45 protein-coding genes, 1 pseudogene, 4 CRISPR repeat arrays and 1 riboswitch (1 of these 51 running past the window's edge) are annotated in these 57,671 nt (G+C 70.6%); of the genes and pseudogenes, 22 read left to right on the top strand and 24 right to left on the bottom strand.

Going from position 1 to position 57,671, the window contains the following annotated elements:
• Positions 1-86, top strand: the end of a protein-coding gene (locus tag KIP79_RS35375; RefSeq protein ID WP_214109333.1) for a serine/threonine-protein kinase. It extends 1,630 nt beyond the left edge of the window; the window shows 86 of its 1,716 coding nt (coding positions 1,631-1,716); the start codon falls outside the window, past its left edge; the stop codon is at positions 84-86.
• Here KIP79_RS35375 and KIP79_RS35370 read toward each other — a convergent pair.
• The 3 genes from KIP79_RS35370 to KIP79_RS35360 form a co-directional block, all read right to left on the bottom strand.
• On the bottom strand, positions 76-855 hold the full coding sequence (locus KIP79_RS35370; RefSeq protein WP_214109332.1) for an ABC transporter ATP-binding protein: 780 nt from the start codon (positions 853-855) through the stop codon (positions 76-78). The genes KIP79_RS35375 and KIP79_RS35370 overlap by 11 nt on opposite strands.
• A complete protein-coding gene (locus tag KIP79_RS35365) occupies positions 852-1,808 on the bottom strand; it encodes a FecCD family ABC transporter permease (protein WP_214109345.1) in 957 nt (318 codons plus the stop codon). Before KIP79_RS35365 ends, KIP79_RS35370 begins: the two co-directional genes overlap by 4 nt.
• 61 nt (positions 1,809-1,869) lie before the next feature.
• Positions 1,870-2,802, bottom strand: a complete 933-nt coding sequence (locus tag KIP79_RS35360) for an ABC transporter substrate-binding protein (protein ID WP_214109331.1) — start codon at positions 2,800-2,802, stop codon at positions 1,870-1,872.
• 67 nt (positions 2,803-2,869) lie between these two features.
• Positions 2,870-2,981, bottom strand: a riboswitch (cobalamin riboswitch).
• A 59-nt stretch (positions 2,982-3,040) separates the two neighbouring features.
• Between KIP79_RS35360 and KIP79_RS35355 the strand changes: the two genes are divergently transcribed.
• The 4 genes from KIP79_RS35355 (at position 3,041) to KIP79_RS35340 (ending at position 5,525) form a co-directional block, all read left to right on the top strand.
• On the top strand, positions 3,041-3,211 hold the full coding sequence (locus KIP79_RS35355) for a hypothetical protein (protein WP_214109330.1): 171 nt from the start codon (positions 3,041-3,043) through the stop codon (positions 3,209-3,211).
• Positions 3,208-3,519 (top strand): sensor histidine kinase, encoded by a 312-nt coding sequence (locus tag KIP79_RS35350; protein WP_214109329.1) that lies wholly within the window; start codon positions 3,208-3,210, stop codon positions 3,517-3,519. The genes KIP79_RS35355 and KIP79_RS35350 overlap by 4 nt, the downstream gene beginning before the upstream one ends.
• A complete protein-coding gene (locus KIP79_RS35345; RefSeq protein WP_214109328.1) occupies positions 3,510-4,157 on the top strand; it encodes a response regulator in 648 nt (215 codons plus the stop codon). Before KIP79_RS35350 ends, KIP79_RS35345 begins: the two co-directional genes overlap by 10 nt.
• A 117-nt stretch (positions 4,158-4,274) precedes the next feature.
• The gene (locus KIP79_RS35340; protein ID WP_214109327.1) at positions 4,275-5,525 is read left to right on the top strand and encodes an acyltransferase family protein; all 1,251 of its coding nucleotides are present in this window, start codon (positions 4,275-4,277) and stop codon (positions 5,523-5,525) included.
• On the opposite strand, the gene KIP79_RS35335 is transcribed toward KIP79_RS35340, so the two are convergent.
• On the bottom strand, positions 5,491-6,363 hold the full coding sequence (locus KIP79_RS35335) for a Gfo/Idh/MocA family protein (RefSeq protein WP_214109326.1): 873 nt from the start codon (positions 6,361-6,363) through the stop codon (positions 5,491-5,493). The genes KIP79_RS35340 and KIP79_RS35335 overlap by 35 nt on opposite strands.
• A gap of 103 nt (positions 6,364-6,466) precedes the next feature.
• Between KIP79_RS35335 and KIP79_RS35330 the strand changes: the two genes are divergently transcribed.
• Positions 6,467-7,084, top strand: a complete 618-nt coding sequence (locus KIP79_RS35330; RefSeq protein ID WP_214109325.1) for a histidine phosphatase family protein — start codon at positions 6,467-6,469, stop codon at positions 7,082-7,084.
• A 10-nt stretch (positions 7,085-7,094) separates the two neighbouring features.
• Here the strand turns inward: KIP79_RS35330 and KIP79_RS35325 are convergent, their stop codons facing one another.
• The 3 genes from KIP79_RS35325 to KIP79_RS35315 all read right to left on the bottom strand — a co-directional run bounded on the left by KIP79_RS35325 (position 7,095) and on the right by KIP79_RS35315 (position 8,592).
• Entirely contained in the window at positions 7,095-7,364 is a 270-nt protein-coding gene (locus KIP79_RS35325; RefSeq protein ID WP_214109324.1) for a hypothetical protein, read from the bottom strand.
• Positions 7,365-7,490: 126 nt separating this feature from the next.
• A complete protein-coding gene (locus tag KIP79_RS35320) occupies positions 7,491-7,724 on the bottom strand; it encodes a DUF397 domain-containing protein (RefSeq protein ID WP_214109323.1) in 234 nt (77 codons plus the stop codon).
• Entirely contained in the window at positions 7,711-8,592 is an 882-nt protein-coding gene (locus KIP79_RS35315; protein WP_504742648.1) for a Sco1979 family transcriptional regulator, read from the bottom strand. The genes KIP79_RS35320 and KIP79_RS35315 overlap by 14 nt, the downstream gene beginning before the upstream one ends.
• A 155-nt stretch (positions 8,593-8,747) precedes the next feature.
• On the opposite strand from KIP79_RS35315, the gene KIP79_RS35310 reads away from it, so the two are divergent.
• The 7 genes from KIP79_RS35310 to KIP79_RS35280 all read left to right on the top strand — a co-directional run bounded on the left by KIP79_RS35310 (position 8,748) and on the right by KIP79_RS35280 (position 27,182).
• Positions 8,748-9,254, top strand: coding sequence for an ATP-binding protein (locus tag KIP79_RS35310; protein ID WP_250214353.1), 507 nt, complete (start codon positions 8,748-8,750; stop codon positions 9,252-9,254).
• Positions 9,255-9,582: 328 nt separating this feature from the next.
• A complete protein-coding gene (locus KIP79_RS35305; RefSeq protein ID WP_214109322.1) occupies positions 9,583-11,961 on the top strand; it encodes a helicase-associated domain-containing protein in 2,379 nt (792 codons plus the stop codon).
• A 246-nt stretch (positions 11,962-12,207) separates the two neighbouring features.
• Complete coding sequence (locus KIP79_RS35300) at positions 12,208-13,698, top strand: class I adenylate-forming enzyme family protein (RefSeq protein WP_308170053.1); 1,491 nt, start codon at positions 12,208-12,210, stop codon at positions 13,696-13,698.
• A gap of 38 nt (positions 13,699-13,736) precedes the next feature.
• Positions 13,737-19,940 (top strand): non-ribosomal peptide synthetase, encoded by a 6,204-nt coding sequence (locus KIP79_RS35295; RefSeq protein WP_214109320.1) that lies wholly within the window; start codon positions 13,737-13,739, stop codon positions 19,938-19,940.
• A complete protein-coding gene (locus KIP79_RS35290) occupies positions 19,937-25,534 on the top strand; it encodes a non-ribosomal peptide synthetase/MFS transporter (protein ID WP_214109319.1) in 5,598 nt (1,865 codons plus the stop codon). Before KIP79_RS35295 ends, KIP79_RS35290 begins: the two co-directional genes overlap by 4 nt.
• Positions 25,531-25,812, top strand: coding sequence for an acyl carrier protein (locus KIP79_RS35285; protein ID WP_214109318.1), 282 nt, complete (start codon positions 25,531-25,533; stop codon positions 25,810-25,812). The genes KIP79_RS35290 and KIP79_RS35285 overlap by 4 nt, the downstream gene beginning before the upstream one ends.
• Positions 25,809-27,182 (top strand): condensation domain-containing protein, encoded by a 1,374-nt coding sequence (locus tag KIP79_RS35280; protein WP_214109317.1) that lies wholly within the window; start codon positions 25,809-25,811, stop codon positions 27,180-27,182. Before KIP79_RS35285 ends, KIP79_RS35280 begins: the two co-directional genes overlap by 4 nt.
• 3 nt (positions 27,183-27,185) lie before the next feature.
• Here the strand turns inward: KIP79_RS35280 and KIP79_RS35275 are convergent, their stop codons facing one another.
• The 7 genes from KIP79_RS35275 to KIP79_RS35245 form a co-directional block, all read right to left on the bottom strand.
• Positions 27,186-29,720: a penicillin acylase family protein gene (locus KIP79_RS35275; RefSeq protein ID WP_214109316.1), complete on the bottom strand. Its 2,535-nt coding sequence runs from the start codon at positions 29,718-29,720 to the stop codon at positions 27,186-27,188.
• A gap of 77 nt (positions 29,721-29,797) precedes the next feature.
• Entirely contained in the window at positions 29,798-30,391 is a 594-nt protein-coding gene (locus tag KIP79_RS35270; RefSeq protein WP_214109315.1) for a TetR/AcrR family transcriptional regulator, read from the bottom strand.
• Positions 30,392-30,443: 52 nt separating this feature from the next.
• Entirely contained in the window at positions 30,444-31,694 is a 1,251-nt protein-coding gene (locus tag KIP79_RS35265) for an ArgE/DapE family deacylase (protein WP_214109314.1), read from the bottom strand.
• 10 nt (positions 31,695-31,704) lie between these two features.
• The gene (locus KIP79_RS35260) at positions 31,705-32,946 is read right to left on the bottom strand and encodes an Rv1352/Rv1906c domain-containing protein (RefSeq protein ID WP_214109313.1); all 1,242 of its coding nucleotides are present in this window, start codon (positions 32,944-32,946) and stop codon (positions 31,705-31,707) included.
• A gap of 62 nt (positions 32,947-33,008) precedes the next feature.
• Positions 33,009-33,542: a DUF1349 domain-containing protein gene (locus tag KIP79_RS35255; protein WP_214109312.1), complete on the bottom strand. Its 534-nt coding sequence runs from the start codon at positions 33,540-33,542 to the stop codon at positions 33,009-33,011.
• A 94-nt stretch (positions 33,543-33,636) separates the two neighbouring features.
• Positions 33,637-33,861, bottom strand: coding sequence for a DUF397 domain-containing protein (locus tag KIP79_RS35250; RefSeq protein WP_214109311.1), 225 nt, complete (start codon positions 33,859-33,861; stop codon positions 33,637-33,639).
• A complete protein-coding gene (locus tag KIP79_RS35245) occupies positions 33,843-34,679 on the bottom strand; it encodes a helix-turn-helix domain-containing protein (RefSeq protein ID WP_214109310.1) in 837 nt (278 codons plus the stop codon). Before KIP79_RS35245 ends, KIP79_RS35250 begins: the two co-directional genes overlap by 19 nt.
• 246 nt (positions 34,680-34,925) lie before the next feature.
• On the opposite strand from KIP79_RS35245, the gene KIP79_RS35240 reads away from it, so the two are divergent.
• Both KIP79_RS35240 and KIP79_RS35235 read left to right on the top strand, forming a co-directional pair.
• Positions 34,926-35,330 (top strand): ATP-binding protein, encoded by a 405-nt coding sequence (locus tag KIP79_RS35240; protein ID WP_214109309.1) that lies wholly within the window; start codon positions 34,926-34,928, stop codon positions 35,328-35,330.
• On the top strand, positions 35,327-35,989 hold the full coding sequence (locus KIP79_RS35235) for a helix-turn-helix domain-containing protein (RefSeq protein ID WP_214109308.1): 663 nt from the start codon (positions 35,327-35,329) through the stop codon (positions 35,987-35,989). The genes KIP79_RS35240 and KIP79_RS35235 overlap by 4 nt, the downstream gene beginning before the upstream one ends.
• 305 nt (positions 35,990-36,294) lie before the next feature.
• A CRISPR array of direct repeats spans positions 36,295-37,058; the repeat unit is 29 nt; unit sequence CGGTTCACCCCCACGGGCGTGGGGAGCAG.
• A 70-nt stretch (positions 37,059-37,128) separates the two neighbouring features.
• Here the strand turns inward: KIP79_RS35235 and KIP79_RS35230 are convergent.
• Positions 37,129-37,401 (bottom strand): annotated as a pseudogene (locus tag KIP79_RS35230) (type II toxin-antitoxin system Phd/YefM family antitoxin); the annotation flags it as partial.
• Positions 37,402-37,417: 16 nt separating this feature from the next.
• A CRISPR array of direct repeats spans positions 37,418-37,752; the repeat unit is 29 nt; unit sequence CGGTTCACCCCCACGGGCGTGGGGAGCAG.
• Positions 37,753-37,834: 82 nt separating this feature from the next.
• Positions 37,835-39,085: a CRISPR direct-repeat array (repeat unit 29 nt; unit sequence CGGTTCACCCCCACGGGCGTGGGGAGCAG).
• A 70-nt stretch (positions 39,086-39,155) separates the two neighbouring features.
• Complete coding sequence (locus KIP79_RS35225; RefSeq protein WP_214109307.1) at positions 39,156-39,377, bottom strand: type II toxin-antitoxin system Phd/YefM family antitoxin; 222 nt, start codon at positions 39,375-39,377, stop codon at positions 39,156-39,158.
• A 1,299-nt stretch (positions 39,378-40,676) separates the two neighbouring features.
• On the opposite strand from KIP79_RS35225, the gene KIP79_RS35220 reads away from it, so the two are divergent.
• From KIP79_RS35220 to KIP79_RS35190, 7 genes are read left to right on the top strand one after another with little or no spacing between them, the layout of a single operon-like run.
• Positions 40,677-42,368 carry a hypothetical protein gene (locus KIP79_RS35220; RefSeq protein WP_214109306.1) on the top strand — a complete coding sequence of 564 codons (1,692 nt, stop codon included), beginning with the start codon at positions 40,677-40,679 and terminating at the stop codon, positions 42,366-42,368.
• Between the two features lie 6 nt (positions 42,369-42,374).
• Complete coding sequence (gene pelF / locus KIP79_RS35215) at positions 42,375-43,757, top strand: GT4 family glycosyltransferase PelF (protein WP_214109305.1); 1,383 nt, start codon at positions 42,375-42,377, stop codon at positions 43,755-43,757.
• Entirely contained in the window at positions 43,754-44,992 is a 1,239-nt protein-coding gene (locus KIP79_RS35210) for a hypothetical protein (protein ID WP_214109304.1), read from the top strand. The genes pelF and KIP79_RS35210 overlap by 4 nt, the downstream gene beginning before the upstream one ends.
• Before the next feature lie 34 nt (positions 44,993-45,026).
• Complete coding sequence (locus KIP79_RS35205; RefSeq protein ID WP_308170052.1) at positions 45,027-45,989, top strand: SDR family NAD(P)-dependent oxidoreductase; 963 nt, start codon at positions 45,027-45,029, stop codon at positions 45,987-45,989.
• An 11-nt stretch (positions 45,990-46,000) separates the two neighbouring features.
• Complete coding sequence (locus KIP79_RS35200) at positions 46,001-46,714, top strand: sugar phosphate nucleotidyltransferase (RefSeq protein WP_214109303.1); 714 nt, start codon at positions 46,001-46,003, stop codon at positions 46,712-46,714.
• Positions 46,715-47,584: an NAD-dependent epimerase/dehydratase family protein gene (locus KIP79_RS35195; protein WP_214109302.1), complete on the top strand. Its 870-nt coding sequence runs from the start codon at positions 46,715-46,717 to the stop codon at positions 47,582-47,584.
• Positions 47,584-48,219: a spherulation-specific family 4 protein gene (locus KIP79_RS35190; RefSeq protein ID WP_214109301.1), complete on the top strand. Its 636-nt coding sequence runs from the start codon at positions 47,584-47,586 to the stop codon at positions 48,217-48,219. Before KIP79_RS35195 ends, KIP79_RS35190 begins: the two co-directional genes overlap by 1 nt.
• 405 nt (positions 48,220-48,624) lie before the next feature.
• Positions 48,625-49,630: direct repeats of the CRISPR family, unit length 29 nt; unit sequence CGGCTCACCCCCACGGGCGTGGGGACCAC.
• A gap of 102 nt (positions 49,631-49,732) precedes the next feature.
• Here the strand turns inward: KIP79_RS35190 and cas2e are convergent.
• The 8 genes from cas2e to cas3 form a co-directional block, all read right to left on the bottom strand.
• Complete coding sequence (cas2e, locus tag KIP79_RS35185) at positions 49,733-50,035, bottom strand: type I-E CRISPR-associated endoribonuclease Cas2e (RefSeq protein ID WP_214109300.1); 303 nt, start codon at positions 50,033-50,035, stop codon at positions 49,733-49,735.
• 79 nt (positions 50,036-50,114) lie between these two features.
• A complete protein-coding gene (gene cas1e, locus KIP79_RS35180; RefSeq protein WP_214109299.1) occupies positions 50,115-51,056 on the bottom strand; it encodes a type I-E CRISPR-associated endonuclease Cas1e in 942 nt (313 codons plus the stop codon).
• A 50-nt stretch (positions 51,057-51,106) separates the two neighbouring features.
• Positions 51,107-51,736 (bottom strand): type I-E CRISPR-associated protein Cas6/Cse3/CasE, encoded by a 630-nt coding sequence (cas6e, locus tag KIP79_RS35175; protein ID WP_214109298.1) that lies wholly within the window; start codon positions 51,734-51,736, stop codon positions 51,107-51,109.
• Positions 51,733-52,473, bottom strand: coding sequence for a type I-E CRISPR-associated protein Cas5/CasD (gene cas5e, locus KIP79_RS35170; RefSeq protein WP_214109297.1), 741 nt, complete (start codon positions 52,471-52,473; stop codon positions 51,733-51,735). Before cas5e ends, cas6e begins: the two co-directional genes overlap by 4 nt.
• Positions 52,470-53,591: a type I-E CRISPR-associated protein Cas7/Cse4/CasC gene (gene cas7e / locus KIP79_RS35165; protein ID WP_214109296.1), complete on the bottom strand. Its 1,122-nt coding sequence runs from the start codon at positions 53,589-53,591 to the stop codon at positions 52,470-52,472. Before cas7e ends, cas5e begins: the two co-directional genes overlap by 4 nt.
• Entirely contained in the window at positions 53,588-54,277 is a 690-nt protein-coding gene (gene casB, locus KIP79_RS35160) for a type I-E CRISPR-associated protein Cse2/CasB (protein WP_214109295.1), read from the bottom strand. Before casB ends, cas7e begins: the two co-directional genes overlap by 4 nt.
• Positions 54,277-55,833 carry a type I-E CRISPR-associated protein Cse1/CasA gene (casA, locus tag KIP79_RS35155; protein ID WP_214109294.1) on the bottom strand — a complete coding sequence of 519 codons (1,557 nt, stop codon included), beginning with the start codon at positions 55,831-55,833 and terminating at the stop codon, positions 54,277-54,279. The genes casB and casA overlap by 1 nt, the downstream gene beginning before the upstream one ends.
• 136 nt (positions 55,834-55,969) lie before the next feature.
• On the bottom strand, positions 55,970-57,671 hold a 1,702-nt coding region (gene cas3 / locus KIP79_RS35150; RefSeq protein ID WP_214109293.1), incomplete at its 5' end, for a CRISPR-associated helicase Cas3'.

Below are 57,671 nucleotides of genomic sequence, written 5' to 3'. Positions count from 1 at the left end.
GGCTGATCACGTTCTTCTGCCCGCCGGCCAAGTGCGACGACACGCTGATCACCACGATCGTGAACAGCGTGAAGTTCACGGGCTAGCCCGGGTCAGGTGCACGACCGGGCGTCCGGGGCCGCCCGACACGCGGACCCGGGCGCCGAAGTGCCGGGTGATCAGCTCCTCGGTGAGCACCTGGCCGGGGGTGCCGGCGGCCACCGCCCGCCCGTCCGCCAGCAGCAGCAGGCTGTCGGCGTACTGCCCGGCCAGGCTGAGGTCGTGCAGGGTGGTGAGCACGGTGAGGCCGTCGGTCAGCCGGAGCCGGTCCAGCAGGTCGAGCGCCTGCTGCTGGTGGCCGAGGTCGAGCGCGGTGGTGGGCTCGTCCAGGATCAGGATGGGCGCCTGCTGGGCCAGCGCCCGCGCCAGCACCACCCGCTGGCGCTCCCCGCCGGACAGGTGGCCGAGCGGCCGGTCGGCGAAGCCGTCCAGGTCCAGCCTGGCCAGCACCGATCCGGTCACCTCCCGGTCCGTGCGGCTCTCCCGCCCCAGATAGGCGATGTACGGCGTGCGCCCGAGCAGCGCGTACTCCCCCACCGTCATGTCCGTCGGCAGGGACGGCGCCTGCGGCGCGTACGCGATCAGCCGGGCCCGTTCCCTGGGCCGCAGCCGCCGGACCGACCGGCCGCCCACCAGCACCTCGCCCGTGTGCGGCAGCAGCCCCAGCATGGCCTTGAGCAGGGTGGACTTCCCGGCCCCGTTGGGCCCGACGATCCCCAGCCAGGACCCGCCGGGCACGGTCAGGCCCACCTCGGCGAGCACCGTTCGCCCGTCCAGGCGCACCCCGAGCCCGCGCGCCGTCAGCTCCGGCGTCATGTGTCCACCCGCCGGGTCATCCGGAGCACGGTCACGAAGAACGGCGCGCCCACGAACGCGGTGACGACCCCGATGGGCAGCTCGGCCGGGGCCAGCACGGTCCGCGCCACCAGGTCGGCCAGAACCAGGAAGGCCGCCCCGCCGAGCAGCGAGAGCGGCAGCACGATCCGGTAGGACCACCCGGCCAGCCGCCGCACCACGTGCGGCACCACGATGCCCACGAACGCGATCAGCCCGCTCACCGCGACCGCCGAGGCGGTGGCCAGGGAGGCCGCAAGCAGCACGGCGAACCGCACCCGGGCCGCCGGCAGCCCGAGCCCGCTGGCCTCCTCCTCGCCCACCGAGAGCACGTCCAGCAGCCGCCCGTGGGCCAGCAGGGCCACGGCGGAGACGGCCGCGTACGGGGCGACCATGGCCAGTTGCGGCCAGCCGCCCCCCACGTCGCCGAGGATCCACGAATACACCCGGGCCAGCTGGTCGACCTTCAGCTGCTGCACGAAGGTCTGGATGGCCGCCAGGAAGGAGCTGACGGCCACCCCGGCGAGCACCAGGTTGGCGGTGCCGCTCCCCCGCCCGGCGGCGCTGCCCAGCGCGTACGCCAGGAAGACCCCGCCCACGGCCCCGGCGAACGCGGCGACCGGCACCGCCACCGTGTCGCCGACCGCCACGATCACCAGGGTCACCGTGAGCCCGGCACCGGCGCCCGCGCCCAGCAGGTACGGATCGGCCAGCGGGTTGCGGAACACGCCCTGGTACCCGGCCCCGGCCACCGCCAGCAGCCCGCCCACCAGGGCCGCCAGCAGCACCCGCGGCACCCGCAGCTGGAAGAGCACGCCCTCCTCGACCACCGCGAGCCCGGAGTCCACCGAGACGAACGGCAGCCGGTCGAGCAGCGCGAGCAGCACCCCCTTCGGGTCGAGGCCGGCCGCGCCGACCAGGATCCCGGCCGCCATGCAGGCGATCAGGAGTGCGAACCCGGCGGCGAGGGCGCCGAGCCTGGGCCAGTTCACGCGCTCAGGCCGCCGTGTCCTGAACGGCGTCGCTGATCGCCTTGGCCAGGTCCACGATCCTCGGCCCCCAGCGGGAGGCCATCGCGTCGTCCAGTTCGACGACCCGGCCCTTCTTGACCGCGCTCAGCCCGCCCCAGCCGGGGCGCTTGGCCACGGTCTTCGCGTTCTCCCCGCAGCACTTGGTGTCGGCCAGGAAGATCAGGTCGGGGTCGGCCTTGGCCACGAACTCGGCGGACAGCTTGGGGTAGCCGCCGGCCGCGTCAGGCGCGGCGTCGGCGATGTTCTCCAGGCCGAACAGCGCGTAGATCTGGCCGATGAAGGTGGTGGAGGTCGCCGCGTACGGGGTGGCGTCCAGCTCGTGGTAGTAGGTGAGGCCCTTGCCCTGCGGGGCCGCCGCCACGAGCTGCTCCAGCTCGTTCTTCATCTTGGTGACCAGCTCGGTGGCCTGCTGGGCGTTGCCGGTGGCCACCCCCAGGTCGTTGATCTCGTCGTAGGCGGCGTCGAAGGTGGTGGGGGCGGGTTCCAGCAGCACGGGCACGCCCACCTTGGACAGGCCGTCCAGCACGCCTTCCAGGTCGTTGGCGAGCACCACCAGGTCGGGCTTCTGGGCGACGATCGCCTCGACGTTGGGCTTGAAGCCCGACAGCTCCGACTTGGGCGCCTCCGCCGGGTAGTCGGACTGGTCGTCCACGGCCACCACCTGGGGCCCGGCGCCGATGGCGAAGAGCGTCTCGGTGGCGGTCGGGGAGAGCGAGATGATGCGGGTCGGCCGCTCGGCGATGGTGACCGAGCCGTTCCCTGCGTTGACGGTCACCGGGAACGCGCCGGCGGCTGCCGGCGCCGACCCCGCCGGGGTGGGCTCGGGGGCGGCGCTCTGGCCGCATCCGGGCAGGACGAGAAGGGCCAGCACCAAGCCGGCCGAGGCGAGTCGCCTCACAAGAGCCTCCAGGGTCGCCTGGGACAAGGGACCCGGCACATGACGGATCACCCTTTCCACGAGGGTTGACGGCGTCGCGCGTCGAGCAGGCGACCTGGCTCACCCGAGAACGGGAATGACAGTTGCGGGACAGCGCCGGACTCACACCGGACTTCGCTACTCGAAGCGCATCGACCGGTCACATTACCAACCTTTTGCCAACGGCTTTCGGGCGGCCCTGCTGAGTAGGGTGGTCGGCGTGCGGGGGCTCAAAGGTCGGATCAGGCAGGCCGCCAGGGCCACCTGGCGGCTGGTGCTCAGCCTGCCGCCGGCCCTGCTCTGCCTGTTCGGCCTGGTGGTCCGATCCTGGCCGACCGCGGCCTGCCGGGGGCGGTGGCGGCGCTGGCCGCCCGCTGCCCGGTCCCGGTGACGGCCTCCGTGGACGGGGTGGGCCGGCTGCCCGCGGCGGTCGAGGCGGCGGCCTACTTCGTGGTGGCGGAGACGCTCACCAACGTGGCCAGGCACAGCGGGGCCACCAGCGCCTCGGTGCACGTGCACGGGGACGAGACGGCGCTCACCCTCACCGTGACCGACGACGGCCGGGGCGGCGCCGACGAGTCCGCCGGCAGCGGCCTGGCCGGCATCCGCCGCCGGGTGGCCGCCTTCGACGGCGTACTCAGCCTGACCAGCCCGCCCGGCGGCCCGACCGTCCTGACCGTGGAGCTCCCGTGCGCGTAGTCATCGTCGAGGACAACGTGTTGCTGGCCGAGGGCCTGGCACTGCTGCTGCGCACCGAGGGCCACCAGGTGGTGGCCACCGTGGACACCGCCGAGGGCTTCCTGACCGCGGTGGCCGAGCACCGGCCCGACATCGCCGTGGTCGACATCCGGCTGCCGCCCACCTACCGGGACGAGGGCGTGCGGGCCGCCGTCGAGGTCCGCCGCCGCCACCCGCGCCAGCCGATCCTGGTCCTGTCCCAGTACGTCGAGCAGACCTACGCCGCCGAACTGCTGGCCGAGGGCGGCGGCGGCATCGGCTACCTGCTCAAGGACCGGGTGAGCCGGGTCTCGGAGTTCGTGGACGCGCTGCGCCGGGTGGCCGGCGGCGGCACCGCGATGGACCCCGAGGTGATCTCCCAGCTGCTCACCCGGCGGCGAGCCGGGCACCCGGTGGACGCGCTCTCCCCACGCGAGCGCGAGGTGCTCGGGCTGATGGCGGAGGGCCGGTCCAACGGGGACATCGCCGGGCTGCTCACGGTGACCGAGCGGGCGGTGCACAAGCACGTCGGGAACATCTTCGTGAAGCTGGGCCTGCCGCCGAGTGACAGCGGGCATCGACGGGTGCTCGCGGTGCTGAGCTACCTGCAGAAGGTGTAGCGGGCTACACCATCGGGGTTCCCTCCGCCCCACGATCAAGATGGGGTGCGCCCCGCCGCGCCGAGGGCCTGCTGCGCGGGACGCTGAGGGGGTCGGCCCCCAGCGAAGGAATCCCTGATGTCCCTCACCCTGCTTCCCCCGGCCACGCGGCCGGTCGCCCCCGTGCCCCGCGACCGTTTCATCGACGTGCTCCGCGTTTTCGGCATGGTGCTGGTGGTCGTGCAGCACTGGACCATGCCGGTGCTCGCCTACGCCGACGGCCGGATCACCACCGGCAACGCGCTGGCCGCGATTCCGCTGGTCACCTGGGTGAGCCAGGTCATGCCGCTGGTCTTCTTCGCCGGGGGCGCGGCCAACGCGATCAGTTTCCGGAAGTCCCCCGACGGGTGGGTGGGCCGCCGGTTGGCGCGGCTGGCCTGGCCGGTGGTGCCGCTGGCGCTGGTCTGGGTGCCGGTGCCGTACCTGCTGGTGGCGCTGGGGGTGCCGGAGCAGCCGGTGCAGGTCGGGGCGCGGCTGGCCGGGCAGTTGCTCTGGTTCCTGGCCGTGTATCTGCTGGCGGTGGTGGCCACGCCGTACCTGATCCGGGCCAGGGCCGGGGTGGTGCTGCCCGTGCTGGGCGGGGGCGCGGTGGCGGCGGACGCCGTACGGTTCGCCGGGTTCGAGGGGGCCGGGTACCTCAACGTGGTGTTCGTCTGGCTGGCCGTGCACCAGATCGGGTTCCGGTACGCAGAAGGCCGCCTGGCGTGGCTGTCCGGGCGGCGCGCGTGGGCGCTGGCGGGGGCGGGGTTCGGCCTGGTGGCGGCGGTGGTCGCGGCGGGGCCGTACCCGGTGAGCATGATCGGGATGCCGGGGGCGGTGTCCAACATGGCCCCGCCGAGCGCCGTCCTGCTGGCCCTGTTCGCCGGGCAGCTCGGCCTGGCCATGGCGCTGCGCCCGGCGCTGGACCGGCTGGTCGCCCGGCCGCGCCCTGCTGCGCTGCTGGCCGCGCTGGCGCCCCGGATGATGACGATCTACCTCTGGCACATGCCTGCGCTGCTCGCCGTGGCCGGGGTGAGCGTGGTCGGCCTCGGCCGGCGGACCCCGGAGTTCGGGTCGGCCGCCTGGCTGGCGCTCACCCCGCTCTGGCTGGCCTGCCTGGCCGCGGTGCTGGCCGCGCTGGTCCGCCTGTTCGGCCGGTACGAGGAGCCGCGCGGCACCTGCGACGGGCTGGTGCCCGTCCGGGTGGCGCTGGTCGGCGCGGCGCTCACGGTGCTGACCGTCACGGGCTTCCAGCCCGGCCCGCTGCCGGTGCTGGCCGCCGCCGCCCTGGCGCTGGCCCTGGTGCCCGGCCCGGTCAGGAGACCAGCTGCCGCTCGGCCTCGTCGATGACGCGCTGGAGCCGCAGGCCGTGCGCCGCGTCCAGCTCGTGGCCGCCCCCGGCCCGCACGGTCTCCGCGAAGGAGGCCACCAGGCGGGCGAACACGCCGTCGCCCAGCTCGCTGCCGACCAGGGAGGCGCTGCCCTCCCGGCCGTACACGTCGATCCGGGAGGGCGGCAGCTCGCCGGTGGCGGCCATGCTCAGCGACGCCTCGCTGACCGCGCCGGTCTCGTGCTCCAGCAGCAGGCCTGCCCAGCCCAGCGGGTGCCCGTGCGCGCGCACCGAGGCCACCGGGCCGAGCGCGGCGTCCAGCAGGTCGATCATGTGCGGGCCGAGGTCCAGGATGGCGCCGCGCTCCAGCCGCCAGGGGGTGGCGAACGGCCCGCCGCACAGGGCGCCGGAGATGTTGGAGGCGTAGCCGCCGAACGGGCGCAGGGCGCGGGCCTGCGCCAGGAAGGCGGTGGTCGCCGGGGAGTAGCGGAAGGTGAGGGCCAGCTGGCTGGGCACCCCGGCCTCGCCCACCGCGTCGGCCAGCCGCCGCGCCCCCGCCAGGTCGGCCGCCAGCGGCTTCTCCAGCAGCAGCGCCTTGCCCGCCTTGGCGGCGGACACGCCCAGCTCGGCCTGCACCCCCGGGGGAACACAGAAGGCGACCGCTTCGCAGACCTCGTAGAGCTCCTCCAGCCGGTCGAAGGCGGGCACCCCGTGCTTGCCGCCCAGCTCGGCCGCGGCGGCCGGGCGGCGGGCCCAGACGCCCGCCAGCCGGGTGTGCGGACCGGCCGCCAGCGCCGGCGCGTGCACCATGTCGGCCCAGGGCCCCGCACCCACCAGTCCCACCGTTACCGGTTCCACCTGACGGCTCCCTTCCGCTGATATCCCCGAGCGAGACTAACCGCCGAAGGATCATCGTGGGCGCCGGGGTAGTTTGACAACGGCCGGGGATGATGGGAGTGCGATGGAACTCATACTGCTGCGGCACGGCGAGACCGAGTGGAGCAGGGCGGGGCGGCACACGGGGCGCACCGACCTGCCGCTGACCGAGCACGGCGAGGAGGAGGCCCGGCGCGTCGCGTCCGTGGTCAAGGAGCACCACTTCGCGATGGCGCTGGTGAGCCCGGCCCGCCGGGCCCGCCGTACGGCCGAGTTGGCCGGGGTGGAGTCCTACGAGGTCGATCCCGACCTGTGGGAGTGGGACTACGGCGGCTATGAGGGCCTCACCACCGCCCAGATCCGGGAGACCCTGCCGGGCTGGTACATCTGGCGGGACGGGGTGGTGCCCGGCGATGCGGGCCATCCCGGGGAGAGCGTGGAGCACGTGGGGCTGCGCGCGGACCGGGCGATCGCCCGTGCCCTGGCGATGATGCGGACCGACGGGGAGCCCGGGCCGACCGGGCGGTGCGCCGTGCTGCTCATCGCGCACGGCCACTATCTGCGGGTGCTCTCCGCCCGCTGGCTGGGCCTGCAGGCCGACCATGGGCGGTTCCTGCGGTTGGACACCGGCACCTATTCGGTGCTCGGCTTCGAGCACGGCGAGCGGGTCATCCTGCGCTGGAACGTGCCCGCCGAGCGTTGAGCTGACTGAGTTAGCCGACGGGTGCGGGCTGCGGCCCCCGGCCGGTCAGCCACTCCAGGACCTTGCGGTGCCCCCTGCGGGCGTCCTCGAAGTGGCCCCACCGCCAGTAGCGCGGCTGGTCCCGCACCCCGGTGACCCAGGTCCGATAGGCCACCGGGCGCGGCTGCCCGTCGACCGGCTCCGCGGCCGACGCCACACCGTAGGTTCGGATCACGACGCGTCCTCCGGGGGCGAACAGGACGTCGTCCGCCACCGGGTACAGGGTCATCTGGTCCAGCATCACAAGCCCCCTCTTGCCCACGACCGGGATTGACCGTCTGGGATTGACTGGGACTTACTCTGCCGGATCAGTGTTACACCACCCGTCCCGGACCGTTACGCGCGTGCGCTCCGTGTTAAGACGGCGTTACACGAGGAGCGTGTCAAACTCGCCGTCCTTGACGCCCAGCACCAGCGCACGGATCTCGTCGCGGGTGTAGATCAGGGCGGGACCCTCGGGAAACCGTGAGTTCCTGACGGCAACGCCGCCGTCGGGAAGCTCGGCCAGTTCGACGCAGTTACCGGTCGAGTTGCTGTAGAGGCTCTTCCGCCAAAGGACACCCTCAAGGTCATTTGCGGGCATGCCGTTATATGTCTGCATACATGTTCTCTCTGAGAAGATCCTCGAGCAGATCCCGGGTGCCGCCCGGCGTGGTGCTCTCCACGCACAGCTGCTCCATGGCCGTGAGGTAGGGATCAACATCCTCACGTTTGTCCAGGTATAGAGCACCCCAGAGTTGCTCGACGTAGACCACGTCCGACAAGTCGGACTCCGGAAAGCGCAGGATCGTGAACGCCCCGCCTTCGGCAGCGTGCATCCCGAAGCGGAACGGCATCACCTGCAGCGTGATGTTGGGCAGCCTGGCCACCTCGAGCAGATGCTCGATCTGCTCGTGCATGATCTTCGGCCCCCCGATGGGCCGGCGGAGCGCCGCCTCGTCGATAACCGCCCACAGTCGCGGCCCGTCCTTCTGCTTGAGCCGTTCCTGTCGCTGCATGCGCAGATGCACGCGCTGATCGATCGCGTCATCCGAGGCGTCCGGATATCCGAGTTGCACGACGGCCCGCGTGTACGCGGCGGTCTGCAGCAGGCCTGGCACGAACTGCACCTCGTAGGTGCGGATCACGCTGGCCGCCTCCTCCAGTCCCACGTACGTCACGAACCAGTTCGGCAGGACCTCACCGAACTTGTGCCACCACCCCGGCGTGTTGGCCTCCCGGACCATCTCCAGGAGGGCACGTCGATCGGCGTCGTCCAGAACGCCGTACAGCGTGAGCAGATCCTCGACATCACGTGTCTTGAAGCCGACCCGACCGAGTTCCATGCGGCTGATCTTGGACTCGGAGGCGCGGATGTGGAATCCGGCCTCTTCCCGGGTGAGATCCCGCTCCTCACGCAGCCTCCGCAGGCTGGCGCCGAGCATGATGCGCCGAACAGTGGAGCCGGATCCCGGCGGATCGATGGACACGTGTCATTCCTCCGGTAAGTGGACTGACTCACAGTCTGTCAAAGATCGCCCCCTTCATCCCAGGGTCGTTTAGAAGTAACCGTAGCGCGTGCCGGGGCCATATGCACGTGCATTCGCTATTGCATGTGCACGGGAGCTTGCACCATCATGATCCCGTGCACTCCACCCTCCAGTGGTCCACCCATGACTGGTGGCCTCCCGTGGGTTGGTGGCCCGAGCCCGCGAGGGATCTGCTCACCGCCCGGCCCGCCCAGAACGCCGCGTGCACGGCCAGTGCCACCTTCCTGCTACCCCCACGCGCGGATTCCGTGCATTCTGCCCGCAGTTTCGCCATCGGCACACTGGCCGGCTGGGGCCTCGCCGAACTCGGCGAGAGCATGGAGCTGGTGGTCTCCGAACTCGCCACCAACGCGCTCCGGCACGGCCTGGCCCTGGGCGCGCCCCGCCGCCGGGAGCTGATCGGGCTCTCCATGATCCGCCGGGGGCCGCTGGTGACGTGCGGGCTCACCGACCCCGGCTCGGCCGCACCGGTGCTCCGCGACCCCTCCCCCTTCGAACCGGGTGGCCTCGGGCTGCACATCGTGGAGTCGCTCAGCGTGCGCTGGGGCTGGTGCCCGCTCACTCCGGGCGGCAAGACCGTCTGGGCGGTGCTCGCCGCCTGATCCACAGCTTCGTCGGCCGGGGGGTGCCTCCGTGCGGCCCGGACCGCACGGGGGCATCCTCCGGCCGATGACGTTTCCGGGGCGCTTCGGAGCCGCGAGGCGATCAATTGCGACGGGTGTGACGTATGGGAATCCGCTGACCGGAAATCCCGGCCGTATATCCGGGATTTCCTTCCGATCGCGTTCCGGTGTGCTGAGGTGGAGTCGAGCACGCTGCGGCTGCGGAGCGGGAGAACAGGAGAATGACCTTTTCGGAGCGAACTGCGCAGAATATCTTGATCTCGCGTGCGTCACCACCGCGGCTTCCCGATGGCCTGAGAGATCTGTGATGGACGATCACCTAATCGCCTGGCTGACAACTCTCGACGAAGATCGACTCGCCCGCGTCCTGGCCAACCGCCCGGACGCCATCGCCGCGCCCTGGCCCCGCCGGCTGGACGCGCTCGCCCACCGCCTGGGCAACACCTTCGCCGTCATGGAGGTCATGCGCGGCCTGCCGCTGCCGCCGCTGGAGCTCCTGCAGGCCTGCCTGGTCATCGGCGGCCGCCCGACCGAGGACGAGCTGGCCCGCTTCCTCGGGGTGAGCACCTCCGAGGTGCTGCCCTGGCTGGAGCGCCTGTACGACTGCGCGCTGGCCTGGCCCGGCCTGGACGGCCGCATCCACCTGGCCGAGGCGGTGGCCCGCTGGTGGACGGCGCCCTGCGGCCTCGGCGAGCCGCTCGCCACCTACCTCGACTCCTGGATGCTGAACACCGAGGGCCTGCGCCGCATCTGCCGCACCCTGGGGCTGGCCCCGCAGGGCGGCAAGCGCCAGATGGTGGCCCGGGCGACCGCCCTGCTCAGCGACCCCGAGCGGCTGACCGAGCTGATCGAGGACGCGCCGGACGGCACGGTCGGCGTCCTCGACGACTTCGCCTGGGACGGCCCGGTCCGCAGTGTGGACGGCAACCGCTTCCTGAACCCGGGCACCCCCGAGAAGTGGGCCGCCGACCGGGGACTGCTCTTCCGCACCCAGTGGGATGTGGCCGAGATGCCCCGCGAGGTGGCGCTGGCGCTGCGCGGTCCCGAGTACCACGGGCCGTTCACCCCGTACCCGCCGGATCTGGCCACCATCGAGGTGGACGCCGGCGCGGTCGACTACGCCATGTGCCTGGCCGCTCCGCACGTGCTCGACCGGGCCACCGCGCTGCTGGAGAACACCGACAAGACGCCGCTGCCGCTGCTGAAGAACGGCGGGGTCGGGGTGCGCGAGGTGCGCCGGGTGGCCAAGGAGACCGGCTGCTCGGAGGAGGAGACCCGGCTGCTGCTGGAGGTGGCCGCGGTCGCCCGGCTGGTGGCGCTGGACGAGGGCGCCGGGGGCCTGGTGCCCACCGACCGGTTCGACGCCTGGCGGCTTGAGGACGCCCCGGCCCGGCTGCGTACGCTGCTGGCGGCCTGGTGGCGGATGGAGCGCTCGTCGCTGCGCCGGGCCGAGGGCCGCTACCCGGCGGTGCTCGGCGACGATCCGGCCGGGGAGACCATCGCCCGGATCCGGTGGGCGGTGCTCGGCGCGCTCACCGAGGTGCCGGAGGGGCAGGCCTTCGCCACCCTCCAGGAGCTGGTGCAGTCGGTGCACTGGCGGGCGCCGCTGCTGGACCGGGAGCTGCTGGCCGAGTGCGCGGCCGGCATCCTGGAGGAGGCCCGGCTGCTCGGTCTGGCCGCCTACGACTCCCTCACCGACCTGGGCCGCGCGCTGGCCGCTCTCGGCTCGGGGGCAGGGGCGGAGAGCGACGAGACCGTACCCGAGGTGGAGTACGACCCGGTGCTGGCCGAGCGCTCCACCCGGGCCCTGGCCAGCGCGCAGCGCACCGCGCTGTTCGGCGCCGACCTGACCGCCGTGGTGACCGGCCCTCCGGCCGCCGAGCTGGCCTCGCTGCTCGACCGGGTGGCCGACCGGGAGTCCAAGGGCGCTGCCTCGGTCTGGCGGTTCAGCCCGGCCAGCGTGCGGCGGGCGCTGGACGCCGGGGCCGGCGCGGAGGCGCTGCTGGACCAGCTGGCCCAGGTGGGCACCCTGCCGCAGCCGCTGACCTACCTGATCAGGGACGTCGCGCGCCGGCACGGCGAGGTCACGGTGACCACGGTCGGCTGCATCATCCAGGGCAACGATCCCGCCCTGCTGGCCGAGATCGCCGCGCACCGGCGGCTGGCCAAGCTGGGGCTGCGGCTGCTGGCCTCCTCGGTGCTGGCCAGCGCGGCCACCGCCGAGCGCACCCTGGCGGCGCTGCGCGAGGCCGGGTACGCCCCGGTCCCGGTCAACGACACCGGCGAGATCGAGATCCGGCGGGAGCCGCAGAGCGGGCGGCTGATCCTGCTGCCCGGCGGCCGGGTGGCCCAACTGGACCCGATGCCGCCGCTGACCGAGCCGCCGCCGGATCCGCACGAGCACGCCAAGCGGCTGATCACCAGCCGGGAGGAGGCCCGGCAGAACGGGCAGACCTGGGCGCTGATCGGGCGGCTGGCGACCCGGCTGCCGACCGCGGAGCAGTCGCTGCTCGGGTTCGTGGTGGATCGCGGGGTACGGGCGCTGATCACGCTCTCCGACGGGGTGACCGCGACGGTCAGCCATGGGGAGCTGCACAGCGGCGTGCTGGACGCCTGGTGTGAGGAGGCCGGGGATTACCTGGAGTTCCCGTTAAACGAGATCGCCTCGGTGACGGCCTCTTCCTGATCCCTGGAGTCCCCCGCGGGCGCTACAGGTCGATCACGGGTCCAGCCATGCCTCGACGGCCCGAAAGTTTTCTGATCACACTTCCAAAGTTTCTCTGTTCCTTCGTGGCCCGGTTGCCTATCCTGCCCTATACGAGACGTTCCGGGGTGCTCCAAATCAGAGCAACCTGGCCTTTCCGTGCCCACGGCACAGAGCGCGGAGGCCGAAACGTTGGTCTCGCGTCCCGAAATATTTCGGAGTGATGTGGTGGGTGTTGATCTGTGGCTCCCCCTTCCTGACCTGCTCGCGGGCCGTGCGAGGGAGCAGTCCGACAGTCCGGCCATCGTGGTGGCCGACGTGGGGGAGATCTCGTTCGGCGACTGGGACAGGCGCGCCAACGCGACCGCGCACGCGCTGATCGAGCGCGGGCTGTCACCCGGCGACCGGGTCGGACTCCTGTTCGGCGAGCGTGACTGGATCGACTACGCCGTCGCCTGGTGCGCCGTCCTGCGCGCGGGCTGCGTGGCCGTGCCGCTGTCGGATCGGCTGGCGCCCGCCGAGGTGCGGCACGCGCTGCTGGACTGCTCCGTGGCCGCGGTCCTGCACGGTGCCGACGCGGCCCCGCCCGAGGTGGGTGGCTGGCGGTCCACCCTGGCCGAGTTGGGCCCGGGTGACGACAACCCCGTCCGGCGCAGGATCACCCCCGAGCGGCTCGCGCAGATCATCTACACCTCCGGCACGACCGGCCGGGCCAAGGGCGTGGGCGCCACCCACGCCAACCTCGCCTACGGGACCGCCGCCAATCCGCGGCGCAAACTCTCGCATTCGCGGCATTTCCTGCACGCCTTCCCCATCGGGACCAACGCCGGCCAGACGATGCTGGTGAACGCGCTGGACTCCCGCCCGGCCGCGTTGACCCTGCCGCTCTTCACGCCGGGCCGCTTCGCCCGGCTCATCGTGACCTACCGGGTAGGGACGGTCTTCCTGGTGCCCGCGATGGCCATCCAGCTGCTCAACGCGGAGGTCCACGAGCGGTACGACCTGTCGAGCGTACGGCTGCTCGGCTCCACCGCGGCCAGCCTGCCACCGGCCGTCGCCGCGGGCATGGCGAAGGCGTTCCCGAAGGCGACGATCGTCAACTACTACACCTCGACCGAGGCCGCCCCCGCGCAGACCGTGATGGTCGTTGATCCGGCCAGGCCCACCTCCGTCGGACGCCCGACGGCCGGAGGCGACCTCAGGATCGTCACGGCCGGCGGCGGGTCCGCCGCGACCGGCGAGACGGGCGAGGTGTGGCTCCGCTCCCCCGCGGGCACCCGCGCGTACTACGGCGACCGGCGGTTGACCGACCACATCTTCAGGGACGGCTGGGTGCGCATGGGCGACCTCGGCTACCTCGACCGGGACGGCTACCTGTACCTGGTCGACCGGGAGAGCGACGTCATCAAGTCGGGCGCGCACAAGGTGTCCACGCTCCAGGTGGAGGCCGCGCTGTACGAGCATCCCGCGGTGGCCGAGGCGGCGGTGGTCGGCCTGCCCCATCCGGTGCTCGGCCGGGTCACCGGCGCCGCCGTCGTCGCGCGCCACCCGGTCACCGCCACCGACCTGCGGACCTTCCTGCTGGACCGGCTCGCGGGACACGAGATGCCGAGCCGGCTGCTGTTGGTCCCAGAACTGCCCAAGAACCACCTCGGGAAAGTGGTGAAGCAGCGCCTGCTCGACCTGCTCGATCAGGCCGACTCATCCCCGGCGCCCTGATCCCGGCGGCCTCCGCGTACGGAACAGAGAGAACGCACATGACCCACCTGCAGGAAAGCATCGCGGCTTCCTTCGCCCAGCAGGGCATCTGGATCAGCGAGCGGCTGGGCGCCGGCGCGGCGTACCACATGCCGCTCGCCCTGTGGTTCGACGGCGACCTCGACGTGCCCGCGCTGCTGGCGGCGTGCGACGGCGTGGTGGCCAGGCACCCGGTGCTCGCCGCCACCGTCGCGGAGGACGGCGACGGGCTCCACTTAGCCGAGGCGGCCGCGCCGCCGGTCACCGTCGCCGACCTGCCCGACCCCACGCCGCGGGCCCTCGACCGGCTCGTCGCCGAGGAGACCGCCCGCCCCTTCGATCTGGAGAAGGGGCCGCTGGCCAGGTTCGTCCTGGTGCCGGCGGGCTGGCGACGGCACCTGTTGCTGTTCGTCGCCCACCATCTCGTCTTCGACGGCATGTCCAAGGACATCCTGGTCCGCGACCTGGCCCGGTACTACGCCGAGCGGACCGACCCCCGGGAGCCGTTGTCCTTCGCCGACGCCGCCCGCGCCGAGCGGGAGCGGGTGCGGGCCGCGCTGCCCGCCGCGCGCGAGTTCTGGGCGGGACGCCGGACCGAGCCCGCCGAGCTCGTGCTACCGGGACAGCGGCGCACGGCCGGGCGGTACGGCCCCGGTGCGCAGGTCGGCGGCGGCGTGGACGCCGAGCTGGGCCGCGCCGCCGCCGAGGTGGCGGAGGCGGCCGGCGCGACGACCTTCGAGACGCTGCTCGCCGCCGTGCAGGCGCTGCTTTTCCGGTACGGCGGGGAGCACCCGACCGTCATGATCGACGTGACCACGCGCGCACCCGCGACCCGCGATCACATCGGCCCGTTCGTCAACGAGCTGCCCGCCGTGGCGCGGCCGGAGCCCGGGCAGCGCTTCCACGAGTTCGTCCGGGCCGTCCGGAGCGACCTGCGCGACCTGTACGCCTACCGGGAAGTGCCGTTCGCCCGCGCGCTCGGCAGCGGACCGCGCGCCGCCGTGGCCCCCGTGTCGATCAGCTACCGCAGGCGGGGCGCCGAGCCGGAGTTCCCCGGTCTCGGCCTGTCCGTGGACTGGACGATGTTCGGCGGGGGCGTGCGGAACGCCCTGCACCTGCAGTTCGTGGACGGCCCCGACGGTCTCGCCACCTGCCTGCGGTTCAACCCCGCCGCCCTCGACCTGGCCACCGTCGAGAGCTTCCGCGACGGCCTGCGCGCGCTGCTCCGCCACGCCGCCGCCGACCCCGGCGTACGCCTGGCCGAGCTGGACGTCGTCTCCCCGGCCGAGCGGACGCGCTCGCTGGTCGAGTGGAACGCCACCACGGTGGCCTACCCCGAGGACGCGACGCTGCCCGGCCTGTTCGCGGAACAGGTGCGGGCCCGTCCGGGCGCGGTCGCCGTGACCTGCGAGTGCCGTTCACTCACTTACGCCGAACTGGACGCGGCGGCCGACCGGCTGGCCCGGCGGCTGCGGCGGGCCGGAGTGCGCCGCGGCGACGTGGTCGCGGTGCTCCTGCCGCGATCGGAGAACCTGCCGGTCGCCCTGCTCGCGGTGCATAAGGCCGGCGCCGCGTACCTGCCGCTGGATCCGGACCATCCGGTGGAACGCCTCAACATGATCATGTCGGACGCCCGGCCACGGCTGCTGCTCTCGGACACGCCCTGTGACCTGCCGGGACCGGTTCTCCTCCTGGGAGAGGTGGAGCCCGACCTGCCGCTGGAAGAGGTGGATCCGGCGGCCCCGGAGGAACTCGCCTACGTGATCTACACCTCGGGCTCCACCGGCCGCCCGAAGGGCGTCGAAGTCGAGCACCGCAACCTGGCCAACCTGCTGCTCTCGATGCGCGACCGGCTCGGCTCGGAGCCTGGGGACAGCTGGCTCGCCCTCACCTCGCCCGCGTTCGACATCAGCGCCCTGGAGCTCTTCCTGCCGCTGGTCACCGGCGGCAGGGTGGTCGTCGCCCCGCACGGCGCGGTGCGCCGCCCCGAGGCGCTGGCCCGGCTGGTCGCCGAGCAGGGCGTCGGCTACGTGCAGGCCACCCCGTCGGTGTGGCGGCTGCTGCTGCCGGGCGGCATCGCCGGGGCGACCGCGCTGACCGGCGGGGAGGCGTTGCCGGCCCGGCTCGCGGGCGAACTGCGGTCCCGGTTCGACCGGGTCGTCAACGTGTACGGCCCGACCGAGACGACCATCTGGAGCACCCTCGGCGAGCCGGCGGAGACCGTCACCATCGGCCGCCCGATCGCCAACACCCAGGTGTATCTGCTCGACGCGGCGCTGCGCCCGGTGCCCGTCGGCGTGGCCGGTGAACTGTGCGTCGGCGGGGCAGGGGTGGCCCGCGGCTACCGGGACAGACCGGCCCGCACGGCCGAGCGGTTCGTGCCCGACCCGTTCGGGCCGCCGGGGGCGCGGCTGTACCGGACCGGCGACCTGGCCCGCCACCGCCCGGACGGCGAGCTGGAGTTCCTCGGCCGCCAGGACGGCCAGGTCAAGCTGCTCGGCCACCGGATCGAACTCGGCGAGATCGAGTCCCGGCTGCTCGACCACCCCGAGGTCGCCGAGGCGGCCGTGGTGGTCACCGGAGCCGAGGAGGCCCGCCTGGTCGCCTACCTCGTGCCGGTCCCCGGCGCGGATCCCGAGCCCGGCGCGCTCACCGCCCACCTGTCCAGGACCCTGCCCCGGCCGATGCTGCCCGGCGCGTACGTCACGCTCGACGCCCTCCCGCTGAACCCCGTCGGCAAACTCGACCGCGCGGCCCTGCCGGAACCGGCTGCCGCCCCCGCCCCTCCCTCGGCGACCGGCGACGCCGGACTCACCGGGGAGCTCCGGCTGATCTGGCGGGAGGTCCTGGAACTCGAGGAGTTCGGCGACGACGACGATCTGTTCGACCTCGGCGGGGACTCGCTCACCATCACCCAGATCACCGCGCGGATCAGGGAACGCCTGGGCTTCGAGGTGTCTCTGGACGCCGTCTTCGACAACCCCACCCTCGCCGGGGTCGCCCGGGAGATCACCGGCCTGAGCCCTTCGGCGGCCGGGCCGGAAGGCGTACGGCCCCGACCGGCCGGAGTGAACCCGCCGCTGTCGCCCGCGCAGCAGCGGCTGTGGTTCCTCCAGCGCTTCGATCCCGAGGACGCCTCCTACAACATGTACCTGGTGCTGCGGTTACGCGGCCCGCTGAACAAGGGCGCGCTCGACGCCGCCCTGACCGCCGTGGTGGCCCGGCACGAGAGCCTGCGGACCTCCTTCGCCGACGGCGCCGAGGGCGAACCGGTGATGGTCATCCACCCGGCGGGACCGGTTCCCGTCGAACGGCTCGACCTCACCGCGTACGCCGACGCCGAGGAGCGGGCGCGGCGCCTGGTCGCCGCGCGGACCAACGCGCCGTTCGACCTGGCCGGGTCGCCGCCGCTGCGGGTCAGCCTGCTCGCGCTCGGCCCGGACGAGCACGTGCTCTGCTTCGTGCTGCACCACATCATCGCCGACGGCTGGTCCCTCGGCGTCCTGCTGGACGACCTGTTCGCCCTCTACGAGGCGGGGGTCGCGGGCCGCCCGGCCATCCTGCCCGCGCTGCCGGTCCAGTACGGCGACGTCGCGCTGTGGCAGCGGGAACGCGAGTCGGGCCAGGACGCCGACCAGGCGCTGGACTACTGGCGGCGCCGCCTCGCCGAACCGCCCGTGCCGGAGCTGCCCGCCGACCTGCCCAGGGGGCCACGGCCCGAGGGGGCCTTCCACCCGTTCCCCATCCCCGAGCGGGTCGTCGCCCGGCTGGAACGGCTGGCGCAGGAGCACGGCGCGTCCCTGTTCATGGTGCTGGTCGCCGCGTACCAGGTGCTGCTGGCCAGGCACAGCGGGCAGGAGGACATCCTGGTCGGCACGCCGTGGGCGGTCCGCGACCGGGTCGAGCTGGAACCGGTCGTCGGCTACCTCACCGACACCCTGGTGCTGCGCGGCGACCTCACCGGGGATCCGGCCTTCGCCGACCTGCTGGACGCCACCCGCCGCAGCGTGCTGGAGGCGCACGCGCACCGCACCGTCCCGTTCGAGCGGCTGGTCGGGCAGTTGGGCGTGCCCAGGGACGTCCAGCACAACCCGCTGCTGTCGACCATGGTGATCCTGCACAGCCAGGCCGGGGACGGCGAGCCGCCCGAGCGGGTCGGCGATCTGGCGGTGGAGCTGTTCGACGGCGGTTACCGGCAGGCCAAGTTCGATCTGGCCCTGGAGACCTGGCGCAAGGACGACGGCCTGCTGGCCGTGCTCGGCTACGACGCCACGCTGTTCCACGCCGCGACCGTCGAGGCCCTCGCCGACCGGTTCGCCGCGCTGCTGAGCGGCATCGCCGAGGCTCCCGCCACCCGTGTCTCCCGCCTGCCGATGCTGACCCCCGCCGACGAGGCGGCCCTGGCGGCGTGGCGTACGCCCGAGGCTTCCCTTGAGGTCATAGAGACGGTCCCCGCGCTGCTGGCCGGGGCGGCGGCCATGGCTCCCGACGCCACGGCGCTGGTCTGCGGCGACGAGCGGGTGACCTACGGGGAACTGGACACCAGGGCGGCGCGGCTGGCCACTGTGCTGCGGGGGCACGGGGTCGGGTCCGGCGCGGTCGTCGGCGTCTGTCTCGGTCGCTCGGTCGAGGCGGTGGTCGCGCTGCTGGCCGTGTGGCGGGCCGGGGCCGCGTATCTGCCGCTCGATCCGGATTATCCGGACGAACGCCTCGCCTTCCTGATCGCCGACAGCGGTGCCCGCCTGGTCGTGGCCGACCAGTCCCACGCCCAGCGGCTGCCGTCGGGGACTCCTCTTCTCACCACCCCGGTCGAGCCGGGCGAGAGTGATGACGGCGTCGCGTGGCCCGCGCCCGGCGACCCGGCGTACGTGATCTACACCTCCGGCTCGACGGGCCGTCCCAAGGGGGTGCTGGTCGAGCATGGCACCCTGGCCGGGCGGGTGCGCTGGATGCGGGAGGCGTACGGCATCGGCCCTGCGGACAGGGTCGTCCAGTTCGCCTCGCTCAGCTTCGACACCCACGCCGAGGAGCTGTACCCGGCGCTGACGGCCGGGGCGGCGGTGCTGCTGCTGCCCGAGGGGGCCGCGACCCTGCCGGACGTGCTCCGCGCACCCGCCGGTCGGCAGGTCACCGTGCTCGACCTGCCGACCGCCTACTGGCACCGGCTCACCGAGTCGCTCGATGACCTGACCTGGCCGGAGCGGCTGCGACTGGTGATCATCGGCGGCGAGCAGGCGCACGCCGCCGCCGTGGCCCGCTGGCGGGACCGCTTCGGCGACCGGATACCGCTGGTCAACACCTATGGCCCGACGGAGGCGACCATCATCGCCACGGCCGCCACACTCGGCGCGGCGGACACTGGCCGCCGACCGGCCATCGGACGGCCCATCGGCGGCGCGACCGCGCACATCCTCGGCCCGTACGGCGAGCCGGTGCCCCCCGGCATCCCCGGCGAGCTGTGCCTGGGCGGGGCCGGGCTGGCCCGCGGCTACCTCGGCAGCCCGGCGCTGACCGCGCAGCGGTTCATCCCCGACCCGGACGGCCCGCCGGGCTCCCGGCTCTACCGGACCGGTGACCGGGTACGTCGACGGTCCGACGGGACGCTCGAATTCCTGGGCCGCCTGGACGGTCAGGTCAAGGTGCGCGGCTTCCGGGTCGAACCGGGAGAGGTAGAAGCGGCCCTGCTGGCCGACCCCCGGGTGCGCCAGGCGGTGGTGACCGCCGACGGCGACCGGCTGGTGGCGTACCTGACAGGCACCGCCGACCCGGACGACCTGCGTCGGCGCCTGTCGGCCACCCTGCCGCCGCACCTGGTGCCCACGGCCTGGGTGCCGTTGGAGGCCCTGCCGCTCACCATCACCGGCAAGGTGGACCTGGCGGCGCTGCCCGCGCCCGACCCCGTGCCCGCCGCCGAGTTCGTCCACCCCCGCACCGACGCGGAGACGCTGGTCGCCGGAGTCTGGACCGACGTGCTCGGCCTCGACCCGGGAAGCGTCGGCGCGCTCGACGACTTCTTCGCCCTCGGCGGCCACTCGCTGCTCGCCACCCGGGTGGCGGCGCTGCTGCGCAACGCGCTCGACGTGGAGGTGCCGATCCGCACGGTGTTCGACCGGCCGACCGTCGCCGGACTGGCCGACGCGGTGGAGGGCCTGCTGATCGAGCAGCTCTCCGGTCTCTCCGAGACGGAGGCGGCGCACCTGCTGGACACGGAGGTGCTCCGTTGAGCGGCACGCGCGCCGGGGAGCTGTCGGTCACCAAGCAGGAGTTGCTGGCGCGACGGCTGCGCCAGGCCGCGGCGGCGGCGCCCAAGCGCACCATCCCGGCGCGCCCCGCCGGGGACCCGCTCCCGCTGTCGCACGCCCAGGAACGGCTGTGGTTCCTGGAGCAGTTCGCGCCGGGCACCACCCAGCTCACCATCCCGATCCGGCTCCGGCTGCGCGGACCGGTGGACCCCGAGGTCCTGGCCGCCGCGCTCGCCGCCGTCGCCGCGGGCCACGACGCGCTGCGCACCCGCTACCCCGCGACCTGGGACGGCCACCCGGAGGCGGTGACCGACGAGGCCGCCACCCTGCCGCTGACTATGCGCGAAGCGCCGGACGAGGCCGCCGCCAAGGCGCTGGCCGAGGAGTTCCTCTCGGTGCCGTTCGACCTGGTCGCCGGTCCGGTGGCGCGGGCGCTGCTGGTCAGGCTGGCCGGCGACGACCATGTGCTGGTGATCGCCGTTCACCACATCGCCGCCGACGGCTGGTCGGCCGACCTGCTGGTCGCCGAGGTCTTCGCCCGCTATGCCGGCGAGGTCCCGGCCCCGCCCGAGGTGGGGTACGGCGACTACGCGGCCTGGCAGCGCGGCCTGGAGCCGCCCCGGCGTGACCTGGAGTTCTGGCGGGAGCGGCTGGCCGGGCTCGAACCGCTCGACCTGCCGACCGACCGGCCGCGTCCGCCCGAGCGCACCTACACCGGGGCCGCCTGCGCGATGGCGCTCGATCCCGCGTTGGCCGGGGCGCTGGCCCTGCTTGGCCGCGCGCACGGGGCCACGCCGTACATGACGGCGCTGGCCGGGCTGGCCGCCCTGCTCGGCAGGTACGCGGGCGGCACCGACGTGGCGGTGGGCTCCCCGGTGGCGGGACGGCGGCTGCCGGAGCTGGACGGGGTGATCGGCTGCTTCGTGAACATGCTCACGATGCGGGTGGACCTGTCGGGCGACCCGACCTTCGCCGAGCTGCTCGACCGGGTCAGGAACGTCGCCGTGGACGCCTTCGCCCACCAGGACCTGCCGTTCGAGCAGCTGGTCGCCGAACTCGACCTGCCCCGCGACGTGTCGCGGTCACCGCTGTTCGGCGTCCTGCTCGCCATGCAGAACTACCGCCCCGGCGCGGTCCGCCCGCCCGCCGGGCTGACCGTTTCCGACTTCCCGCTCGACTCCTGGGCCACCCGTTACGACCTGGAGCTCTACCTCGCCGACGACGCCGAGGGCGGCCTGTCGGGACTGTTCGTCTACAACACCGACCTGTTCGAGGCCGCCACGGTCGAGCGGCTGGCCGGGCACCTGCGCACCCTGCTGGCGCGGGTGGCCGACCGGCCCGACCTGCCGCTCTCGCGGATCGACCTGCTCACCGGGGACGAGCGGCGCCTGGTCGTCGACGCCTGGAACGACACCGCCAGGGAGTTCCCCGGCGAGGCGACGCTGCACGGCCCGATCGAGGTGCGGGCGGCGGCCACGCCCGACGCGGTCGCGGTCCGGTTCGAAGGGCGCTCGCTGTCGTACGGGGAACTGGACGCCGCCGCGACCCGGGTCGCGCACACGCTGCGGGGCCTCGGAGTGGGCCCGGGTTCGGTGGTCGCGGTCTGCGCCGAACGTTCGCTGGAGCTGCTGCCCGGCCTGCTCGGCGTGCTCAAGGCGGGGGCGGCGTACCTGCCGATCGACCCCGACTACCCGGCCGACCGGGTGTCGTTCATGCTGGCGGACGCCGCTCCGGCCGTACTCCTCACCCAGCGCGGAATCCGGCCCACGCTCCCGGCCACCGGCGCGGTCACCCTCGACCTGGATGACCAGGACGCCTGGCCGGGCGGCGAGGGCCCGCTTCCGGACGTGCGCCCCGGCGACGTCGCCTACGTCATCTACACCTCGGGCTCCACGGGCCGGCCCAAGGGCGTGCCCAACACCCACGGCGGCATCGCCAACCGGCTCGACTGGATGCAGGACCGGTTCCGCCTCGACGCCGCCGACGTGGTGGCGCAGAAGACCCCGCTCAGCTTCGACGTGTCGGTGTGGGAGCTGTTCTGGCCGCTGCGCCAGGGGGCCCGTCTGGTGCTCGCCACCCCCGGCGGACACAAGGACACGGCCTACCTGCGCAAGCTCATCGTCACCGAGGGCGTGACCACCGTCCACTTCGTGCCCTCCATGCTGGGCGTGTTCCTCGGCGAGGAAGGCGCGGCGGGCTGCGGCTCGGTGCGCATGGTGATCTGCTCGGGTGAGGAGCTGCCGGTCGACCTGGCCCGCCGCTGCCTGACCGCGCTGCCCGCGGCCGAACTGCACAACCTGTACGGCCCGACCGAGGCGGCCGTGGACGTGTCCGCCTGGCGCTGCCGGGCCGACGCGCTCGCCAACCGGTCCAGAGTGCCGATCGGCACGCCCATCGCCAACACCGCCCTGTACGTCCTCAGCGAGACCATGGCCCCTGCCCCGATCGGGGTGCCCGGTGAGCTGTACATCGGCGGCGCCGGTCTCGCCCGGGGCTACCTGAACCGGCCCGCGCTCACCGCCGAGCGCTTCGTCCCCGACCCGTTCGGGCCGCCGGGTTCGCGGCTCTACCGCACCGGCGACCTGGCCCGGCGCCTCCCCGACGGGACGCTGGAGTTCCTCGGCCGCCTCGACACCCAGGTCAAGCTGCGCGGCCTGCGGATCGAGCTCGGCGAGATCGAGGCGGCGCTGCGCGCGCTGCCCGCCGTACGGGACGCCGCCGTGATCGTCCGTGCCGACCGTCTGGTCGCCTATCTCGTCACGGACGACGCCGACCACGCCGCCGTACGGGCCGAGCTGAAGAAGACCCTGCCCGACTACATGGTGCCGAACGGCTACGTCAGCCTGCCCGCCCTGCCGCTCAGCCCCAACGGCAAGCTGGACCGCCGGGCGCTGCCCGCGCCGGTGGCCGGACGCGACGCCGGGGTCGAGTTCGCCGCTCCGGAGACCGGCACCGAGCTGGCGCTCGCCGAGATCTGGCGCGAACTGCTCGGCATCGAGGTCATCGGGATCGACGACGACTTCTTCGACCTCGGCGGGCACTCGCTGCTCGCCGTCCAGGCCGTGGCTCGGCTGCGGGCCAGGGCCGGTGGCCAGGTCAGCGTGATGGACGTGTTCAAGCACCCCACCATCCGGGAGATCGCGGCCCTCGCCGACACGCCCGCCGACCGGCGCGGGCCCCGCGCGCTGCTGCACCGCCTGACCACCCCCGGCAGCAGCACACCGGTGGTCAGCTACGTGTGCGTGCCGTACGGGGGCGGCAGCGCGGTCGTCTACCAGCCCCTCGCCGACGCCCTGCCGGACGGGCACGCGCTCTGGGCGGTGGCGATTCCCGGCCACGACCTGGGGGTCCTGGAAGACAAGCTGCCGTTCGACGAACTCGCCGCCACCTGCGCCCGCGAGATCCTGGACAAGGTCGAAGGACCCGTCGTCCTGTACGGGCACTGCGGTGTCGGCTCGGCCCTGACCGTCGAGCTCGCGCGGCGGCTGGAGGCGGCCGGGCGCGAGCTCGTCGCGGTCTACATCGGGGGGATCTTCCCGTTCGCCCGGCCGCGTGGGGCGCTGATGTCGCGGGTCTCGCGACTCGCCGAGGCGGAGTGGCTCCGCGGGGACCAGCGGTACGTCAACTGGCTGATCTCGATGGGGCTGGAGCTGGGCGAGATCGACCCCGCGCACGCGCGGCAGATCGTGCGGAACATGCGCCGTGACTCGCGGGAGGCCGAGGAGTACTACACCCGGTTGCTGGCGGCGGGGGTCGACCGGCTGCGCGCTCCGGTGATCAGCGTGGTGGGGACCGAGGATCCGGCGACCGACTACTACCAGGAACGCTTCCGCGAGTGGCACTTCCTGACCTCGACGACGGGCGTCGTGGTGCTCGACGAGGCCGGCCACTTCTTCCTGAAATATCGGGCGGAGGAACTGGCGGAGATCGTCACCACCACCCACCGGGAGTTGGACCGGGACCTCGGCCTGGACCTCGACCTGGCGCCGGACCGGGACGGGGACCGCGGCCTGGGCCTTGACCGGGCGCTGGATCGGGACGGGGGGGACGGGGATTGGAGCCCGGACCTCGACTTGGCACCGGACCGGGGCCTGGACCTGCGGGGGGCGGAGGGCACCTGGTGGCTGCACGGCGCGTCCCGTTCCGCCAGCACCGACAGCCCGGTGACGCCCGGCGGTGTGCGGCCCAGCATCGCGCGGTTCCTGGCCGTCGCGCTCAGCCAGCTGGTGTCCATCACCGGGTCGGCGCTGACCGAGTTCGCCGTGCCCCTCTGGGTCTACACCACGACCGGGTCGGTGGCGAAGTTCGCGCTGCTGGCCGTCGTCGGCCTGGTGCCGGGCCTGCTGACCGCGCCCATCGCCGGGGCCGTCATCGACCGGGTCAGCCGGCGCCGGGTCATGCTGGCCAGTGACGCGGCCGCGTTCTCGATCCAGCTCGCCTTCGGCGTCCTGCTGTGGACGGGAAACCTGACCGTGGACCTGATCTACCCGCTGCTGGCCTGCCTGTCGGTCGCCCTCACCTTCCAGCGACTCGCGTACGTATCGGCGGTGCCCCAGTTGGTGCCCAAGCACTACCTCGGGCACGCGGTCGGGATCGTGCAGCTGGGCACCGGCACGGCGCAGCTCCTGGTGCCGATCTTCGCCGTCGGCCTGATGGCCGGGCTCGGACTCGGCGGCGTCCTGCTCCTCGACATCGCCGGTTACGCCGTCGCGATCATCGTGCTCCTGGCGGTGCGGTTCCCGGCCACGATGCCCTGGCGGCGCCGGGAGTCGATCAAGGCGGAGATCCTGGGCGGGCTCCGCTACTCCCTCGGCCACCGCGGCTTCGTGGCGATGCTGCTGTTCTTCGTGGTGCTGAACGTGTTCCTCTCGCCGCTCCTGCTGATGTTCTCGCCGCTGGTGCTGGCCTTCGCCGGGCTGGCCGACGTGGGGCGGATCGCCTTCCTGGCCGGGGTCGGCACGTTCGCCGGGGCGCTCATCATGATCGTCTGGGGCGGTCCGCGCCGCCTGCGGCTGCGCGGGGTGCTGCTGTGCACGCTGGTCCTCGGCTGCTTCAGCCTGCTCACCGGCGTACGCGCGGACCTGACCGTGATCGCGGTCGGCGTGTGCGGCATGACGCTCTGGATCACCCTGCTCAACGGCATCTACACGACCATCGTCCAGGTCAAGGTCCCGCAGCGGTTCCACGGCCGGGTGTTCGCCATGAACACGCTCATCGCGTGGTCCACGCTGCCCATCGGGTTCGGCCTGGTCGCACCGTACGCCGCCGCGGTGCTCGACCCGCTGCTCCTCGACGGCGGCGCGCTGGCCCCCACCCTCGGCACCCTCATCGGCACCGGCCCCGGCCGCGGCATCGGGCTCATGTACGTGCTCTTCGGCCTGGTCATCGCGCTGATCGCGCTGATCGCGATGCGCGTACCCGCGCTGGCCCGCTTCGACCAGGAGGTCCCCGACGCCATCGCCGACGACCTGGTCGGCGTCCAGGCGCTGCGGCGCGCCGCTCCCACCCGCACACCGAAACGACGGAGGCATGACATGCACCAGGTGGTCGTCGACGACCGGGACGGCGCGGCATGACGGCCGGGACGGACCCGATCAGGGCACGGCTGGCCGACATGATCGTCGAGGCGTCCGGCCGGGAACTCCGCGCCGAGGACGTGCTCGCGGGTGACCACCCGCTCTCCGCGCTCGGCCTCACCTCGCTGGCCAGGATCAGCCTCATCGACGCCGTCGAGGACGCCTTCGACTGCCAGATCGACCTCGGCGGCCCGCTGGCGTCCTTCGAGTACCTCGACGTCCTCGCCACCCACCTCGCACGCCTGGGCGCCGGGGATCCGGCGGGACCGCCGCGGTGAGCGCGGGCACGGCGCGGGTGCCGTTCCACGGGGCGCGGGACGGCGAGGCGGCGCTGACCTGGGGCCAGCGGCTGATGTGGCGGGCCGTGCACCTGATGGGGGACAGCCAGACCTTCCTCAACTGCCCTTGGGTGCTCGCCGTCTACGGCAGGCGCGACCTCACCACCGTGCTGGCCGCGCTCCGCGTACTGCTCGAACGCCACGAGAGCCTGCGCACCACCTTCACCGCCACGCCGGACGGCCCGGTGCAACGGGTGACGCGCGACGGGGAACTGACCGTCCACCTGGTCGAGGCCGGCCCGGAGCGCGGACTCCAGGTGGCCGAGCGCCTCGCCGCGGAGATGAGCCGCACCGCCTTCGCGCACGGCGAGGACCTGCCGCTGCGTTGCGCCGTCGTCCTCAAGGGCGGGCGTCCGATGGCGCTCGCGTTCTGCTTCTCCCACCTGGCGGTGGACTACCAGGCGCTGAGCCTGCTGGCCGAGGAGTGGAGGGCGCTGCTCAAGGGCGAGGACCTGCCGCCGGCCGGCTGGCAGCCGATGGACCAGGCGGCCCTGGAACGGGAGGAATCCTGGCAGGCCCGTTCCGGCAGGTCCATCGAGCACTGGCGCTCGGTTCTCGAAGAGGTCCCCCTGGACGTCTTCGACCACGCTCCCCGCGAGCCGGAGGACCCGCGGTTCATCGAGGTCGGCATGGAGTCGGTCGCGCTCGCCGCCGCGGCGGAGAGACTGGCAGAACGCTGGACCGTCAGCACCACCAGCATCCTGATCGCCTCCTGCGCGACCGTGCTGGCCGTGGTGAGCGGGCGCCCGAGGGCGGTCATGCAGCTCGTCCACAGCAACCGCCGCGACGCCCGTACCCGCACCATGGTCGGCACCGTCGGGCAGGACGGCCTGCTCGTGCTCGACCTCCCGGCCACGGACTTCGCCGCCGCCTGCCGGGACGCGCACCGTGCCGCCCTGCAGGCCTACCGGAACGCGCACTACGACCCGTTCGCGATGCAGTCCATGCGCGAGGAGATCGGCCGCCGCCGAGGCCGCGAACCCGACCTGGACGCCTTCTTCAACGACCGCCGGGGCATCGGCGACTGGCCCTCCCTGCCCCGGTTCGCACCCGGCCAGGACCTGTCCGTCCTCACCGGGAAGACCCGCACGTACGTCACGAACGCCTGGCCGGGGGTCCGCTTCAAGGCGTTCTTCACCGTGGGCACTGCCACCGACACCGGTCAGCTCAGCCTCATCATCGACACCGCCTACCTGACGCGGGACACCGCGACCACGTTGCTCCTCGCCATCGAGACCATCCTGGTCCGCAGCCTCACCGAGGAGGTTCCGATGGCCGAGATCCCGCGGCTGTGCCTGCAGCCTTCGTAAGGCTCAGGGCTTCAGGGTCAGCGTGTCGGCGGCCGCGGTCTCGGTCGCCCGTTTGGTGAACGGCCAGGGTGTGGTGGCGCCGTCCGCCCAAAGTTCGGCCTGGTCCGCGTACGACGAGTGGAAGGCGTGGCCGGAGGCGCCGGTCAGGTTGATCCAGCGGGAGCGGTCGAGGTCGGCGAGGTCCACGACCATGCGCATGGAGGGGACCCAGTCGACCTCGTAGCCGTCCTCCGTGGACCAGCCGGTCGCGTTGACCGCGTCCTTGCTGCCGGCGGCGGGCAGCGGGCCCCGGTTGAAGAGCCATTCGATCGGGGCGATGCCGGAGGTGCCGAAGGTCTCGTGGGTGAGCTCCAGGGTGTGCAGGTCGCCCCAGCGCCAGTCGGCGGGGTCGTCGCCGAGGCGTTCGGCGATCTCGGCGTCGGCGTCGGCGATGGCCGCTCTGAGCATGTCGTCCCTGGTTTCCACGCCGTTCTTGGTGCGTACGTCGTCCCACCAGGCCGCGTCGGGGTCGTCGAGGACGGCGCGCATGATCTCCCACCACCTGTCACCGCCCTGAGGGCGGGCGCCCTCGGGCAGTTCGTCGTGGAAGACGCGGGCCAGCAGGTTGCGCCAGATCACGTTGAAGTAGGCGGCGGGCGCGGAGTCTCTGGACTGGGTGTGGTTCCAGTCCTTGAGCAGGGCGGTGTGGCCGCCGCCGACCCGAAGCAGGTGCGGAACCAGGGTTGGGGCCAGGCCGTTCGTGTCGTCCATCTGGAGGTCGGCCATCGACTGGAGGGTGACCTTTCCTGCGGCCGTGAGGGCTTTGAGGCGGTCGGCTATGCGCTGTGACCGGTAGCCGTAGGCCCAGTCGCTGGTGAGGAAATGGCGGTAGCCGGGGCCGATGGCGGCGTTGTTGGCGGTGGCGATCCAGCCTTCCGGAGGGTTGTAGGCGTAAGGCAGTTCCTCGAACGGGATGTATCCGGTCCATTCCTGCTCACCGGTCCAGCCCGCGCTGGGCCACCGCCCGTCGCCACTCGACCTGATCGGGATCTTCCCCGGCGCCTGGTAGCCGATGTTTCCGTCCACATCGGCATAAATCAGGTTCTGGGAGGGCGCTTCGAAGTAGGAGGCCGCCTTGCGGAACTGATCCCAGTTCTCGGCCGTGTTCAGCAGGAAGATGGCGTTGGCGGTAATGCTGGGCTCCAACGCGGTCCAGCGCAGTGCGATCGCCTGCGAGTCCGCCGGTGCGCCTTCACCGAGATTCTTGCCGGCCCCCGGCAGGGATTTCCCGGCGCTCTCCAGCACCTCCGAGATGATCGGCCCATGCCGGGTGGATCTGACCTTCAGCTCCACCGGCGCGCCTCCGGCGACCTTGATCTGCTCGGTGAGGGTCTGGAACGGCACCCAGCCGGTTTCGGTCTGGTAGGTCTCCCCCTGGATCCGCTCGACGTACAGGTCGGTGACGTCCGGCCCGAGGTTGGTGAACCCCCAGGCGACCCGGTGGTTGTGGCCGATCACCACCCCGGGCAGCCCGGAGAAGGTGAACCCCGCCACGTCGTACGGGCAGGCCGCCGAGCGGGTGCGGCAGTGCAGCCCCGCCTGGTACCAGATCGATGGAATCCGGGGCCCGAGGTGCGGGTCGTTGGCCAGCAGCGGCTTCCCGGTGTCGGTGAACTTCCCCGCGACCACCCAGGAGTTGGAGCCGATGCCCTTCCGGTCGGCTCCGTCCGTACCGAGCAGGGACGGGACCGTGCGCAGCACCCGGGAGACCCGGGTGAGCGCCGCCGAGGCGGCGGTCACGGGAGCAGCCGGGTCGAACTTGGTGTCCTGGACCGCCCCAGCGGTCACGATCGGCCGGTGGCGGTCGTACGGGTAGGCGGGGAAGAGCTCGTCGACCCGGGCGACCGGGAGCGCGCCGGCGTCCAGGGCGCGTTCGAGCTCGTCGTCCATGTTGGAGCGCAGGTCCCAGGCCATCGCCTTCATCCAGGCCAGGGAGTCGGCCGGGGTCCACGGCTCGGGGCGGTAGGCGCCGTTGGTGAGCTTGAGCACCGCGTACTCCAGGCTCCGGTCGGCGAACCCGTCGTTCTGGTCCAGCCAGGCGTTCACCCCCGCCGCGTACGCCTCCAGACCGCGCTGCGCCTCCGGGTCGAGCAGAGCGAACTCCCGCTCGGCGACCCGCCGCCAGCCGAGCGTGCGGACCACCTTGTCGATGTCGAGCGTGGCCTCGCCGAACAACTCGGAAAGGCGTCCCGCCGTAGTCTTCCGGCGGAAGTCCATCTCCCAGAACCGGTCCTGGGCGTGCACGTAGCCCTGGGCGCGGAAGAGGTCATCAGGCGTGTCGGCGTAGATCTGCGGGACACCGTACGCGTCGCGGTACACGGTCACCGGCTTGGTTAGACCGGGCAGCGTGAGCTCGCCGGAGGTCTGCGGGAAGGACCGGCGCACGGTCCACGTCACGGTCCCGGCCAGCAGCAGGGCGAGGATCACCAGCAGGGTCAGGATCCGGAACAACCAGCGAAGCGGCCAAGCAAATCGTGCAAACGGCGCTAACCTGACCATTCCCGAACCTTTCCTGGTTTTGCTCGTCACAGTATTCAGGAGCTTGATTACTCGGCGGTAGCTATTCGGACACGGACCTATCCGCTGACAAGGGCCACCGCCAGTTCCCGGGCGCCCACGCGGGCCGCCTGCTCCCCCACGGCCGCCACATGCTCGGCACCCAAGAGGGCCAGCAGGGCGTGGGCGAGGGCGTCGGGGTCGGATGCGGGGCGCAGCTGGGTGAGGAGCATGCGTAGGTGGGTGTGCCAGAAGCGGTAGGAGGCGATTCGGTAGCGGGCGCCTGGGGTGGCGGTCTCCGAGACGCGGAGCAGGTCGATGTTGCCGAACAGGTAGTCGCTGTAGGCGTCGAGGAAGCCCATCACCCGTTCGCCTGGGGGCGCGCCGGGGCCGAGTGGGGGTGGGCCGCTGAGGACCGCCTCCTGGAGCAGGCGCTCCTTGTTGTCCAGCAGTGCGAAAACAAGCCCGGATTTATCGCCGAATCTGCGGAAGAGCGTGCCTTTGCCGACACCGGCCTCCGTAGCGACCGCGTCCATCGAGACGTTCTCGACCCCGTGCTCGCGGAACAGCTTTACCGCCGCCGCCAGCACCTTCTCCCGGTTCCTGGCCGCGTCGGCCCGCTCCCGGAGCGGCGCCTCCCGGAAGATTTGCACCAGCTCGTGCTGCTGCTCCATAGCGGGACTCTAGCCTCCTACCGATGGTCGGAGCCGTAGGCCGCCTGGCCGTCTAGCGGACCCCGCATCGCCGTACCACCAGCAGCGCCAGCGCCCGGGTGACGTCGCGCAGTTCGCGCAGTTCCACCTGCTCGCGCGGGGCGTGCGCGAACCGTACGTCCCCGGGGCCGTAGTGCAGGGTGGGGATGCCCGCCCCTGCGTAGATGCGCAGATCGCTGCCGTACGGCGCGGCCGTGGTGGCGGGACGCGTCCCCGTCACCGCCTCGATCGCGTCGGCGGTCTCCCCCAGCAGGGGATGTCCTTCCGGCAGCCGCCCGCTGGCGAACCGCCCGCCCGGCCAGGTCACCGTGACCGGATTGTCCCGCAGCCACGGGTCGTCGATCCCCGCCAGCACCGTCTCCAGCGCCGCCGCCGCGTCGTCCGGGTCCTCCCCCAGCCGCACCCCGAGACGCCCCTCGGCCACCAGCAGGTCCGGCACACTGCTCGCCCAGTCCCCCGCCCGTACCGTCCCCACCTCGATCGGGTACGGCAGGACGTTGCCGGCGAACAGCGGATGCGGATCGCGGTTGCGCTCCGCCTCCAGCTCCCTGATCGCCCGCAGCACCGGGTAGAACGCCTCGATCGCGTTCACACCCTCGTACCGGGTGGCCCCGTGCGCGGCCCGCCCGGCCACTTCCAGCCGGAACGTCAGCGAACCCGCGTTGGCGGTGATGAGCTGTCCGCCGGTCGGCTCGGTGATCACCGCCGCCTCGCCGCGGTGCCCGCGCACCATGGTGGCGAACGCGCCCAGGCCGCCGTCCTCCTCGCTGATCACACAGTGCAGGGCCAGCGGGCGGGCCAGCCGCACACCGGCCCGCCGCAGCGCGGTCACCACGGCCAGGTTGGCGGCCAGGCCCGCTTTCATGTCGCAGGCGCCCCGGCCGTACAGGGTGGTCGCGGTGGCACGCGCCCCGAACGGGTCGTTGCCCTCCCATTTGGCCAGGTCCCCGGTGGGCACCACGTCCACGTGGCCCTGGAGGATCAGCGCGGGCTCGCCCTCCCCCTCGGTGGTGGCGACCAGGCCGTACCCCTCTTCCCTGGGGGCCTCCGTACCCGGGTAGCCGTCGTGGGCGCGGAGCGCGGGCAGGTCCAGCTTCCACAGGTCCACGTCGAGGTCCAGCTCGGCCAGCTGCCGGGCGCACCGATCCTGCAGATCCGATTCGGCGTCCCCGCCGGTCACGCTCGGCACCCTGACCAGGTCGGCCAGGAGCCGTACGGTCGCGGCCTCGTCGATGGCGTCCAGCACACGCGCTTCCCAGTCCATGCCGGAAACACTAGATGTGCTCCGGTTTGACCTCCAATGCGGCCAGCCGGGCGGCGACCAGGCTCTCCTCCAGGGCCAGCTTCAGCTGCTCCAGGTTCCTGCCGAGCCGTTCGATCTCGGCCCTGGCCAGGTCGTCCCGTACCGTCCCGGCCAGCAGGTCCCGGTACTCACCGGTGCGTTCGGACAGCAGCCGCAGCTGGTCGTGGGCCTTGTAGAGCCGGTCGGCTTCGAGGATCTTGGCCGCGTACCGCTCCAGCGCCTCGATCCTGCCGGTCACCGAGGACACCACCGTGTCCAGGGTGGCCCGGTAGGGCGCGAGCGCCGCCGCCACCGGGTCGGCCACCCCGTCGCCGGTCATCGCGGCCTGCTCGGCGCGGAGCACCGTCACCTTGTTCAGCGCCTTGGCGATCTCCCACTCCTCCACGGGCAGGATCAGCTCGTGGTCGGCCACGTCCACGAGGCCCCGCTGGTAGACCGTGGCCGCCTGGATACGGCGGATCGCCCGCTGGGTCCTCGCCATCAGGCGGCGGGTCTGGTCGTCGAAGTCCTTCTCCACCAGGAACCAGCCGGGGTTGGCGCGGGCCAGGGCGGCCAGCCGGTGGACCGAGTTCCGGCGACGGTGGTTCGCCCCGGCAACGATCGTGATCACCAGCACCATCACGAACAGGATCATGGACATGCCGAACATGAGGCTGAACACGAAGTAGATCAAGATCATGGGCACCACGGGATGGGTGTGTTTACCGTCCCGCCGGTCCGGCGACCTCCAAGGGCTGCCGGTGCGCACATGCCACACCAGGGCGGGCGCGGCTTCCAGCCCTTTACGCACGTCGGGCGGCATGTCCGGATCGAAGATCGTCCTTACCCGCCCGGCCTTCTTCCCCGTCGACCGGCTCTTCTCCGGGGCCGGACCGTACGCGGTGTCCTGTTCCGCTGGACCATTTGCGGCATCCTGGACCGCCGGACCATGCGCGACGTTGAGGTCCAGCGGATCTTCGGGGACCAGGGCCGCCGCCGTGACCCTGACCCACTCGGCGGGCATCTGACTGCCGAACGCCGCATCCCCAGGCTCGATCACCACGGCGACCGTGCCCGCACCCCGGTGCCGGATGACGACCGGACCATCCCCACTCGCCGGATACCGGACCCAGTGCCCGTCACCCGGAGTCCGACAAAGGTACTGCCCCGGCGCGACGTCGAGACCGACGACGTACATGCCTTCGCCGGGGATACGATCCGGATATTTCACCACCACCGCATCCGCCCCCTTTTCTTGAATTTACCCTCCGGGCTCCAGGGGCGGGCGGGCCCGAATCAGATAACGGACACCTTGCTGAACCGGGCCTCGAACCCCGGCCCGACCGGCGCGGCGGCCATCGCGCCACCGAGCGCGGGCACCCCCGGCGGGAAGTAGGCCAGCCGGATCAGGGTGTCCGGCTCTTCCCCGTCCATCCCGTACCGCACGGTCACCGCGTCCCCCTCCCGGAGCAGATCGATGGTGAACGACCTCGGCATCCCCGGCGCCGCCTTCACCGACCAGTCCGAGAACCCCCGCGTCACCACGACACTGATCTGCAACGCCCCGTCGACGAACTCGGTCCCCGCCTTGATCCAGTTCGCCTCGTCAATCCGCAGGATCGCCCCGGCCTGGTCGTACTGCTCGGCGTAGTCGGCCTCGAAGGTCACCGTGACCCGCATGTCCCCTTCGACCACCCGCCCGTACATGGGCGCGTTGTCGAAGGCGTACCCGTAGTGCGTCTTCTGCCACAGGTCCGTCTTGCCCCCGACCGCAACGGTCAGCGCGTCGCCTTCTACCGACCAGCCGGCCGGCTCATTGATCCACTCCATGACCAGATCGTGTCATGAGAGCGCTCTCCAAGGGAAGGACAGCCCGAGGGAACCATCCCCAGCCACCTCTCCCCGAAGGGCGGGGACGAAAATTTCAGAGGTCGAACTCTCCGGATCGCACGCCGTCCAGGAAGGCAACCCATTCAGCGGGGGTGAAGACCAGCGCTGGGCCGGCCGGGTTCTTACTGTCGCGGACAGCGACGATACCGGGGAGGTTAGCGGCGACCTCGACGCAGTTCCCACCGCCATTGCCACTGAGAGAGCTCTTCTTCCACATCGCTCCGGCGAGGTCGGTGTGGGTCAGGTCCTTGGATGCCATTGCTCCGCTGCTTCCTCGATCATCGCGAGTGACTCACCGACTCGGTAAGCCTCGGTCCGAAGTTTGTCATACCTATCCAAGATCAGCGAAACCACTTCGTTGTCGGCAGACACCTCACCTCTTCCTGCGGATTCTATGGATACGGTGGTCGGCGCTTCCGCCAGTTCCGCGATGACAAATGATGATGTCAGCCCATCTGTGCACGCGGTGTCATAAGGAACGATTTGGATCATTATCCGGCGGTTGCGTGCGGCGTTTGCCAAATGGCGGAACTGTTCGTACATGACGGATTTGCCGCCGATCGGGCGCTTGAGGACCCACTCATCCATCAGTGCGTACAACTCGGGAGGGTTCTCACGACTGAAAATCCGCTGCCGCTCCATCCGGGCCGCCACCTGCTCCTGGATCTCGGACTCGGGAGTGGAGAAGTGACCGAGGAAGACCGCTCGCGCGTACGCCTTGGTCTGGAGGAGACCGGGGACCAGCAGGGGGTCCCAGGTCCTGAGGGTGACAGCGCTGGGCTCGATCTCCTCACGCCACCGTAGAAACCATCCCGGACCGGTGGGAGAGTAATGGATCCTGCGGCATAACCGTGTGAAGTATTCGGGCTCGGGGAGGGCGAAGAAGCGATCACACGCCTCCGCCAGGTCCAGTTGTGGGTTGCGACTACCGGTTTCGATGTGCCCTACAAGCGACGGTGAGCAGCCGATGTGAGCGGCCAGACTCCGTTGGGTAAGACCCCGTTCCCGACGATGTCTGGCCAGTTCACGCCCGAAACGCGCAGCGGCTGACAAGCCGGTCTCCCGATCGTTTTCCATCGTCGCCACCTGACTGTTGTCTACATCCGCCTACAAAAATCGACAACCATCTACCTGTTCTGAAGATATCTGTCCACAGAATGTCGCCACATCATCGCTGAATCTTGCCCGTCAAACCGGCACTCTAAGTGGCATTGAATCACAGTGAAGACGAACCCCACAGAACACTCGACAGCTGAACACGTCCATGGAGTCGGAAATGACGGTTTCGATCTTCGGTGTCTGTAAACATCAGGGACGCGGCCGGTGAACGGCTCGTTGCTGGGGCAGGCCGAATTGCCAGGTGTGACCGCGTCCGTGCCGATTATGCGGCGGTTTGTCCACGGCGTCCTGCTGAGCGCGGGCTGTACACACATCGATGACGCGCTCCTGCTCCTCACCGAGGTGTTCACCAACGCCATCAAGCACACCGACTCGGGTCGGATCGAGGGCGGATCGGTACGGGTGAAGGTGGCCCGCCCTACGGACGCGGCAGTACGGGTGAGCGTGGTCGACGCGGGATCGCCGCACACCAAGCCCGAGCTCAGGACATCGGACGGGGAAAGCCCGAGCGGCCGCGGTTTGCAACTGGTGGACCGACTCGCCTCCTCCTGGGGCTACTACGAGGACTGGGGAAGCCAGGTCGTGTGGTTCCAGGTAGAGCTGCTGTGACCACGGAGAAGAGCGGCGCGACGCATCACGTAACCGCGACCCTGGTCGAAAAGATCAGAAACGGCGAGCTGGCGCCAGGTGATCCGTTTCCACGCGGCTGGGAGTTAGTCCGGACCTACCGGATCAACAGGGGCGTCGCGGCGCTGGTGTACCACCGTCTGCTACGCATGGGCTTGGTCCGCCCGGAGAACGACCGGGCCATCGTGATCGGTCCCTCCGATCTGGCCAGGCTCACCGCTCTGATGCCGGAGTCACAGCAGATCGACGAGGCCGTCAACGTGATCATCGACAGAATCCGGACCGGCGAGATCGGACCTCATCGCCGCGCGGCAAGCCTGCGGGGCCTGAGCAGCCAGTACGACGTGAGCGTACGGACGGCCAAAAAGGTGATCACAGCACTCACCACAATGGGCTGGGTCTACACCGTCCCGAACCGAGGCACCTTCGCCGTACCCAAACACCTCTGGCCAACAGAAAGCCCCAACGGGGTCTCCCCCGAAAAGCTAAACCTAACGGGATGCACCACCATGCAAGCCCTCGAAAGCCGACTGGCCGTCCACCTGGGCTTTCCACACACAGACAAACCGCAAGCGATACCCGTTCCCAACCACGACTTCCTGCACTGTGCTGAGGGCCGACACGACCGCAACGAGGACTGATGCCAGCTCACCACACGGGCGTGGGGAGCAGAACAACCGCACGTGGGCTGCGGTGTCGATCGCCGGTTCACCCCCACGGGCGTGGGCAGCAGTCCAGGGTTCTCACCTCCCCAGTGCAGCTGAACGGTTCACCCCCACCGGCGTGGGGAGCAGGGGTGCTGGTCGGGTTGTCGATCTGCGTCGCGTCGGTTCACCCCCACGGGAGTGGTGAGCAGGGACAGGTTAGCGGCCTGCTCGCCGTGATCCACGGTTCACCCCCACGGCGTGGGGAGCAGGCCCACCAACGCCGGCCCAACCAGGGATGGTCGGTTCACCCCCACGGGCGTGGGGAGCAGGCGCGGGCCAGTTTCGGCGCCTCCGGAAACGTCGGTTCACCCCCACGGGCGTGGGGAGCAGTGGAACAGGTCCGAGAGGGAGTTCACGAACACCGGTTCACCCCCACGGGCGTGGGGAGCAGCCTCCCGTCAGCATCCGGACCATGGGGGAGTTCGGTTCACCCTCACGGGCGTGGGGAGCAGCGCCTCCAATGCCCGGGTCTTTGCCAGAGCGTCGGTTCACCCCCACGGGCGTGGGGAGCAGGACCTCGGAAGCGCGAGCGCCGTTCTGCTCCACGGTTCACCCCCACGGGCGTGGGGAGCAGGGTTGGCTCCGCTCTCTGGGCGTCCCAGATTCGGGTTCACCCCCACGGGCGTGGGGAGCAGTGCCAAATGTGGGCCGAAGACCCCGACGGCAGAGGTTCACCCCCACGGGCGTGGGGAGCAGGTCTCCTCCCGTTCTGGCGTGGCGGCGGCGGGCTTGGGTTCACCCCCACGGGCGTGGGGAGCAGGGCTCGACCGGCCCACCGTGGACATCGCCGCCGGTTCACCCCCACGGGCGTGGGGAGCAGGTCACATGGGTCCAGGCCCAGGCGTTCGAGCACGGTTCACCCCCACGGGCGTGGGGAGCAGGCGTCGGCGCTGCTGGACTGCTGGACGGTGATCGGTTCACCCCCACGGGCGTGGGGAGCAGTTAACGTCTACGCCGAAACTGATGGTCTCGACCGGTTCACCCCCACGGGCGTGGGGAGCAGACTTCCTTAGCAGGGAGAATACAACTGACCTGCGGTGACGCAAATGTCGGAGATTGTCGGTGATTGAGGTTCACTCTTGGATCTCGCCGTCGATAGCTTTGCGGATTTTGTGGTGACCTTCCAGGGCGTACCGATAAGAGGCGATGAGCCTGCGCACGTTGGTCGGGGAGCGCAGCAGGTGCGTTGTCTCCTCCAGTGCCTCGTACTCAGCGGCGGGCATGCGGTAGTTGTTCTTGGTGGTGATCTCCACGGCCTGGCCGGCTGTGTTCTTGCTGTCGCTGACAGCGACGCCTCCTGGGAGGTTGTGTGCGACCTCGACACAGTTCCCGCCATTGTTGCCACTGCAGGGACTGCTGCCGTCGGTTCACCCCCACGGGCGTGGGGAGCAGATATGACACTCCTTGCACAGATGGGCTGACGTCGGTTCACCCCCACGGGCGTGGGGAGCAGCCCGGCAGCTGGAGCTGATCCGTCACGTCCTCCGGTTCACCCCCACGGGCGTGGGGAGCAGCTGCCCACCCCGGCAGGCATCACCACCGTGTTCGGTTCACCCCCACGGGCGTGGGGAGCAGGCCGACCACAGATAGACCAGCGCCATCCACGCCGGTTCACCCCCACGGGCGTGGGGAGCAGGACTGAGAACCACATGCCCATCCCGTCCGCTGCGGTTCACCCCCACGGGCGTGGGGAGCAGTCGACACCCACCGCCCGGTAGAGACCGGCGGACGGTTCACCCCCACGGGCGTGGGCGCGTTCCTGGGGCCGGGCGCGAGTGCGCGGTTCACCCCCACGGGCGTGGGGAGCAGTCCAGGCTGTCCAGCACCCCATCGCCGGTGGACGGTTCACCCCCACGGGCGTGGGGAGCAGCATTCCCGACCATGGGTTGTTCAGGTGTACGGCGGTTCACCCCCACGGGCGTGGGGAGCAGCATTCCCGACCATGGGTTGTTCAGGTGTACGGCGGTTCACCCCCACGGGCGTGGGGAGCAGCATCGCCTTATCCAGCTCGGTCCGGTAGGTACCGGTTCACCCCCACGGGCGTGGGGAGCAGTGCCAAATGTGGGCCGAAGACCCCGACGGCAGAGGTTCACCCCCACGGGCGTGGGGAGCAGATCTTCGTCTCCGTCTTCCGGCACTTCCCGTGCTGGTTCACCCCCACGGGCGTGGGGAGCAGCAGGCCCAGCATGACCGCCTCTACAGCGCGGGCGGTTCACCCCCACGGGCGTGGGGAGCAGCGGTGCTGGGGTTCGATACGGACGCGATCTACCGGTTCACCCCCACGGGCGTGGGGAGCAGACCTGATCGCCCTCTCGGAGGTCTCCGAGAGGCGGTTCACCCCCACGGGCGTGGGGAGCAGCGTTCTTCTGGACGCCAAGCCCATTTAGTTAGCGGTTCACCCCCACGGGCGTGGGGAGCAGGGCCGGACAGTCAGAAGCGGATCGCCGACGCCGGTTCACCCCCACGGGCGTGGGGAGCAGCTGTCGATGGTGTTGAAGGTCGCGAAGACCGCCGGTTCACCCCCACGGGCGTGGGGAGCAGATCGGGACTACTAAGGGTGTGAGGGTGGCAACCGGTTCACCCCCACGGGCGTGGGGAGCAGTACGCCACCGGCCTCACCACGAACGCGAAGTCCGGTTCACCCCCACGGGCGTGGGGAGCAGAAAGTCGCTCATTCAGGGCGCACCTTACCAACCGGTTCACCCCCACGGGCGTGGGGAGCAGTCGAAGGAGAAGGACGCGTTCGTGTCCGACTACGGTTCACCCCCACGGGCGTGGGGAGCAGCGACTGGGTGAGGATGCCCTGCCCGGCGGGGACGGTTCACCCCCACGGGCGTGGGGAGCAGCTCTCCCATCGTGCCATGCACCTGGTTGTGCACGGTTCACCCCCACGGGCGTGGGGAGCAGCCGGCACTTCAAGGACGCCGAGATCTCCTCGGTCGGTTCACCCCCACGGGCGTGGGGAGCAGTGGAGTTGCTGGTCGGCGTAGCCGAGGTAGGACGGTTCACCCCCACGGGCGTGGGGAGCAGACTTCCTTAGCAGGGAGAATACAACTGACCTGCGGTGACGCGAATGTCGGAGATTGTCGGTGATTGAGGTTCACTCTTGGATCTCGCCGTCGATGGCTTTGCGGATTTCGTGGTGGCCTTCCAGGGCGTACCGATAAGAGGCGATGAGCCTGCTCGCGTTGGTCGGGGAGCGCAGCAGGTGCGTTGTCTCCTCCAGTGCCTTGTACTCGGCGGCGGGCATGCGGTAGTTGTTCCTGGTGGTGATCTCCACGGCCTGGCAGTCCTCCGTGACCTCGTCAATGGGAGAGAACATCCGGCGGCTGGTTTGAGGATGCCCTCACCACGGTTCACCCTCACGGGCGTGGGGAGCAGAGGAGCGATACGCCCGCAATGTGCCGAAATGGCGGTTCACCCCCACGGGCGTGAGGAGCAGGCTCGCCGTGGTGGTGGCCGCGCGCCGCAACGCGATTCACCTCCACGGGCGTGGGGAGCAGTTGGTTGCGATGGTGGTTTTACCGATACCACCCGGTTCACCCCCACGGGCGTAAGGGGCAACCGTACGCCTCCCCGTTGACGCCAAGGTAGTACGTTTCACCCCCACGGGTGTGGGGAGCAGGGGCCCTGGATCCAGGGCGGCATCCTGACCGGCGGTTCACCCCCACGGGCGTGGGGAGCAGCTTCCCTAGCAGGGAGAATACAACTGACCTGCGGTGACGTGAATGTCGGGAATTGTCGGTGATCGAGCTTCATTCCTGGGTGTCGTCGATGAGTTCGCGGATTTCGTGGCGGCCTTCCTGGGCGTGCTGATAGGAGGCGAGGAGTCTGCGCATGTTGGCCGGGGACCGCAAAAGGTGTGCCGTCTCACCAGTGCCTCATGCTCGCCGGCCAGCACCGGGGAGACACGGTTGTTCCTGGCGGTGATCTCCACAGCCTTGCCCTCCTCAGTGACCTCGTTGATGAGCGGCAGCACTCGGCGCCGGGCTTCGCTCACTCTGCTGGACATCGGGAACCTCCACACAATCTGTAGCAGATGCCGTACCGCTTCAGTCGGGGACCGAAGATATCGGCGGGATGTGTGGGTGATAGTGGGCCAATCAGGGTTTGTCGGGATTGTTGGATTTGTTGTGTTCGGGGGATGGTGCGTAGTCAATAGTGGTGGAATTTTTTGAGTGCCCCCGTCAATTGAGAATGGCCGGATATAACTAGGCCTTGCGATCTCGTCGGATAGCCATTTTGCGCCTTCATCGTCAAAAGGGCGCATTTATGTCTGGATTCCCTGGTAGGAGGCACGGTGGCGGCTTTTCGTCGTTTTGGTCTGGTTACGGTTGGTCTGAGCTCGATCTTCGCGCTCGTTCCTGCGACTGCGGCGCATGCCGTGGAGCCGATGATCAATATGAAGGTTCTGCTGGTTTCGGATGGGTCGACGGCCACGGACGCGATCGCCGCCGCGATGGATTCGGAGGGGATTCCGTACCAGAAGGTGGATCTCACTAGTCCGGGGCGGCCGGTGATTAACGCGGCGTTCCTGGCGGATCGGATGGGGGCCGCGGATCGGGCCAAGTTTCAGGGGGTGATTCTGCCGAACGCCAATCCATTTACCAATCCATCGGAAATGTCCGCCTTAGTGGATTATGAGCGGAGGTTTGGGATACGGCAGATCAGCGCGTACGTGTACGCGTACCCGGACGTGGGGCTGAATTATCCGGAATACGCCGGCCCGCTGGACGGCATGACGGCGACCATGAGCCCGGGTGGGCCGTTCCCGTACCTCGCGGGGCAGGTGCCGTTCGACGACGAGTCGCCGGTGGCCGCGGAGACCTGGGGGTACCTGGCCACGCCGCTCCCGAACGACCCGGCCACCGGGAAGAGCTTCCAGCCGCTGCTCACCATGCCGATCCCGAACAGCGCCAACCAGGGCGTGGTCGCGGGCGTGTACACCCACGACGGCCGGAGCGAGCTGGTGGTCACCGCCGCCGCCAACCCGAACCAGCGGCAGTTCCAGATGATCTCCCACGGCCTGCTCACCTGGCTGACCAAGGGCGTGCACTTCGGCTACGACCGCAACTACTTCGCCCTGCACGTGGACGACGTGTTCGGCGACGACACCCGATGGAACGCCGAGTACAACTGCACCCCGGCCAGCGACTGCCCCCCGGGCGTACCCGAGACCGGCATCCGCATGACCCCGGACGACGTCAACGCCGCCGTCCAGTGGACCAACACCAGCGGCTTCACCCTGGACTTCTACTACAACGGCGGCGGCAGCGCCGTCTACGCGGCCGAGCACGGCGGCACCGACCCGCTGCTCCCCAGCCTGAAGGCCAACAAGGCCAAGTTCCGCTGGGCCAACCACACCTACACCCACCCGTACCTCGGCTGCGCCCAGGACTTCTCGGTCAACCCCTGGCGGTGCGCCACCAACGCGCAGGGCCAGATCGTCTGGACCACCCGGGCCACCATCGAGGACGAGATCAACCGCAACAAGCAGTTCGCCACCCAGCACGGCCTGCCCCTGGACACCACCGAACTGGTCACCGGCGAGCACTCCGGCCTCTTCCTGCAGCCCCGCCAGCCGGTCGACAACCCCAACCTGGCACCCGCCCTGAACAACACCGGTGTGAAGTGGATCGGCAGCGACGCCTCCCGGGACCCCGTGCAGCGCGCGGTCGGCAACGCGGCCACCGTGCCCAGGTACCCGATGAACATCTTCTACAACGTCGCCACCGTGGCCGACGAGGTGGACGAGTACAACTGGATCTACAACAGCAGGGCCGACGGCGGCTCCGGGATCTGCGAGGACAACCCGGCCACCACCACCTGCATCCCACCGCTGGACCCGGCCACCGGCTGGACCGGCCACATCCTCCCGATCGAGGTGCGCAACGGGCTCCGGCACGTACTCGGCGGCCTGCCCTGGCCGCACTACGCCCACCAGTCCAACCTGACCGGCGACCGGCTGGCCTACCAGGTGCTCGACCAGATCTTCGCCCAGTACCGGTCCCTGTACGCGGCCAACACCCCCATCGTCAACCTGCGCACCTCGGCGATCGGCGCCGAACTGAAGCGCATGGCCGCCTGGCGGCAGGCCGTCCAGGCCGACCAGGTCTCCGGCTACATCCAGGGCGGCGTGGTGTTCGTGGACGCCCCCGACACCCTGGACGTCCCGCTCACCGCCCCCAACGGCACCCGCGTCCCGAACCTGCTCAACCTGGGCAGCAGCCCGTTCGGCACCGCGTACGCCGGCGAACTCTCGGCCTACCAGCGGGCGGCGCTGCTCCAGCCGATCAAACTCCTGCTGCCGTAACCCCCCATGCGCGTCACCATGGTGACGGAGGGCACCTACCCGCACCACCACGGCGGAGTCAGCGTCTGGTGCGACCAGCTGGTCCGGGGCATGCCCGAGTACCGGTTCGACCTGCGCGCCATCGTCGGCACCGGCCGGGAATCGCTCGCCTGGGACCTGCCCGCCAACGCCACCGTCACCCCCATCCCGCTCTGGGGCGCCCAACCGGGCCGCCCGCCCCGGGGCCGTGCCCGCCGCCGTTTCGAGGAGCTGTTCCGCGAGATGCTCGACCTGATGCTGGACCCCTGGCAGGGGTCGGCGGCCCGGTTCGCCGGGGTGCTGCGCGAGCTGCTCCGCCTGGGCGCGCCGCTCTGCGGGGACACCGCGGTGCGCTGCCTGCTGGAGGTGTGGGCGGCCCGGCGGGAGGAGTACGCGGCGATCGGCGTGGTGCCGACCGTGCACGACGCGGTCACGGCGGTGGATCTGATCGAACACTCGCTCCGGCCGCTGCGCTTCCCGGCGACCGGGGCGGAGGTGACCCACGTGGTGGCCAACGGGCTGGCGGTGCTGCCGGCGCTGGCCGCCAAGTGGATCGAGGGCACGCCGTTCGTGCTCACCGAGCACGGGGTCTACCTGCGGGAGCGGTATCTGGGATTGCGGCGCTCGCCGTACCGGTGGCCGGTGAAGGCGGTGCTGCTGAGTTTCCTGCGGATGCTCTGCTCGGCGGCGTACCTGGAGGCGAGTCTGATCACGCCGGGGAACAAGTACAACATCCGGTGGGAGGTGCGCTGCGGGGCCGATCCGGGGCGGTTGCTGACCGTGTACAACGGGGTCGATCCCGGGCAGTTCGCCCCGGCTGAGGGGGAGCCGGAGGTGCCGACGCTCAGCTGGGCCGGGCGGATCGATCCGATCAAGGATCTGGAGACGTTGATCCGGGCCTTCGGGCAGGTGCACGAAGAGTTGCCCGAGGCCCGGTTGCGGATCTTCGGGGGGACACCGGCGGGGCGGGAGGCGTACCTGGCGGGGTGCAGGGAGCTGGCCGGGGGATTGCCGATCAGCTTCGAAGGACGGGTGGACGACATCCGGGACGCCTACACGGCCGGGCATGTGGTCGTGTTGTCGAGCATCTCGGAGGGGTTTCCGTACACGCTGATCGAGGCGATGGCGACCGGGCGGGCGACCGTGGCCACCGACGTCGGCGGGGTACGGGAGGCCGTCGCGGGGACCGGGCTGGTGGTGCCGCCGCGGGATCCCGGGGCGATGGCGGCGGCCTGCCTGACCCTGCTCAAGGACGGCGCGCTCCGCTCCCGGCTGGGCGCGCAGGCGCGGGAGCGGGCGCTCGGGCTGTTCACCGTGGACAAGGCCGTGGACAGCTTCCGCACCCTCTACCCCCGGGTGGTGACGGCGTGAACGACCAACTCACCGAGCTGTGCGCCAACGCCGTCGATCCTCTGGAAATCGCGGCCGGGCTGGAGTTCGACGGCCTGAACGACGAGGGGGCCGCGAGCCACGGGCACCCGGACGTGTTCGCCTACGCCGAGGCGCTCTACCGGACCGTGCCGCGCCGCCCGGTCGAACCGGCCGAGCCGTTGCCCGATCCCTGGGCGGGCGATCCGGTACGGCATGCGGTGCGCGGCGTGCTCTTCGGGCTGCCGGGGTTGTGTTACGTCACCGCCGCCCAGGCGGTCACCGGCTCCACCCTGGTGCTACTCGTCTCGTTGCTGCTGGCCTGGGCGTACGGGCAGGGGGCGGCGTACCTGGCGTACGTCGCGATCGGGCACGGGAACCGGGACGAGGGGCTGGCGGTGGCGCGGCGCGGGCTGCGGATCGGGCTGGCGGTGCTGGTCCCGGTGGTCGCCGCGACGGGCTGGGCGACCGGCGCGAGCCTGGCGGCGGTCCTGCTGGCGACCGGGCAGGTGGTCTACCTGCTGGCGGCTGGGGCGATCCTGGTCGCGGGCGGGGAGCTGGTGCTGCTGGCGGCGCTCGTTCCCGGATGTGTGCTCAGCGTGGTGTACCTGGCCGTGGGCTGGCCGCATGTGTGGGCGGTCTGGGCGGCGGGGGCACTGACCGTGCTTGAGGCGCTGGTGCTGGCCGAGTGGGTGAGCAGGACCAAGGCCCGTCCCGGGCGGCTGCCCCTGTCGGGGGCGGTTGCTCCGGCTTTGTTCGGGGCGCTCTGCGGGGGGTTGCTGGCCGCCGGAGCCCCGCTGGAGGACGGCGCGCTGGTGATGGTGCCGCTCTCGTTGAGCATGGGGGCCGCCGAGTGGGCGGTGTACCGGTTCCGGCGGGGCGGTCACCTGCTGCTGCGCCGTACCGAGACGGCTCGGCGGTTCGCCCGTGGGGTCCGGGTCGCGCTGGTGGCGGCGCTCGGGCGGTACCTGGGGGTGCTGGCCCTGCTCACCGCGCTGGTCGTCTGGGTGTCCGGGACCCTGGCGCCGGTGGGCAACCTCGCGCTCGGCGGGGCGGTGCTGGTGGCGCTCGTCCTCCAGTCCTTCGGGATCAACCGGCCGGTGCTCGTGCTGTTCGCCGCCGCGCTGGCGGTACGGGTGCACCTGCCCCGTCTCCAGCTCGGCGTGGATCTGGGGCTGCTGGTCGGGGTCGTGGCCGTCGCGTGGAGCTCGGTTGCTCGCCCTTCACTCCATCAATAAGAAGAAGAGAGGACATCTCGTGATAACGCATGCTGTGACGGGGGCCGATGGGTTCATCGGCTCCCACCTGGTCGAACTGCTGGTCGAGCGGGGGTATCGGGTCCGGGCGATGGCCCAGTACAACTCCTTCGGGTCCTGGGGGTGGCTGGACACGCTGCCGGCGGAGGTGATGGCCGGCGTCGAGGTGGTGCCGGGGGACGTGCGCGACCCGGCGAGCGTACGGAAGCTGGTGGCCGGGGCCGACGTCGTCTACCACCTGGCGGCGCTGATCGCCATCCCGTACTCCTACCTGGCTCCCCGGTCGTACCTGGAGACCAACGTGCTGGGCACGCTCAACGTGCTGGAGGCCGTACGGGAGGCCGCGGTCGGGCGGCTCGTCCACACCTCGACCAGCGAGACGTACGGGACCGCCCTGTCGGTGCCGATCACTGAATCGCACCCGTTGCAGGCGCAGTCGCCGTACGCGGCCTCCAAGCTGGGCGCCGACAAACTGGTGGAGAGCTACCACCTCAGCTTCGGGTTGCCCGCCGTCACCCTCCGCCCGTTCAACACCTTCGGCCCCCGCCAGTCGGCCCGCGCCGTGATCCCCACGATCATCAGCCAGATCGCCGCCGGGGCACGCTCGGTCCAGCTCGGCGCGCTCACCCCCACTCGCGACTTCCTGTACGTCAAGGACACCGCCGCCGCCTTCGCCCACCTGGGCACCGCCCAAGGCGTGGAAGGGGAACTGTTCAACGCCGGGACCGGAGTCGAGATCTCCGTCGGCGAGCTGGCCTCGAAGATCGCCGAGATCATGGGCGCCGAGGTGGAGTTCACCTGCAAGGCCGAACGGCTCCGCCCCGCCGACTCGGAGGTGATGCGCCTGGTCTGCGACAGCACCAAACTCCGGGAACGCGGCTGGGCGCCCGCGCACACGCTTGAGGACGGGCTGAAGGCGTGCGCGGCCTGGTTCCCGGAGAACTTGGACCGTTACAAGACGACCATCTACCACGTGTGAGGACGGATTCCGTGCACGCAGTGATCCTGGCCGGGGGCAAAGGGGTCCGCCTCCGCCCGTACACCACCACGCTGCCCAAGCCGCTGGTGCCGATCGGCGAGCAGTACTCCATCCTGGAGATCATCATGCGCCAGCTCGCCGAACGCGGCTTCACCTCCGCCACGCTGGCCATCGGACATCTCGGGCATCTCATCCGGGCGTACGTCGGCGACGGCGCGCAGTGGGGCCTGCGCGTGGACTACGCCCTGGAAACCGCCCCGCTCGGCACCATGGGCCCGCTCCTCACCATGCTCGACACCCTGCCCGCCCAGTTCCTGGTGATGAACGGCGACATCCTCACCGACCTCGACTTCGGCGACCTGCTCCGCGGCCACATCCGGGGCCGGGCGCCGCTCACCATCGCCACCTACCGCCGCGAGGTCAAAATCGACTTCGGCGTCCTGACCGCCGCCGACGGCCGCATCGTCGAGTTCACCGAGAAGCCGACCATCGACTACCGGGTCAGCATGGGCGTCTACGCCCTCTCCAAGCAGTGCCTGTACGGCTACTCGCCCGGGTTGCCGCTCGGCTTCGACGAACTCGTGCTGGACCTGCTCCGCAAGGGCCGCCATCCCGCGCAGTACGACTTCGACGGGCACTGGCTGGACATCGGACGGCCCGACGACTACGACCGGGCCAACGCCGAGTTCGACGTACTCCGGCCGGCTCTGCTGCGAGGGGCGTGAATGACGCGGGTGCTGCTGACCGGTGCGTCCGGGTTCGTGGGACGGCATGTGGCCGAGCTGCTGGCGGGGGCGCCGGGGGTGGAGTTGATCCTCACCCGGCGCCGGGAGCTCACGCATTGCCGGGTGGTCGACCTGGCCGCAGGGCCGTACGACGCGCTCTGCCGGGTGCTCGCGGAGGCGGAGCCGTCGGTGGTGGTCAACTGCGCCGGGGTGGTGCACGGGGAGTCGGCCGCGCTGGTGGCGGGGAACGTCACCGCTCCCGCGCGGCTGCTGCGGGCCATGGCCGATGTGGTGCCGGACGCCCGTCTGGTGCATGTGGGGTCGGCCGCCGAGTACGGGGCGCATGCCGTACCGGTGCGGGAGGACGCTGAGTGCCGCCCGCTCGGCGAGTATGGCCTGACCAAGCTGGCCGGGACCGCACTGGTCCGCGCGGCGGCCCTGGACGGGCTGGATGCCGTGGTGCTCCGGCTCTTCAATCCGGTAGGGCCCGGGGCTTCGGGTGGCAGCCTCACCGGGCGGCTGATCGCCGGGCTACGCGCGGGCGACGAGGTCCTGCTCGGCGTCACCACCGACGTACGCGACTTCATCGACGTCCGGGACGCGGCGGCCGCCATCGTGGCCGCCGCCCTGGCTCGCGGTCCGCTGCCCCCGGTGCTCAATCTGGGCACCGGGCGCGCGGTCCCCGTACAGGAACTGGTGGACACGATGATCTCGGTGGCCGCATGGCCCGGCCGAGTCCTCTCCACCCCGTCCGCAGGCGGCTCCACCCTCCCTTGGTCCTGCGCCGACATCACCGCCATCACCCAGGCACTGCCCTGGCGCCCGGCCATCCCCCTCCGCACCACCCTCGCCGACGCCTGGCAGACCTGATGAACACCCTCGTCCCCGCCTACTTCCACCCCGTCGCCCAGGAATCCGCCTGGCGCCGCCTGGCCGCCCGCCCACCCTCCACGATCATCCTCAACATCGCGGGCGGCCCCGGCACCACCCGCGACCCCGACTTCGCCCACGTCCTCAAGCCCTTGCACGCCGCCGGTGTCGAGGTCCTGGGCTACATCGACACCGCGTACGGCGCTCGCCCCGTCCGTGAACTGGTGGCGGACGCATTGCGCTACCGCTCCTGGTACGGCACCTCCGGCACCTTCCTCGACCAGGTCTCCTCCGGGGGCGACCGTTTATCGCACTATCGAGTCGCCACCACCGCGTTACGCCCACAGGGCCGGCTGATCCTCAACCCCGGCGTCTACCCCGACCCCGACTACACCTCCCTCGGAGATCTACTGGTGACCTTCGAGGGGCCCTGGACCTCCTACCGTTCCGTACGGCCGCCGTCGTGGGCCCGGAATCCAGCGAGCTTCTGCCACCTGGTGCACGAGGTACCCGCCTGGGCTCGTCGCTTCGTCGAACGCACGGCCTCTCGGCTGGCGGGAACGGGGTTCCTCACCACGTTCCGGCAGCCGAACCCCTGGGGGGACCTTCCCTCGTACTACGAGCGGATCCGATGAGATCCGACATGCCCTCGGACTACACGCCCGTGCCGTACCCCACGATCCTCCAGGATCGGCCGGCAGGCTGCTTTCCCACCGAACCGACGACCTCGGCGGGACCGGCGTTTCCCGGCGGAAGAGGCACGTGCCGCTGCACCGGGTTGATGAAATGGCAGCCCGCCAGCTGGCAGTCGGGACAGTTCTGATACCCAACAACCGCGGACAGCAGGAGAGCACCCGCGACAATGCCGGCCCACCGCCATCTCCGCCTCGCCATACGCTGAACGCCTTCCTGCCGACTAAGGGACACCCGATCCCCAGAACCTTGGTAGAAGGTGCGGCGGACTCTCCGCTGCACCCCCACCATCAGACGATCACCTGTGGGGACCACTCGCAATACCCGCCTGGCCTGGCGTTGCTGTTCGGCTCACCCTCACGGGCGTGGGGAACCACCTGGTCAGCCGCGCCACCAGCCCCACAGTGATCGGCTCACCCCCACGGGCGTGGGGACCACGGCCGCACCCGGAAGCCAGCCGACGCGCAGTTCGGCTCACCCCCACGGGCGTGGGGACCACACCACCGGCACCCGGGTTCCCGCGGGCACCGCCGGCTCACCCCCACGGGCGTGGGGACCACTCCACCTCGCCAGCGGATTCGGCCGAGCGGACCGGCTCACCCCCACGGGCGTGGGGACCACCCGTCGGCGATCCCGGCCGCCCGCCGCGCGAGCGGCTCACCCCCACGGGCGTGGGGACCACGTGCTGAAGCTCTCGATCGAGAGGCAGCGGAACGGCTCACCCCCACGGGCGTGGGGACCACGTCCCTCGGATGTCGATCCCGGCCGGGACGCCCGGCTCACCCCCACGGGCGTGGGGACCACGCCATCTGCATGGGGGCGAGCCGCTCGGCGGACGGCTCACCCCCACGGGCGTGGGGACCACGCGCGGTTGGCGGCTGCGGTCTCCCCGTAGAGCGGCTCACCCCCACGGGCGTGGGGACCACGGGTTCCATCGGTGGTGCTCCTGCCAATCCGGCGGCTCACCCCCACGGGCGTGGGGACCACTCAACCCTTGGGTTCGCGGCCAGATGACGCTACGGCTCACCCCCACGGGCGTGGGGACCACGATGCTGTGGCTAAGCTTCGGGATGATCCCCTCGGCTCACCCCCACGGGCGTGGGGACCACTTCTGCGGCACCGACTCCAACGGCCCCATGTACGGCTCACCCCCACGGGCGTGGGGACCACGCCTTCGCGCAGACGGCCACCCGCTGGCTCGCCGGCTCACCCCCACGGGCGTGGGGACCACAAACCCTTAAGGACATCAGGGAGGAGCGGAAGCGGCTCACCCCCACGGGCGTGGGGACCACTCAACACCGAGGGCATCCAGCTCTACACCGGCCGGCTCACCCCCACGGGCGTGGGGACCACACTTTCTGAGCTGGGGAAATTCGGTTGACCTGCATAGATAGGTTTGTCGGAGTTTGTCGGTGATTGCGAGAGGTGCTGTTTCAGGCCAGCAGGGCGGGAGCGTCATTGCTCGGGTGGGGGTTCGGGGAGGAAGCGCACCAGTTGGAGGCCGTCGAAGTCGCTGATCTGGCGGCGGCGGTGGCCGGCTGTGCGGACGATGAAGCCTTGTTCGTTGTCGGCTGGGTGAAGGCAGGTGGCCGCGCCGTCGTCGACGCAGCCTGCGACGGCGGCCCAGAGGTGGTCTCGGACGCGGGCAGAGACAGTGCCGACGTACAGGCCGGGGGTTGGTTCGATGAGCCAGCGGCTGAGGGCGCCGCGGACGTGGTCGGGTACGGCGGTGGTGGAGATGACGATCATCGAAGCCATGGTGACGCTCCTTGGCGGGGGCCGCTCCTAAGCATCACGGAGCGCGTGAAAGGGGCGGTCCGGGGTGACAGGGGGGCGGTTACCACGGGATGTCGGCTCCTCCGACAGCCTCGTCGGCGTAGTTGACCCCTGCGGGCAGGGAGCCCAGGTCGGGGTCCCACAGGTGGACGATGTCGGCGGTCTGTGCGGTAGGTGGTTGCGCTGCCGCCGTGGGGGCGATGACCTTCTGGATGTCGGAGACGATCGTGGGCATGAGCTTGATCAGTCGGAACTCCTCGCGGAGTCGGACACGGGCTTCGCGTTCGGGCTGGGTGGAGCCGGCCAAGGAGAATGCCAGCGGGATGGTGACCTTCGCTTTGTACAGGTCGGCAATGTCGTAGACGAAGGAGGTCTGGGTTCCGGCGTGGATGAAACCTAGGGCAGGTGAACAGCCCAGTGCACAGATGGCGGCGTGCACGACGCCGTACAGGGCGGCGTTGGACGCCGACAGAGCCAGGTTGACCGGATCTTGGTCGTCCCAGGCGGCGGGGTCGTAATTGCGACGGAACCGGGCGATGCCGTGCTTGGTGGCCAGCAGGCGATACAGCGCCTTCACCCGCTGCCCTTCCAGCCCGCGTAACTGAGCGAGGGAAGTCCCGGCGGGAACCGAGGCCGGGCCGAAGCGGTGCTCGTACATCCGCACCGCGACCCGGAGACGTTCGCCTTCGTCGGCCCAGGCACGGGCTTGGTGTTCCAGCCAGTCGGTGGTGAGCTGTGCCGGCAGGATCCCTGCGTAGGACCGGACACCGCCCGCGCCGACGCAGACCAGGGTGGTGCCATGGCGGGCGAAGGTGGCCAGCGCGGGCTGGGTGATAGAGGTGCCGGGGCCGAGCAGCGCGCACGACAGCGACGCGGTCGGCAGGTAGACCCGTTCGACACCGCGCGGAGAGTCGACCTGAGCGCACACGCCGGTGTCGTCCTGGACGATGCGAACGGTCTCCAGGTACAAGAACGACAGCGAGTCGGCGATGCGGGGCAGCATCGCCAAAGTCGGCTGTCCGAGACGGCGTTTGGCGTCGGATGGCGGTCGCTTCACCGCAGGGCCGCCGGGGCGAGGCTGAGCAGGCCGCAGCCGTAGGTCTTGCCGCGGCCGATGCCCTTCAGGACCGCAGCGCGAAGCGCGTACGGATCGCTCACAGTTCCGTGCCCGTCGAATCGGACCACAGCGTGGCGCACAGTTCCCTTGGCGCGGATCTCCTGCAGGGAGTGTGAGGTGACAGTGGTGACAGCAAGCCCGTGGGCGGCGGCGCGGGTCACCCACCACTCTTCGGCTGCGGCGCCGTACAGGGCTTTGATCTTCCCGGCGTCCTTGCTCGCGGTCCGACCAAGCCGTTTGGAGGGGTTGGCGGCGATGCGATAGTGCACCGGCAGGCCGGTGGTCAACTGGCGTAGCAGGCCGTCCAGTTCACGTACGGCCATCTCGCCGTAGCCGTCGGGCAGGCGTCCGAGGTCGGGCTTCATCCGGCTCTGGGCCAGCAGTTGAACGCCCTGCCGGGTGTCCTCGATCCGGAACAGCACCCCGGCCTGTGACCGTGCGTTCGTCCCCAGCTCGTCGGGGACCAGCTGCATCATCCGCTTGTGCAGGCGGTCAGGATCGGCCAGGTCGCTATTGACATCCCGTCGGCGCAGGTCGGGGAGGATACGTATCAGCCAGGCTGTCACTGTTCCTCCTTCGCATAGGCGAGCAGGGCTCCCCAGAACTTCTCTCCGGTCACGAACAAGTGCTGGGGCAGGAACTGGGTGGCGATGCTCACGGTGCGGGTCCGGTACCTCCGGTCGTGGCGGTTGAAGTTCTCAGGTACGTCAGTCAGTTCGCTGATCTCCTCGGCGGCCGCTGCGACGCCTTCGGTGACGAACTCGGCCTCGGGGGCCTCGCGTTCGCGCAACCGCCGCGCCACCGGAACACGCGTGCGCAACTCGTTCACCGGATCGGCCGCGAAGGCGCGCAGCAGCAGCGGCTGGTCCGGAGGGCAGGACCGTCGTCCCAGGTACGGCTGCCAACGAGGGCACCGCAACGCCTCAGCGATCTCTGTGATCCTCTTTTCCGGCCCCTCGACCGCCACAGCGAACGCCGCGTCCGAGAGGTACTGACGCCGGGTGACCATCGTCGCGGTTTCCCGTGGTCGCTGGGTGCCGTCCGGCCGAGGTACGCCCCTGGGCAGTCCGCCGCCGATGGTGTGGAAGTCGACCATCCGCACGCCGGGCCGATCGATCCGTACGGTGAAGCGCAGCAGGTCATAGCCGCCCAACGGCTGGCCGCGCTCTATCCCCTCAGCGGAGGCGAGCAGACCGATCAGGCCGGACCGGGTGGGGAAACGCAGCGTGTCGCGCTGGGCGAAGACGCTGTGCTCCCCCCAGGACTGCAATGGCCCGGCCAGACGCAGCACCAGACCGCTCACTGCGAGGCTCCCGGGTACGCCGCGCCCACAGCTCCGGCGATCAGTTCGGCGAAGGAGTCCTCCGGGTCGCCCAGCCCGTTCAGCGGCTTCTCGTCGATGCAGGCGTACGCGGAGTGCAGGACACCCGCAGTGCCCCAGAGCTTCTCCAGCCGTTCGGCGTGGCGACTGAGCTGGTCACGAGATGGAGCGGCCAGACCGCGCTCCGGGCGGATCGGGGCCTCGAACGCGGCGGCGTAGGAGATGGGCCGGTCCGCGCGCACCGCGACGTGCACAAGGTCGGGCAGGGTGTTGGCCGCCGAGCTGGTCTGCTTGCCGGTAGGCAGTGAAGCGATGAACGCCGCCAGGAACGCCCGCGTAAGCTCCTCGGCCATCTGGACGTCCTCGCCCAGGTTGGTCCGCAGGCCAACCAGGTCCAGGCTGGCGTACCGGTAGAACACCCCGGCGCTGAACTCGGCGCTGTTCATGTGCCCGCTGCCCACTGCGTCCGCGGGCAGGCAGTCGTCGACCGCGGTGAAGAAATCGATCTCAGGCGCGACTTCGTGCGTGGTGAACGCGTGAGCGACCTGTACGACGCCGTCGACGCCGGCGCCGGGCAGCTCGGCCAGCATCCGGCCGAACAGGTTAATCACGCCGTTGCGCTCCGACAGCAACTCGCCCACCTTGTCCGTCGGCAGTACCGCCTTGGGCTTCTTGGCTCCCACGGTCTGCTCGATGGCCTCGCGGTGTTCCTCAGCCAGGTCGGCCAGAGCGTCCAGCGCCGCTTCAGGCAGGTACAGCAGTACCGATGTCCCGCCCTTGTCCTCCAGTTTCAGGCCTTCCTTCTTGTTGGCCGACAGCGCCACCTGCGCGCCCGCCGCCAGGGCGGCCTCCTGGGACCAGCCGCGCCGCTGCAGACGCTCGGCGACCTCTGCGGGCACCCGCCGGGTACGGACCGCCGGGTCGCCGATGGCGCGTTCCACGTCCAGGCGTACGGCGCGCTTCCAGCATTGGCTGGAGACCCGGGTACGGGTGGCCCCGCCGTAGACCAGGCTCTTGGGTGAGCCGAGGTCGTCGCGGTTGAGGTTCGCGAACGGCACGGTCTGCAGGACGTGCACGTCGAGGTAGCGGGGGGTGGTCACTGGTCCTCACCTTCTGGAATGGTGTCCCCGTCGGTCGGGGCGGGGTGTTCGGTCTTGTTGATCGCCCGGTAGAAGTCCTGCAGCCACCACTTGGTCACCTGGCCGCGTTCGCCCTCCCAGCGGCTGAGGTCACGCAGCAGGCGTCCCCAGTCAGGCTCGACCTCCGCGGTGGCCAGCCGGCGGACCAGACCGGGCAGATGGCGGTGCAGACCGGGCACGTTCTGACGGCACAGCAGGTGCAGGCGTGCCTCCACTGTGTCGGCGGTCAGTTTCTTGTCGACGACGGCCCGGCCGAGCGTGCTCCCCAGGCTGGTTGTCTGTCGCCCGGTCTTCTTCTTGGGCTGGTCTGCATCCTCAGGCTCGCCTGCCGGTTCCTGCTCGGTCAGGGGAAGTACGGCGGCAGCCGTTTCCTGGCCCGGGTCGGCTCCGGTGTCCGTGCTGTGCTGGTCTGCGCGGCCGCGGGGCTGTGCCGCGATCAGGGCCGCCACCGAGTAGTAGGCCTGCTCCACCGCCCGGGGGGGCCGGTCGGTCGGCAGCCACGGAGCGACCACGGAGTGGGCCTTGCGGGCCAGGTCATCCTCTACCGGCCGCCCCAGGCTCCGGCGTAACGCCGAGCGCCGACCTGGGTTCTCCTTGACCTGCTTACGGACATGGGCCACGTACTTGTCCGCGGTCTCAATCGACATCACGTCACATCGCCTCCTTGGCCATTTCCGCCTTGCCGCGGCTTGCGGCCGTTGATCAGCCCGCGTTTGAGTTCGACGGCGCGTTTGAGACGGGGTGGGAGCGGCACGGTGGTGCTGTCGGTCACCTCGTCGTAGACGTCCAGCGCCAGCCGCCGGAAATCCGCTGATGGCTGGTCGAACCGGCGCTCCCGGACTCGCTTCCAGAACAGCCGTTCCGCCCGGGGCCAGTACCGGAAGGACCCATCCGCCGGCCAAGGGCCGGGTGAGATTTTGCTGCGCTGCGCCTTGCCCTCGCCGTTGGACGGATCGTTGATGGCTAGCCAGGCCTCGCGCAGCGCATAGCGAAGCTGCCCTTCAAGCAGTTCGGCGGTTTTGCGCATGGTGCTGATCTGATAAGGCACGTCGTCTTCGACTGCCAGGGCCAGCGTCGCCGGGGTGATAGCAGTCGTCCACTCTTTGTCTCGTGTCTGGCCGTCCTGGTCAAAGCCGTACGCGCGGGCTCGCAGCACGGGCAGCAGAATGCCCCGCAGGTCTTCGACAGCAGCCAGAACAGCAGGCCGACGCGCGTGATTGTCGCCCGTGTCCTCCATGAGGAGCGCGTCAAAGTCCCGCCACAGGGCACGACTCGCGTCCGCCTGCCGGGCGTACTCGGTCCCTTCCTTGTTCTGCTGGTAGATCAGGTAGGGATCTTTGGCGGGGAACTCCTGATCACGCCAAGCCCAGGTGATCCACGCATCTGTCACATACTCGCCATCTGCGGAGGGCTGCAGCAGCACCGCGTGCTGAAACCGGCCGGTCAGCACACCGCCGACACCGCTGAGCCGAGGTGCCCACCTACTGGGATCGGGCAGGTCATCGACCTCCCATGGCGCATGGTCAAGACCGCCGGAGCGATATTGGTGCGCTGGCGGGATACCTGCGACCAGCGACTCGAAAACCGAGCTCCCAACGGGGTGGAACGAGATCGTCCGCCGCAACGGCCCGGCTTTGCTGTTGCCGCCCGACACCGCCCCGGCCGTACGAGGAGTGCACTGTCCCGACGGCCCGTAGTAGAGCTGGGTCAGCAGGTGGAACACCGCCTCATCCGCTTGCAGCGGGGGCGGACTGAGCGACGTGGAATGGTTGAACCACACCTGGTTGTTGCCTGCGGGCCGGAACATGACCAGCTTGTTCACACCCGAACTCGTCTTGCACTGGTCCCGTAGACGTGGATCCTGCAGCCATGGGCGAATCGGATCAAAGAGGGCGAACCGTCCCGCGTACCGACCGAAATACTCCGTGATCGCGTTCTGGTCGAAACAGCCCTTCGCCAAGACGTCCGCCTGGCGGTCATTCCACGCGACGCTCCCATACGACATGTCATCAAGACCCGTCATACGGGCAGCGATCACCGTCAACACCCGCCACAGCGCGGAAGCCCCCGGCGGCGGCGACGCCTCGATATCAGTCAGAACATGAGCCTGCTCAAACAGCTCCCGCAACCCGACCTTCCGCCGCGCCTCACCCTCTCGGACCGGCACCCAGCGGCGTTCCAACAGGTCGTAGGTGTCGGCCACGTGAGGAGGGGGTGCCGAGCGCGAGATCCCGGGGGGAGGCATGACGGATAGACCTTTCGTTTTCTCATTCATTGAGAGGTGCCTGGAGTTCAGTCGGTTCTGCGGTGTGGCTCACGACACGTGACGGCTAACCCCGCTAGCTATTCGTCGAGGTTTCGGGCTTGAAGTCCGATAGGCCGAGTTCTGGCGACAGCCATACCTCCCGTTCGCCCAGCACCCCAGGCGACTGCTGATCAGGCAGTGAGACCACCACAAGATCTCGCAGGTGCGCACTCTGCTCCCAGGACTTCCTGACCTCAGAGGTGGTGTGGTCCGGCGACTGCCCGCGCAGCCAGGCACCCGGAACCGGGATGGTGTTCATCAGCACGTGCCTGACCTGCTCCTTGGTGAACCACGTGCGCTCGCCCTTCCGGCCCTTCGGTTCCAGGGGGAGCAGCCGGTCGCCGAGCATTAGCCGACCGTCGGCGCCGGGCGTACAGCAGACGACCCGAGCCGAGTCAGCGCCGAGGCGGGTGGAGTACTCGGTTACGAAATCGTCGCCCGTGAGCTGGCTCAAATCGTCGACATCGCTCGGCACGGGAATGGCGGCCATCTGCGCATACATGTCCTTGGTCTGCTCGTCCGCGAGCCTGGCCAGATCCTCATCAGTGATCGGTGAGGTCTCGTCCCCGAACGTCTCGTCGTAGACCTGGTCCACCAGACGCTGGATGTCGCCCGGAATGTTCACCTGCCCTCCGGGCAGGTGAGCCACAGCGGTCCGCGTCCGACGTAACAGCGCAGTCGGGTAGACGAACGGCCAGCTGGCAGGTATCCGCAAATCCCCGGTCTCATCCACCGGTATTAGGACCACCAGTCGCATTCTGCCGGTCGCCTGCGCCGTCTCCTCCTCCACTGCCCAGTCGGGCCTCCAGCGGTCGAACATCGGATGCCGCTGGCACCGGCCCGCCCGCTGCAGCAACAAGGCGATAGGAGCCAGGTCGCTCACGACCAGATCGAAGTCCAGATCCAAGGACTGCTCGATCACCTGAGTAGCCACCAGGATCGCCGCCGTCGGCCTGGCGCCCCCGGCGTCCTTTCCGAACCAGCGAACCGCCTCCTGGGTGATTTCCTCCCGACGGTACGCGGGGAACCTCGAATGCAGCAGCCGGATCACCGGAGACGGACCGCGCTGCTCGTCGAGCCATGCCTTCAACGCCAAGTAAGTACGCTGCGCCTCGCCAACGGTGTTGCAGATGACCGCCGCGCAGCCGCCCTCACGAACCAGCGGCTCCAGAACTTCACGTAACACCGCCGTACGGTCAGGGCGCCGATCCGGGCCGACCAGGACGTTACGGGACTCAACGTGCAGTGTGCGCTCACGGGACTGCACCGGAATAGACTCCGACATCTTTGGGCTGACGTACAACCATCCCGGGTAGGTCACCTCGGGCACTTGCACGTCCTCACACCCGGCACCGGCCAGGTATGCCTTGGCCAGGCGCTGCCCTGTACCCACCGGAAGGGTCGCCGACAACAGCACCACTGGGACCTTCAGCGAGCCCAGCCATTGCAGCAGCACCTTCAGCAGGCCCTGCATGTACGCGTCATAAGCATGCACCTCATCGATGACCAGCACCTTCCCGGCCAGACCGAGCATTCGCAGCACGTTGTGGCGCCCCCGCAGGACGCTCAGCAACGCCTGGTCAATAGTCCCCACCGCCAGGTTCGCCAGGAGCAATGCTTGGAATCTGTGGATCTGTCGGGAAGGGGGTGTACCTTCCCGATGATCATGTCCAGTCTCAAGCATGACCGACGCGCCAACGTCGGTCGGGAAGGCACACCCGTTGCTCACCGTAGTC

Source organism: Acrocarpospora catenulata (assembly GCF_018476525.1).
GTDB lineage: Bacteria > Actinomycetota > Actinomycetes > Streptosporangiales > Streptosporangiaceae > Acrocarpospora > Acrocarpospora catenulata.
Note: the sequence above shows the minus strand (reverse complement) of the source record. Positions and strands in the feature narration are given on the sequence as shown.

What these genes read in the sequence shown, in the direction of transcription:
- KIP79_RS35370 (WP_214109332.1), bottom strand. Translation starts at nt 855, where the DNA reads ATGACGCCGGAGCTGACGGCGCGCGGGCTCGGGGTGCGCCTGGACGGG.
- KIP79_RS35365 (WP_214109345.1), bottom strand. Translation starts at nt 1,808, where the DNA reads ATGGCGGCCGGGATCCTGGTCGGCGCGGCCGGCCTCGACCCGAAGGGG.
- KIP79_RS35340 (WP_214109327.1), top strand. Translation starts at nt 4,275, where the DNA reads ATGTCCCTCACCCTGCTTCCCCCGGCCACGCGGCCGGTCGCCCCCGTG.
- KIP79_RS35330 (WP_214109325.1), top strand. Translation starts at nt 6,467, where the DNA reads ATGGAACTCATACTGCTGCGGCACGGCGAGACCGAGTGGAGCAGGGCG.
- KIP79_RS35325 (WP_214109324.1), bottom strand. Translation starts at nt 7,364, where the DNA reads ATGCTGGACCAGATGACCCTGTACCCGGTGGCGGACGACGTCCTGTTC.
- KIP79_RS35320 (WP_214109323.1), bottom strand. Translation starts at nt 7,724, where the DNA reads ATGCAGACATATAACGGCATGCCCGCAAATGACCTTGAGGGTGTCCTT.
- KIP79_RS35305 (WP_214109322.1), top strand. Translation starts at nt 9,583, where the DNA reads ATGGACGATCACCTAATCGCCTGGCTGACAACTCTCGACGAAGATCGA.
- KIP79_RS35295 (WP_214109320.1), top strand. Translation starts at nt 13,737, where the DNA reads ATGACCCACCTGCAGGAAAGCATCGCGGCTTCCTTCGCCCAGCAGGGC.
- KIP79_RS35285 (WP_214109318.1), top strand. Translation starts at nt 25,531, where the DNA reads ATGACGGCCGGGACGGACCCGATCAGGGCACGGCTGGCCGACATGATC.
- KIP79_RS35275 (WP_214109316.1), bottom strand. Translation starts at nt 29,720, where the DNA reads ATGGTCAGGTTAGCGCCGTTTGCACGATTTGCTTGGCCGCTTCGCTGG.
- KIP79_RS35270 (WP_214109315.1), bottom strand. Translation starts at nt 30,391, where the DNA reads ATGGAGCAGCAGCACGAGCTGGTGCAAATCTTCCGGGAGGCGCCGCTC.
- KIP79_RS35265 (WP_214109314.1), bottom strand. Translation starts at nt 31,694, where the DNA reads ATGGACTGGGAAGCGCGTGTGCTGGACGCCATCGACGAGGCCGCGACC.
- KIP79_RS35255 (WP_214109312.1), bottom strand. Translation starts at nt 33,542, where the DNA reads ATGGAGTGGATCAATGAGCCGGCCGGCTGGTCGGTAGAAGGCGACGCG.
- KIP79_RS35250 (WP_214109311.1), bottom strand. Translation starts at nt 33,861, where the DNA reads ATGGCATCCAAGGACCTGACCCACACCGACCTCGCCGGAGCGATGTGG.
- KIP79_RS35245 (WP_214109310.1), bottom strand. Translation starts at nt 34,679, where the DNA reads ATGGAAAACGATCGGGAGACCGGCTTGTCAGCCGCTGCGCGTTTCGGG.
- KIP79_RS35225 (WP_214109307.1), bottom strand. Translation starts at nt 39,377, where the DNA reads ATGTTCTCTCCCATTGACGAGGTCACGGAGGACTGCCAGGCCGTGGAG.
- KIP79_RS35220 (WP_214109306.1), top strand. Translation starts at nt 40,677, where the DNA reads ATGTCCGCCTTAGTGGATTATGAGCGGAGGTTTGGGATACGGCAGATC.
- pelF (WP_214109305.1), top strand. Translation starts at nt 42,375, where the DNA reads ATGCGCGTCACCATGGTGACGGAGGGCACCTACCCGCACCACCACGGC.
- KIP79_RS35195 (WP_214109302.1), top strand. Translation starts at nt 46,715, where the DNA reads ATGACGCGGGTGCTGCTGACCGGTGCGTCCGGGTTCGTGGGACGGCAT.
- KIP79_RS35190 (WP_214109301.1), top strand. Translation starts at nt 47,584, where the DNA reads ATGAACACCCTCGTCCCCGCCTACTTCCACCCCGTCGCCCAGGAATCC.
- cas2e (WP_214109300.1), bottom strand. Translation starts at nt 50,035, where the DNA reads ATGGCTTCGATGATCGTCATCTCCACCACCGCCGTACCCGACCACGTC.
- cas1e (WP_214109299.1), bottom strand. Translation starts at nt 51,056, where the DNA reads ATGCTGCCCCGCATCGCCGACTCGCTGTCGTTCTTGTACCTGGAGACC.
- casB (WP_214109295.1), bottom strand. Translation starts at nt 54,277, where the DNA reads ATGTCGATTGAGACCGCGGACAAGTACGTGGCCCATGTCCGTAAGCAG.